Annotated in this window: 39 protein-coding genes; 20 read left to right on the forward strand and 19 right to left on the reverse strand. The window is 73.6% G+C overall.

Annotated features, from left to right (window positions below; translation table 11 throughout):
- Positions 1–614 precede the first annotated feature (614 nt).
- Together ACFWBW_RS31130 and ACFWBW_RS31135 are read left to right on the forward strand one after the other, a co-directional pair.
- Positions 615–1748: a hypothetical protein gene (locus ACFWBW_RS31130; RefSeq protein ID WP_385379493.1), complete on the forward strand. Its 1134-nt coding sequence runs from the start codon at positions 615–617 to the stop codon at positions 1746–1748.
- Positions 1749–1839: 91 nt separating this feature from the next.
- Positions 1840–2943 (forward strand): phosphotransferase family protein, encoded by a 1104-nt coding sequence (locus ACFWBW_RS31135; protein ID WP_385379496.1) that lies wholly within the window; start codon positions 1840–1842, stop codon positions 2941–2943.
- Positions 2944–2979: 36 nt separating this feature from the next.
- Here the strand turns inward: ACFWBW_RS31135 and ACFWBW_RS31140 are convergent, their stop codons facing one another.
- Positions 2980–3438: a hypothetical protein gene (locus ACFWBW_RS31140; RefSeq protein WP_385379499.1), complete on the reverse strand. Its 459-nt coding sequence runs from the start codon at positions 3436–3438 to the stop codon at positions 2980–2982.
- A gap of 218 nt (positions 3439–3656) precedes the next feature.
- Between ACFWBW_RS31140 and ACFWBW_RS31145 the strand changes: the two genes are divergently transcribed.
- The 4 genes from ACFWBW_RS31145 to fxsA all read left to right on the forward strand — a co-directional run bounded on the left by ACFWBW_RS31145 (position 3657) and on the right by fxsA (position 7756).
- Positions 3657–4097 carry an Lrp/AsnC family transcriptional regulator gene (locus ACFWBW_RS31145; RefSeq protein WP_327309536.1) on the forward strand — a complete coding sequence of 147 codons (441 nt, stop codon included), beginning with the start codon at positions 3657–3659 and terminating at the stop codon, positions 4095–4097.
- Between the two features lie 173 nt (positions 4098–4270).
- Positions 4271–5932 carry an amidohydrolase gene (locus tag ACFWBW_RS31150; protein ID WP_385379501.1) on the forward strand — a complete coding sequence of 554 codons (1662 nt, stop codon included), beginning with the start codon at positions 4271–4273 and terminating at the stop codon, positions 5930–5932.
- Between the two features lie 309 nt (positions 5933–6241).
- Complete coding sequence (locus ACFWBW_RS31155) at positions 6242–7075, forward strand: polyprenol monophosphomannose synthase (protein WP_385379504.1); 834 nt, start codon at positions 6242–6244, stop codon at positions 7073–7075.
- A gap of 87 nt (positions 7076–7162) precedes the next feature.
- Positions 7163–7756 (forward strand): FxsA family membrane protein, encoded by a 594-nt coding sequence (gene fxsA, locus ACFWBW_RS31160; RefSeq protein WP_385379507.1) that lies wholly within the window; start codon positions 7163–7165, stop codon positions 7754–7756.
- A gap of 129 nt (positions 7757–7885) precedes the next feature.
- Here the strand turns inward: fxsA and ACFWBW_RS31165 are convergent, their stop codons facing one another.
- From ACFWBW_RS31165 to ACFWBW_RS31175, 3 genes are all read right to left on the reverse strand, one after another.
- Positions 7886–8260 (reverse strand): RNA polymerase-binding protein RbpA, encoded by a 375-nt coding sequence (locus tag ACFWBW_RS31165; RefSeq protein WP_007262928.1) that lies wholly within the window; start codon positions 8258–8260, stop codon positions 7886–7888.
- Positions 8261–8590: 330 nt separating this feature from the next.
- Positions 8591–9973, reverse strand: coding sequence for an MFS transporter (locus tag ACFWBW_RS31170; RefSeq protein ID WP_385379510.1), 1383 nt, complete (start codon positions 9971–9973; stop codon positions 8591–8593).
- 67 nt (positions 9974–10040) lie between these two features.
- The gene (locus tag ACFWBW_RS31175; protein ID WP_385379513.1) at positions 10041–10811 is read right to left on the reverse strand and encodes a glycerophosphodiester phosphodiesterase; all 771 of its coding nucleotides are present in this window, start codon (positions 10809–10811) and stop codon (positions 10041–10043) included.
- Between the two features lie 373 nt (positions 10812–11184).
- On the opposite strand from ACFWBW_RS31175, the gene ACFWBW_RS31180 reads away from it, so the two are divergent.
- A complete protein-coding gene (locus tag ACFWBW_RS31180; protein WP_385379516.1) occupies positions 11185–12687 on the forward strand; it encodes a PLP-dependent aminotransferase family protein in 1503 nt (500 codons plus the stop codon).
- A gap of 27 nt (positions 12688–12714) precedes the next feature.
- Here ACFWBW_RS31180 and ACFWBW_RS31185 read toward each other — a convergent pair whose 3' ends face one another.
- The gene (locus ACFWBW_RS31185; protein WP_385379519.1) at positions 12715–14352 is read right to left on the reverse strand and encodes a hypothetical protein; all 1638 of its coding nucleotides are present in this window, start codon (positions 14350–14352) and stop codon (positions 12715–12717) included.
- A gap of 51 nt (positions 14353–14403) precedes the next feature.
- Positions 14404–14598: a hypothetical protein gene (locus ACFWBW_RS31190; RefSeq protein WP_007262923.1), complete on the reverse strand. Its 195-nt coding sequence runs from the start codon at positions 14596–14598 to the stop codon at positions 14404–14406.
- 280 nt (positions 14599–14878) lie between these two features.
- Here ACFWBW_RS31190 and ACFWBW_RS31195 point away from each other — a divergent pair, with 280 nt between their 5' ends.
- The 3 genes from ACFWBW_RS31195 (at position 14879) to ACFWBW_RS31205 (ending at position 17072) form a co-directional block, all read left to right on the forward strand.
- On the forward strand, positions 14879–15331 hold the full coding sequence (locus tag ACFWBW_RS31195; protein ID WP_385379521.1) for an ankyrin repeat domain-containing protein: 453 nt from the start codon (positions 14879–14881) through the stop codon (positions 15329–15331).
- Between the two features lie 165 nt (positions 15332–15496).
- Positions 15497–15628: a hypothetical protein gene (locus ACFWBW_RS31200; protein ID WP_385379524.1), complete on the forward strand. Its 132-nt coding sequence runs from the start codon at positions 15497–15499 to the stop codon at positions 15626–15628.
- Positions 15629–15674: 46 nt separating this feature from the next.
- A complete protein-coding gene (locus ACFWBW_RS31205; RefSeq protein WP_385379527.1) occupies positions 15675–17072 on the forward strand; it encodes a HEAT repeat domain-containing protein in 1398 nt (465 codons plus the stop codon).
- 164 nt (positions 17073–17236) lie between these two features.
- Here the strand turns inward: ACFWBW_RS31205 and ACFWBW_RS31210 are convergent, their stop codons facing one another.
- The 5 genes from ACFWBW_RS31210 to ACFWBW_RS31230 form a co-directional block, all read right to left on the reverse strand.
- Complete coding sequence (locus ACFWBW_RS31210) at positions 17237–17956, reverse strand: hypothetical protein (protein ID WP_385379530.1); 720 nt, start codon at positions 17954–17956, stop codon at positions 17237–17239.
- The gene (locus ACFWBW_RS31215) at positions 17953–18537 is read right to left on the reverse strand and encodes an RNA polymerase sigma factor (protein WP_385379532.1); all 585 of its coding nucleotides are present in this window, start codon (positions 18535–18537) and stop codon (positions 17953–17955) included. Before ACFWBW_RS31215 ends, ACFWBW_RS31210 begins: the two co-directional genes overlap by 4 nt.
- Positions 18538–18671: 134 nt before the next feature.
- Complete coding sequence (locus ACFWBW_RS31220) at positions 18672–19541, reverse strand: biotin-dependent carboxyltransferase family protein (RefSeq protein ID WP_385379535.1); 870 nt, start codon at positions 19539–19541, stop codon at positions 18672–18674.
- Positions 19538–20164: an allophanate hydrolase subunit 1 gene (locus tag ACFWBW_RS31225; protein WP_385379538.1), complete on the reverse strand. Its 627-nt coding sequence runs from the start codon at positions 20162–20164 to the stop codon at positions 19538–19540. The genes ACFWBW_RS31220 and ACFWBW_RS31225 overlap by 4 nt, the downstream gene beginning before the upstream one ends.
- Positions 20161–20961 carry a LamB/YcsF family protein gene (locus ACFWBW_RS31230; protein ID WP_385379540.1) on the reverse strand — a complete coding sequence of 267 codons (801 nt, stop codon included), beginning with the start codon at positions 20959–20961 and terminating at the stop codon, positions 20161–20163. The genes ACFWBW_RS31225 and ACFWBW_RS31230 overlap by 4 nt, the downstream gene beginning before the upstream one ends.
- 289 nt (positions 20962–21250) lie before the next feature.
- On the opposite strand from ACFWBW_RS31230, the gene ACFWBW_RS31235 reads away from it, so the two are divergent.
- The 3 genes from ACFWBW_RS31235 (at position 21251) to ACFWBW_RS31245 (ending at position 28608) form a co-directional block, all read left to right on the forward strand.
- Positions 21251–22756, forward strand: a complete 1506-nt coding sequence (locus ACFWBW_RS31235) for a hypothetical protein (protein ID WP_385379543.1) — start codon at positions 21251–21253, stop codon at positions 22754–22756.
- A gap of 151 nt (positions 22757–22907) precedes the next feature.
- Positions 22908–23855 (forward strand): hypothetical protein, encoded by a 948-nt coding sequence (locus ACFWBW_RS31240; RefSeq protein ID WP_385379546.1) that lies wholly within the window; start codon positions 22908–22910, stop codon positions 23853–23855.
- Positions 23856–23937: 82 nt separating this feature from the next.
- Complete coding sequence (locus tag ACFWBW_RS31245; RefSeq protein ID WP_385379548.1) at positions 23938–28608, forward strand: hypothetical protein; 4671 nt, start codon at positions 23938–23940, stop codon at positions 28606–28608.
- Between the two features lie 70 nt (positions 28609–28678).
- Here the strand turns inward: ACFWBW_RS31245 and ACFWBW_RS31250 are convergent, their stop codons facing one another.
- Positions 28679–29143: a hypothetical protein gene (locus tag ACFWBW_RS31250; RefSeq protein WP_385379551.1), complete on the reverse strand. Its 465-nt coding sequence runs from the start codon at positions 29141–29143 to the stop codon at positions 28679–28681.
- A gap of 394 nt (positions 29144–29537) precedes the next feature.
- Here ACFWBW_RS31250 and ACFWBW_RS31255 point away from each other — a divergent pair, with 394 nt between their 5' ends.
- From ACFWBW_RS31255 to ACFWBW_RS31270, 4 genes are read left to right on the forward strand one after another with little or no spacing between them, the layout of a single operon-like run.
- Entirely contained in the window at positions 29538–32633 is a 3096-nt protein-coding gene (locus tag ACFWBW_RS31255) for a nitrate- and nitrite sensing domain-containing protein (RefSeq protein ID WP_385379590.1), read from the forward strand.
- Positions 32630–33067 (forward strand): roadblock/LC7 domain-containing protein, encoded by a 438-nt coding sequence (locus ACFWBW_RS31260; RefSeq protein WP_243341589.1) that lies wholly within the window; start codon positions 32630–32632, stop codon positions 33065–33067. Before ACFWBW_RS31255 ends, ACFWBW_RS31260 begins: the two co-directional genes overlap by 4 nt.
- A 10-nt stretch (positions 33068–33077) precedes the next feature.
- The gene (locus ACFWBW_RS31265; protein WP_385379555.1) at positions 33078–33521 is read left to right on the forward strand and encodes a DUF742 domain-containing protein; all 444 of its coding nucleotides are present in this window, start codon (positions 33078–33080) and stop codon (positions 33519–33521) included.
- Positions 33502–34140, forward strand: coding sequence for an ATP/GTP-binding protein (locus ACFWBW_RS31270; protein WP_385379556.1), 639 nt, complete (start codon positions 33502–33504; stop codon positions 34138–34140). Before ACFWBW_RS31265 ends, ACFWBW_RS31270 begins: the two co-directional genes overlap by 20 nt.
- Positions 34141–34348: 208 nt before the next feature.
- On the opposite strand, the gene ACFWBW_RS31275 is transcribed toward ACFWBW_RS31270, so the two are convergent.
- From ACFWBW_RS31275 to ACFWBW_RS31290, 4 genes are read right to left on the reverse strand one after another with little or no spacing between them, the layout of a single operon-like run.
- Positions 34349–35548: a lipid-transfer protein gene (locus ACFWBW_RS31275; protein WP_385379558.1), complete on the reverse strand. Its 1200-nt coding sequence runs from the start codon at positions 35546–35548 to the stop codon at positions 34349–34351.
- Positions 35545–36006 carry a Zn-ribbon domain-containing OB-fold protein gene (locus ACFWBW_RS31280; RefSeq protein WP_385379561.1) on the reverse strand — a complete coding sequence of 154 codons (462 nt, stop codon included), beginning with the start codon at positions 36004–36006 and terminating at the stop codon, positions 35545–35547. Before ACFWBW_RS31280 ends, ACFWBW_RS31275 begins: the two co-directional genes overlap by 4 nt.
- Positions 36007–36049: 43 nt before the next feature.
- Positions 36050–36430 carry an Mpo1-like protein gene (locus ACFWBW_RS31285; protein WP_385379564.1) on the reverse strand — a complete coding sequence of 127 codons (381 nt, stop codon included), beginning with the start codon at positions 36428–36430 and terminating at the stop codon, positions 36050–36052.
- A gap of 13 nt (positions 36431–36443) precedes the next feature.
- Positions 36444–37181: a M15 family metallopeptidase gene (locus ACFWBW_RS31290; protein WP_385379565.1), complete on the reverse strand. Its 738-nt coding sequence runs from the start codon at positions 37179–37181 to the stop codon at positions 36444–36446.
- A gap of 23 nt (positions 37182–37204) precedes the next feature.
- Here ACFWBW_RS31290 and ACFWBW_RS31295 point away from each other — a divergent pair, with 23 nt between their 5' ends.
- Complete coding sequence (locus tag ACFWBW_RS31295; RefSeq protein WP_385379568.1) at positions 37205–37723, forward strand: NUDIX domain-containing protein; 519 nt, start codon at positions 37205–37207, stop codon at positions 37721–37723.
- Positions 37724–37755: 32 nt separating this feature from the next.
- On the opposite strand, the gene ACFWBW_RS31300 is transcribed toward ACFWBW_RS31295, so the two are convergent.
- Positions 37756–40170 carry a glycoside hydrolase family 31 protein gene (locus ACFWBW_RS31300; RefSeq protein ID WP_385379570.1) on the reverse strand — a complete coding sequence of 805 codons (2415 nt, stop codon included), beginning with the start codon at positions 40168–40170 and terminating at the stop codon, positions 37756–37758.
- Between the two features lie 248 nt (positions 40171–40418).
- On the opposite strand from ACFWBW_RS31300, the gene ACFWBW_RS31305 reads away from it, so the two are divergent.
- Together ACFWBW_RS31305 and ACFWBW_RS31310 are read left to right on the forward strand one after the other, a co-directional pair.
- Positions 40419–42398, forward strand: coding sequence for an acetoacetate--CoA ligase (locus tag ACFWBW_RS31305; RefSeq protein ID WP_385379573.1), 1980 nt, complete (start codon positions 40419–40421; stop codon positions 42396–42398).
- Between the two features lie 70 nt (positions 42399–42468).
- The gene (locus tag ACFWBW_RS31310; RefSeq protein ID WP_385379577.1) at positions 42469–43386 is read left to right on the forward strand and encodes a hypothetical protein; all 918 of its coding nucleotides are present in this window, start codon (positions 42469–42471) and stop codon (positions 43384–43386) included.
- Positions 43387–43490: 104 nt separating this feature from the next.
- On the opposite strand, the gene ptsP is transcribed toward ACFWBW_RS31310, so the two are convergent.
- Both ptsP and ACFWBW_RS31320 read right to left on the reverse strand, forming a co-directional pair.
- The gene (gene ptsP / locus ACFWBW_RS31315) at positions 43491–45161 is read right to left on the reverse strand and encodes a phosphoenolpyruvate--protein phosphotransferase (protein WP_385379580.1); all 1671 of its coding nucleotides are present in this window, start codon (positions 45159–45161) and stop codon (positions 43491–43493) included.
- A gap of 74 nt (positions 45162–45235) precedes the next feature.
- Positions 45236–45685, reverse strand: coding sequence for a PTS glucose transporter subunit IIA (locus ACFWBW_RS31320; RefSeq protein WP_385379583.1), 450 nt, complete (start codon positions 45683–45685; stop codon positions 45236–45238).
- Between the last annotated feature and the right edge of the window lie 559 nt (positions 45686–46244).

Raw genomic sequence — 46244 nt, forward strand, 5'->3', positions numbered from 1 at the left:
GGGCGGCCTCCTGCTGGCGCCGCACCCGGAAACCGCGCCGCACCCGGCGACGGGTCCGGGGTCGAAGCCCCGGGGTGCCGCGCGGTGCGCGGAAGGTGGCCTCCTGCTGGCGCCGCACCCGGAAACCGCGCCGCACCCGGCAAACGGGTCCGGGGCGAAGCCCCGGGGAACGGGGGAAGGGCGGGTAGGGGACAGCCCCGCAGGGCGCCACTCGGACCCCGTCGGCCCGACGCCAAGGCCCCCGACTCCGCCACCCATGCGCCCAGGCATCGGGGCCGTGGGCCCGGAAGGCGGCACAGCCGCTCCACCGCACCCCGCCGGCCCGGCGCCCCGCCCCGCCCCGCCCCGCGGGACCGGGCACGAGTCCGGCGCCGACCGAGCAGAGCTCCGAGCCCCCAGCGGGACCGGCCCGCCGGGCGCCCACCCCGGGCGCCCACGGGGGACCCCAGGCCCGGGGAGGGCGCACCCCCCGTCGACGGCCCGCCCCAACCGGGCCCCCGCACGACGTGTCCACCCGCCAGTTCGTGCCACAACCCTGGCCCCCGCCCCGCAATCTGACGTACCGTCATCTCCGCCCAGGTGTCACCCCTCGCACCCGTATCCGGAGGTTCGCCATGCCCGCCGACCGGCCCGTTCCGCTCGATGAATACCCAATCCACCAGGCCCCGTTGTCGATGAAGCACCTCGTCACCGGCGACCGCAACGCCTATGACCGCTGCATCTTCCACGTCTTCGACCACGCGGGCCGCGCCGTCCTGATCCTCGGTCTAGGGGTCTACCCCAACGCCGGTGTCATCGACGCCTACGCCACCCTCCGCGTCGGCGACGAACTCCTCGCGGTGCGAGCCTCCGACGCCCTCACCGACGACCGCATGAACCTCTCCGTCGGCCCGCTCCGCATCACCGTCGACGAACCCCTCCGGCAGCTCACCCTCTCCTGCGCCGCCGACCCCGAGGACCCCGACGGGCTCTCGTACGAGATCACCTGGACCGCCGGGTTCCCCGCCGTGTGGGAGCCGCACCACACCCAGCGCCGGGGCGACCGCCTCATCCTCGAAGGCCGCCGCTTCGTCCAGGCGGGGAGCGTCACCGGCACCATCCGCGCCAAGGGCGAGGAATTCATCCTGGACGCAGACTGGACCGGCACCCGCGACCGGAGCTGGGGCGTGCGCCCGATCCCCGGCGAGGAGGGCGGCCGCGCCGCCGAGGAGCACCGGCCCGAGGGCTTCCACTGGCTCTGGATCCCCGTCCGGTTCGAGGACCGCTTCCTGATGGTCATCACCCAGGAGGACGCCGACGGCCACCGGGCCCTCAGCGAGGCCGTCCAGGTGTTCCCCGAGGGCAGCGGCCGCCACGACGTACAGCTCGGCTGGCCGCACACCGACATCCGCTACCGCCCGGGCAGCCGCCACCCCGAGAGCGCCGTCGTCCACCTCACCGACCCGGCCGGCCGCAAGCCCCTGGAACTCGGCGTGGAGATCCTGAACTCCTCCCCGCTCGCCGTCGGCGCCGGCTACCCGCCCGCCTCCGACTGGCAGCACGGCACCTGGCAGGGCCGCGGCTGGACCGACCGCCGCACCTACGACCTCTCCGACCCCACGGCCCACCCCATGGCCGCCTTCGGCGTCACCGACCACTCGGCCCGCTTCACCCTCGAAGGCCGCACCGGCTACGGAATCTTCGAGCACGGCAGCTTCGGCCGCCACGACCCCAGCGGCTTCGCCGACTACAGCTCGGTGGCCCCGTAACCCCGGCCCACCGGACGGAACGCCCACCACCAGCACCTCAACCTCGACCTCGACCTCAACCTCAACAGTCAAGCCAGAGAAGGGGTTTCCCATGGCAGGACCGGCACCGCGCCCCCGTACCTCCACCCGCGAACCCGAGGAGCTGGGCCGGCGCCTCGCCGCCTGGCTCGACACCGAGCTCCCCGGCGCGAAGGTCACCAACATCTCCGTCCCCGGTTCCAACGGGATGTCCAGCGAGACCCTGCTCTTCGACATAGAGCACCCCGACGCCCCGATCCGCGCCTGCGCCCTGCGCCTCGCCGCCGACCCGGCCGCCTACACCGTCTTCCCCACCTACGACATGCCCCGCCAGCACCGGGTCATGAGCCTGGTCGCCACCCACACCGACCTGCCGGTCCCGCGCGTGCAGTGGCTGGAAGAGGACCCCGGCCCGCTCGGGGCACCCTTCTTCGTGATGGCCCGCGCCGAAGGACGCGTACCGCCCGACGTGATGCCCTACACCTACGAGGGGAACTGGCTGCACTCCGCGACCGACGCGCAGCGCGCCGAGCTCCAGGAGTCGAGCATCGCGCTGCTCGCCCGCCTCCACGACCAGTTCCCTTCGGAGGAGGCACGGTTCCTCCTCCCGGAGGGCGACGGAAGCCCGCTGCGCCGACACGTCGAGTCCCAACGCGCCTACTACGACTGGGTGGTGGCGGGGAAGTCCCGATCACCGCTGCTGGAGCGGGCGTTCGCCCGCCTCGAAGAGCTCTGGCCGGACGACGAGGGCGGCCCGGCGGTCCTCAACTGGGGCGACGCGCGCATCGGCAACGTCATCTACCAGAGCGACGGCTTCGAACCGGTGGCCGTGCTCGACTGGGAGATGGCGGCCTGCGCCCCGCGCGAGGTCGACCTGGGCTGGACGGTCTATCTGCACTGCTTCTTCCAGGACCTGACCGTCAGTTTCGGCCAGCCGGGCCTGCCGGGCTTCCTGCGCCGGGAGGACATCGAACGCCGGTACGCCGAACTCACCGGGCACACGCCGCGGGACATGGAGTTCCACACGCTCTACGCCGCCCTGCGGCACGGGATCGTGATGCTGCGCATCGCCTACCGGCAGGCGCACTTCGGCGAGGTCGAGATCCCGGCGGACCCCGACGGCTTGATCCTGCACCATGCCAGCCTCACGGCCATGGTGCAGGGAACGTACTGGTAAACCCCTTGAACCCCCGGCAGTCGCTCGGCCCGGGGATCAGGCGGCCTGCGCGTGCTGGCGCATCTGCGGCATCGCCGCGGGCGCCGGCATCCGCACGGGACGCGAGCCGGGGCCGCCGACGTGCGAGAAGGGCTGCGTGCGCCAGTCCAGCCCCTGGGGCAGTGCCAGGTGGACGACGGGCTCCAGTTCGAGCTCCTGGGCGAGCTCGTCGCCGCCGAACCCGAGGGTGGGAAGCGCGTCGGACGCGGGCCGCCCGGTGCCCGCGCACACCGTGAGCCCGAAGGGGTTCCACGGGGTGAGGCAGAGGGCGTGCTCCGGCAGGAACTCCTCGTCCGCGACGAGGGCGATCGACTGGCCGCAGTCGGGGCAGGTCGCGTGGTGGATCTCGAATCCCTCGGCGTCGTATTCGAGGTACTCGTCGTCGTCGGCGTAACCGCTCTCGACGCTTTCCAGGGGCTCCGGTTCGATGCGACCGGCGCGCTTGGTGTTCAGCATGGATGTACTCCCCCTTGGGTGGGCCGGGCGGGCAGGTTCTTCGGCCACGGCCACCCCAAGCACTTCCCGTCGCGCGGCACGAGTAACCACATCCGGCCGTCGTACGCCCGCTTACCCCTGTGGCCTTGGTCACATGCCTGCCGCAGGTGCCACCTCAATCCGTGGACACGGCTGGGCCTGAACGGTTCGGGGCCGTAAGTTGTGCGGCTATGAGCGCAATGGAGGAGCTGGACCGCCAGATCGTGGATCTGCTCGTGCGGGACGGGCGGATGAGCTACACGGACCTGGGCAAGGCCACCGGACTGTCCACGTCGGCGGTCCATCAGCGAGTACGCCGGCTGGAGCAGCGCGGTGTCATCCGCGGGTACGCGGCCGTCGTGGACCCGGAGGCCGTCGGCCTGCCCCTCACGGCCTTCATCTCGGTCAAGCCCTTCGATCCGAGCGCACCCGACGACATCGCGGACCGGCTGTCCGGGGTCCCCGAGATCGAGGCCTGCCACAGCGTCGCGGGCGACGAGAACTACATCCTCAAGGTCCGCGTGGCCACCCCCCTGGAACTGGAAGACCTCCTGAGCCGCCTGCGCGCCCTGGCCCACGTCTCCACCCGCACGACGGTGGTCCTCTCCACCCCGTACGAGGCCCGCCCGCCCCGGGTGTAATTCCAGCCTCGCCGGCGTTTGAGGCGCGGGGCCCGGGGCGGAGCCCCGGGAGCGACGCCGCGCGGAGAAGGGGTCCGGGGCCCCGGGGAGCGGGGAGGGGCGGGTAGGGGCCCCCGGCCCCCCGCAGAGGGGCCGTGTTCCGCGAGGCGGACCGCACCCGCCAGACTGTCGGCATGACAGACCGCACCGCCGACTCCGCCAACGCCGCCGGAGGCCACCGCGCCACGGACCCCACCCCCACCGCCGGAGGCACCCGTACGGTCCTCCTGCGCGGCGGCGAGGTCCACAGCCCCGCCGATCCCTTCGCCACCGCGATGGTCGTGGAGCGCGGCCACATCGCCTGGGTCGGCTCCGAGGGCGCCGCGGACGCCTTCGCGCAGGGTGTGGACGAGGTCGTCGACCTCGGCGGGGCGCTCGTCACCCCCGCCTTCACCGACGCCCACGTGCACACCACGTCCGCCGGCCTCGCCCTGACCGGCCTGGACCTCTCCACGGCCGCCTCCCTCGCCGAAGCCCTCCAGCGCGTGCGCGCGTACGCGGACGGCCGTCCCGCCGACCGGGTGCTGCTCGGCCACGGCTGGGACGCCGCCCGCTGGCCCGAACGCCGCGCGCCCCGCAGGCAGGAGCTCGACGAGGCCACCGGCGGCCGCCCGCTCTATCTCAGCCGCATCGACGCGCACTCCGCCGTGGTGACCACGGCGCTGCTCCGGCTCGTACCCGAGGCGAGCGCGGCGGCCGACGAGCCGCTGACCCGCGACGCCCACCACGCCGTGCGTCGCGCCGCGCTCGGCGCGCTGACCCCGGCCCAGCGCGCCGAGGCCCAGCGAGCGGCCCTGGACCGGGCCGCTTCCCTCGGGATCGGCTCCGTCCACGAGTGCGGCGGCCCGGAGATCTCCTCGCCGGAGGACTTCGCGGCCCTCCTGGAGCTGGCACGGACCCACCCCGGCCCCCGGGTCTTCGGCTACTGGGCCGACCGGGACCTCGCCCTGGTCGAGGAACTCGGCGCCGTCGGGGCCGCCGGCGACCTCTTCGTCGACGGAGCCCTCGGCTCGCACACCGCCTGCCTGCACGCCCCGTACGCCGACGCGGCCCACACCGGCACCGATTACCTCGACGCGCGGGCCGTCGCCGAACACGTCGCCGCCTGCACCGAGGCGGGCCTCCAGGCGGGCTTCCACGCCATCGGGGACGCCGCGATCACCGCCGTGGTCACCGGGGTCCGGGCCGCCGCCGACAAGGTCGGCCTGGACCGCGTCCGCGCCGCCCGGCACCGCGTCGAGCACGCCGAGATGATGACCCCGGCCACCATCGCCGCCTTCGCCGAGCTCGGCCTCACGGCCTCCGTGCAGCCCGCCTTCGACGCGCTCTGGGGCGGTGAGCAGGGCATGTACGCCGACCGGCTCGGCGCCGACCGCGCCCGCACCCTCAACCCGTACGCGGCCATGCTCAAGGCCGGCGTCCCGCTCGCCTTCGGCTCCGACGCCCCGGTCACCCCGCTCGACCCCTGGGGCACCGTCCGGGCGGCCGCCTTCCACCACACGCCCGCCCACCGCATCTCCGCACGGGCCGCCTTCGCGGCCCACACCCGGGGCGGCTGGCGGGCCCTGGGACGCGACGACGCGGGCATCCTGGTCCCCGGCGCCCCGGCCGACTACGCGGTCTGGGACACGGCCGAACTGGTGGTGCAGGCCCCCGACGACCGGGTCGCCCGCTGGTCCACGGACCCCCGTTCCGGCACCCCCGGACTGCCTGACCTGACCCCCGGCGGAGAGCTGCCGGTCTGCCTGGCCACCGTGGTCGGCGGCCGGGAGGTATTCGTACGCCCACAGGGGTGATCCGGGAGGTCGCGGTTCGGTGAGCGCGGCCGGACCCGGATAGGTTCGGCCGGGTCCACCAGCGGACGTCCCGACCGGACGGAGCCGATCGCACAGCCGCGCCCGCGCCTCGGGGGCGAGGGAAGGTTTCGCCGCAAGGGTGTCCCCCCTGCTCCGAAGGAGCTTGGGGGCGGGTGGCCTCAGATCGGGGCCCTGCGGTCCAGTAGACAACGGTCAGGCGGCCCGCAGCCAGCGGGAGCCGGTCCGGCCCGAAGGACCGCGGGCCCCGATCGCTGTTCTAAAATCATCCTCTGCGACACGACGTACAGGATGTACGAGAACGCAAAAGGGGAATCAGTGAGCGACGGCGGACAGCGAAGCTACGGACCGCTCGGCACGGCCTTGGTGATCATTCCGACCTACAACGAGGCGGAGAACATCGGGCTGATCGTCGGCCGCGTCCGCGCGGCTGTACCCGGGGCCCACGTCCTGGTCGCCGACGACAACAGCCCGGACGGCACCGGAAAGCTCGCCGACGAGCTGGCCGCCGGTGACGACCAGGTCCACGTCCTGCACCGCAAGGGCAAGGAAGGGCTCGGGGCCGCCTACCTGGCGGGCTTCGGGTGGGGCCTGGAGAACGGCTACGGCGTCATCATCGAGATGGACGCCGACGGCTCCCACCAGCCCGAGGAGCTGCCGAGGCTGCTCACCGCCCTGGAGGGCGCCGACCTGGTGCTGGGCTCCCGCTGGGTGCCGGGCGGCCGGGTGGTCAACTGGCCCAAGAGCCGCGAGTTCCTCTCCCGGGGCGGGTCCACGTACTCCCGGCTGATGCTGGGAGTCCCGATCCGCGACGTGACCGGCGGCTACCGCGCCTTCCGCCGCGAGACCCTCGAAGGGCTGGGCCTGGCCGATGTGGCCTCCGCCGGCTACTGCTTCCAGGTCGACCTGGCCCGCAGGGCCGTGCAGAAGGGCTTCCGCGTGGTCGAGGTGCCCATCACCTTCGTCGAGCGCGAGTTCGGCGACAGCAAGATGAGCAAGGACATCGTGGTGGAGGCCCTCTGGCGGGTCACCCAGTGGGGCATCAAGGAGCACGCCGGCAAGCTCTCGGACAAGGTGTCGGACACGCTGACGGGCAAGCGGACGGGCAAGGCCGGGGGCAAGTAGCCCGCGCCGGGCGGTCCGCCACCCCTAGGGGATGTCCGGTACCTCCGGCTGAGGACGTCTTTACGCCGGCCCGGGCACACTGGGGATATGACGACCGGAGTTCCGACCTCTACGGCCCCCCGGCGGCGTTCGCCCGCCCGTACGTACCTTCCCCTGGCCATCGCGGCCTGGTTGATCCTGGAGATCTGGCTGCTCGGCCAGGTCGCCGGGCTGATCGGCGGCGGGGGCGTCGCCCTGCTGCTCGCGGGCGGCCTGGTGCTGGGTGCGGTGGTCATCAAGCGTGCCGGGCGCCGCGCCTTCAAGAACCTGACGGACACCTTCCAGCAGGCCCAGGAGGGCCGTCAGCCGACTGGGCCGCAGCCCGGCAAGCCCGGCACGGGCAACGGCCTGACCATGCTGGCAGGCCTCCTCCTGATGATGCCCGGCCTGATCTCCGACGCGGCCGGTCTGCTGCTCCTGCTCCCGCCCGTCCGCGCCCTGATCGGCCGCAGGGCCGCCCGCTCCCTGGAGCGGAAGATGGCCTCCGCGCCGGCCGGCTCCTTCGGGGACGCGTTCCAGCAGGCCCGGATCCACTACCCGGACGGCAAGGTCGTCCCGGGCGAGGTCATCCACGGCGAGGTCATCCGCGAGGACGGGCCGCAGCGGCCCGACAACGGCCACCGGCCGCCGCTGACCCCCTGAGCCACAGAGCCGGCCCCCTGAGCCACGGACAAAGCCGAGGGGCCCCACCACATTGCGTGGTGGGGCCCCTCGGCTTCGTGCTGTCTTACGGTGCTGCGGTGATGCTCGCCGCTGTGCTGCGTCCGGCTGTCAGGCGGACTTGCGGCTGTCCCGCGGATGCACGGCAATGTTCATGGCGCCGGAACGAAGGACCGCGAGCCTCTCGGCAAGCACTTCCTCCAGCTCCTCGCGGGTGCGCCGCTCCATGAGCATGTCCCAGTGCGTTCGCGCAGGCTTGCCCTTCTTCTCTTCGGGCCCATCCCCGTCAACCAGGAGTGCCATGGCGCCACACGCCTTGCACTCCCACTCCGGCGGAATTTCTGCCTCAACCGAGAACGGCATCTCAAATCGATGTCCGTTCTGGCATGCGTACTCCACCGCCTGGCGCGGGGCCAGATCGATGCCGCGGTCCGTCTCGTAGCTGGTAACCACGAGCCGCGTACCGCGGAGAGCTCGCTCACTCATGAATCGTGCCTCCCGGGCTTGTCGCCCACAGGACAGGTGTCGCTGTCGTCGTCATCCGGTCAACGTCCGGTCGGCGGTATAGATTCCCGCTCCGGGTCATGCGTCGCCCGTCGTACCGCCCCTTGTTGTACCCACCAGTGCCCGTTTTGTCACATCTGGCAGCAGATGTCACCCAACGTCTTCACTTCATAAGCACGCAGTAACGGTCCGCCTGGCAGGCCAAAGGCGTACACTACCGGCCCTTAGCTTGAACGTCGAAATTCGTTCCGAATTCGTGCGGCCGCGGTTCCGCCGGAGCCGGCGGAACCGTCGGATCCGCAGGATCCCCGGTCAGATCCGCTCGGGTACAGGATTCCCCGCCGCCTCCACCGCACGCCGCACCGGCACTCGGGCGAGCAGCACGAAACCCAGTGCGAAGAAGACCACCAACGAGATGATCGCGTCCCGGTAGCTGCCCGTGACCTGGTACGTGAGCCCGAAAACGAGCGGTCCCACCCAGCTCAGCCCCCGGTCGCTCATCTCGTACGCCGAGAAGTACTCGGCCTCCTTGCCCGCCGGGACCAGGTGCGAGAACAGCGAGCGCGACAGCGCCTGGCTGCCGCCCAGCACCAGCCCGATCATCGCGGCGAGTGCGAAGAACCACACCGGGGTCCGGGCCGGCAGGAAGTATCCGGCGGCCAGCGTCACGCCCCAGGCCGCCAGCGATCCGAGAATCGTCCGCTTGGCGCCGTACCGGAGGGCCAGCCGGCCCATCCCCAGCGCACCCGCCACCGCGAGGACCTGGACGAGCAGGATCGCCCCGATGAGGGTGGACTGCTCCAGCTTCAGCTCCTCCGACCCGTAGATCGAGGCCTGGGAGATCACCGTCTGCACGCCGTCGTTGTAGATCAGGTACGCCAGCAGGAACGACAGGGTCAGGGGGTAGCGCCGCATGTCCTTCAGGGTGGCGATGAGCTGCTTCCAGCCGCTGACGGCCGGGGCCGCCCCCGGCTCCCGGACCACGGCGCGGTCCCGCAGCCGGCGCAGCGGAATCAGCGCGAAGGCCCCCCACCACAGGCCCGCGGAGGCCAGGCAGATGCGGATCGCCATGCCCTCGGTGAGACCGAAGGAGTCGTGGCCCATGTAGAGCGCCAGGTTCATCACGAGCATCAGCGAGCCCGAGGTGTACCCGAAGGCCCAGCCGCGCGAGGAGACCGTGTCCCGCTCGTCCGGCGTGGAGATCTGCGGCAGATAGGCGTTGTACAGCACCATCGAGACCGACAGCGAGGCGTTCGCCACGATCAGGAGCAGCCCGCCCAGCAGGTAGCGCTCGCCGGCCAGGAAGAACATCCCGGCCGTCGCCGCCGCCCCCGTGTACGCGGCCACGGCCAGCAGCGGCTTCTTGCGGCCGGTCCGGTCGGCGACCGCCCCCGCCAGCGGCATGAGCAGCACGGCCAGGATCACCGAGGCGGACACCGTGTAGGCGAAGAAGGAACCGGCCCGCACCGGGACGCCCAGCGGATGCACGAAGCCCTCGGCGTCGGCCGCGGCCTTGGCGATCGACGTGAGGTACGGCCCGAGGAACACGGTGAGCACGCTCGCCGAGTACACCGACACCGCGAAGTCGTAGAAGTACCAGCCGCGCTGCTCGCGCTTGCGCGCGGCCGTCGCCGCCGCGGCGGCTCTGCCGTCCTCGGCCCCCGGTTCCGCCTCGTCCGTCGTCTGCGCACTCATCGGTGCCCCCTCGCTGTCCCCGTACCGCTGCGGCCGCCGCCACCTGGCGCGCAGCCGAACGGGCCGGTCAGGCCCAGGCTCCGCGCCGGTCCAGCACCGTGCGCAAGATGTCGATCCGGTCGGTCATGATGCCATCGACTCCCAGGTCCAGGAGAGCCTCCATGCGTTCCGGTTCGTTCACGGTCCACACGTGCACCTGGAGCCCCCGCTCGTGGGCCGTCCGCACGAACCTCCGGTCCACCACGCGAATGCCCGCCTGGGTCTCCGGCACCTGCGCCGCCACCGCGCCCGCGCGCAGCGCCGCGGGGATCGCGTACGACCGCAGCCGCAGCCCGAACACCCCCGCCACCCCGTACGAGGTCGCGAGGCGGGGGCCGGCGATCTTCTGGGCCCGGGCGACCCGGCGCTCGGAGAAGGAACCCACGCACACCCGGTCCCAGACCCCGGTCCGAGCGATCAGGCCGACCAGCGGGTGCACGGCGGACTCGTCCTTGAGGTCCACGTTCCACCGGGCGTCCGGGAACTCCTCCAGCAGGTCCTCGAAGAGCGCGAGGGGCTCGGTCCCGCCGGCCCGGACCTCGCGGATCCGCTTCCACGGCAGCTCCCGGATGCGCCCCTGGCCATCGGTGACCCGGTCCAGGGTGGCGTCGTGGAAGGCGACCAGCTTCCCGTCGGCGCTGGCGTGCACATCGGTCTCGAAGTACCGGTAGCCCGCGGCGGCGGCCCGCCGGAAGGCCGCGGCGGTGTTCTCCAGCCCGTCCGCTGCCCCACCGCGGTGCGCGAAGGGGATGGGACCGGGGTGGTCGAGGTAGGGGTGGGGTTGGCGTACATGCGTCACCGCGGCAGTATGCCCCCTGCTCCCGCCGGTGCGGGAGTGCCCCGATGGCCGCCCGGTGAACGGCCCGCCGGATCAGTTCCGCAGCACCCATGGATCTACGCCGGAGTACACGTACGCGGCCCGGTACCGCGGGGCGTCGTAGTACCGCGCCTCACCCCGCTGGACCGCCACCAGCGAGTCCGGCCCCCGCCACCCGGAATGGCGCGGGGGAAGAGGTCGAGGGTCATCCTCCGGACGCTACAGGCGGGCCCGATTCCTGGGCCTGCCCATTTCGGGCGGAGGACTCCGTGGCACCCTGGACCCCGTAGAACCAATCCAATGCAGGCCCGCGCGGGCCGGCAGAGGCCAATTCGACGAAGGTGGACCGGACGACATGGCGCAGTGGACCTCGGCCGTCGGTGCCGCACAGCTCGGCCGGCTCATCACCTCACAGCAGGGCCGGACCGCCGCGCCCGGCGGGCGCAAGCTGCCCGCGTACCGCACGCTCGCCGACGGCGTACGCCTGCTCGTCCTCGAAGGCCGCATCCCCGTGGCCGCCCGGCTCCCCGCCGAGCGGGAACTGGCCGTCGCGCTCTCCGTCAGCCGCACCACCGTCGCCGCCGCCTACGAGGCCCTGCGCGGCGAGGGGTTCCTCGAATCCCGCCGGGGCGCGGGCAGCTGGACCTCGGTGCCCGCCGGCAACCCCATGCCGGCCCGCGGCCTGGAGCCCCTGCCCCCCGAGTCCCTCGGCTCGATGATCGACCTCGGCTGCGCCGCGCTCCCGGCCCCCGAGCCCTGGCTCACCAAGGCCGTCCAGGGCGCCCTGGAGGAGCTCCCGCCGTACGCCCACACCCACGGGGACTACCCGGCCGGCCTGCCCGCGCTGCGCCGCATGCTCGCCGACCGCTACACCGAGCGCGGCATCCCGACCATGCCCGAGCAGATCATGGTCACCACGGGCGCGATGGGCGCCATCGACGCCATCTGCAGCCTCTTCGCGGGGCGCGGCGAGCGGATCGCCGTCGAATCCCCCTCCTACGCCAACATCCTCCAGCTCATGCGCGCCGCCGGGGTCCGCCTGGTGCCCGTCGCCATGGGGGAGGGGCTGAGCGGCTGGGACATGGACGTCTGGCGCCAGGTGCTGCGCGACTCCGCCCCCCGCCTGGCCTACGTGGTCGCCGACTTCCACAACCCGACCGGGGCCCTGGCCTCCGACGAGCAGCGCCGCGCGATGGTCGAGGCGGCCCGCTCGGCCGGTACCGTCCTCGTCGCCGACGAGACCATGGTCGAGCTCCAGTTCGACCCGGTGATGGAGATGCCCCGCCCCGTCTGTTCCTTCGACCCGGCCGGCTCCACCGTCATCACCGTCGGCTCCGCGAGCAAGGCCTTCTGGGCCGGGATGCGCATCGGCTGGGTCCGCGCGGCCCCCGACGTCATCCGCAGCCTGGTGGCCGCACGCGCCTACGCAGACCTGGGCACCCCCGTGCTGGAACAGCTCGCGGTGGACTGGCTGATGCGCACCGGAGGCTGGGAGAAGGCCGTGGAGATCCGCCGCGACCAGGCCCGCGAGAACCGGGACGCCCTGGTGGCGGCGGTCCGCCGGGAGCTGCCGGACTGGGAGTTCCGGGTCCCGCTCGGCGGCCTGACGCTGTGGGCCCGCGCGGGCGGGCTCTCCGGTTCCCGGCTGGCCGAGGTGGGGGAGCGGGTCGGAGTGCGGGTCCCCTCGGGGCCGCGGTTCGGTGTCGACGGGGCCTTCGAGGGGTACGTCCGGCTCCCCTTCACCGTCGGCGGGCCGGTGGCCGAGGAAGCGGCGGCCCGGCTGGCCGCCGCGGCCCGGCTGGTGGCCACGGGAGCGGGCGGCGGCGGGGCGGAGCCGCCGCGCACCTTCGTCGCGTAGGAGCGGGAAAGGTCCGGAAGGGACGCCCTACGGGGCGTCCGCCGGGACCTCGGGGATCTCGGACGCGTCGATCGCCGGGGCCTGTGCCTGGGCGGGCGGCTGGACGATGTGCAGCGGCTTGCCGAGCGTGACGTGGTCCGGGACGGGCTTGGGCGGTGCCTGCCGCTCGGGCAGCAGGTCCAGTACCGCCTGCCGGTGCCCCGGGTGGGTGGCGTCGTCGTACGGGTCCGGCGTGGCCGGCACCTGGAGCCGGTGCACGGGGCCGGCGCCGAGCCGGGCGTACCCGCGTCCGGGCGGCAGTACGGCCGTCGGCGTGGTGTGCGGGGGCAGCCCCAGCACATCGGCGATCTGCTGGATCGTGGCGGCTCCGAGCACCACGCGGGCCCTCGTGTGCTGCCAGACGGAGTCGTTCAGCAGCTCCAGGTGGTCGAACTGCTCGGCCACCACCACGGTGACGTGCGCGGCGCGCCCGTGCCGCAGCGGCACCTGGAGCTGCGCGATCGGATCGGGGGCGCCCTCGGCGACGGCCAGGTGGGCCAGCACGCTGGGCCGGTCGAGCAGGATCCACAGCGGGCGGCGGGTGTCCTCGGGCGCGGGCCGGCCGGCTTCGCGGGCCCGGTGGGTGGCGATCAGGCGCCGCTCGGTCTCGCGGGCGGCCCATTCCAGGGTGGCCAGCGCCCCGGTCGGCCCGCACTCCACGGCGAGGACTCCGGTGCGGCCCAGGAGGCAGGAGTACTCGCCGGTGCCGCCGCCCTCCACGATCAGGACGTCGCCCCCGTGCCGCAGGGCCTGCAGGGCGACGGAGCGCAGCAGCGTGGAGGTACCGCTGCCGGGCTGGCCCACGGCCAGCAGGTGGGGCTCGGCGGAACGGGCGCCGGTGCGCCAGATGACCGGCGGCACGTCCCGGGGCTCGTCGCCTTCCAGGACGGGCAGGGTGCGCTGCACGGTGCCGGTGTCGGTGAAGCCGAGCACGGTCTCACCGGGGGAGGTGACGAAGGGCTGGGCGGCGATACCTGTGGGCAGCGCCGCCAGCACGCTCAGGTCGAGCTGGTTTCCCTCCTCGTCCCAGTCGAAGAGATACTCCCGTCCGCGCCCGGACTTGGCGTGCAGCAGTGCCTCGATCCGGGCCCTGGAGGCGGCCTCGCCGTCGGTGAAGTAGGCCGGGTAGCGGATGTGGAGCCGGGTGACACGGCCCGCCTCGTCGAACTCGTAGCCGCTGAAGGCCTTGTCCCACTCCCCGCCGTGGGCGAAGAGGGGGCTCGGGTCCTCCGGGATGGAGAAGTACGGCACGAGGGCTTCGTAGAGGGAGCCGAGCCGTTCGGTCTCGGCATCGCTGGGCCCGGTCTTCACCGGGGTGCGGTCGCGTCCCTGCCAGGCCGCCGCCGCCATGAGGGTGATCAGGGCGGTGAGGGGACCGTAGGGGACGAGCGCGACCACGAGGATGCAGGCGGCCCCCAGGAACAGCGCGGGACCACGCTTGTCCTTGGGGGTGTCGCACCACTTGCGCCGTCCGGCCGAGGCCAGGACGCGCAGGCCCCGTCCGATGATGAGGAGCGGATGGAGGACGTCCGTGGCGCTGTCGGCGGCCGTGCGAGCGAAGTCGCGGCCCCGGGTCAGCGACACGGTGCCGCTGCTGAGGATGCGGGGAAGTGGGCGCCGGGCCACGGGCGTCTCCTGGAGTTGTGGATGCTTCGGGGTGGGTGCCGGGGCCGGGCGCTAGAGCTTGATCCCGCCGAGAAGGCTCGCGAGGCTCGCCGTGCTCGCCGTGATGCTGGGGGCGATGGCGGAGCCGGCGAGGAAGAAGCCGAAGAGGGCGCACACGAACGCGTGCGTCAGCTTCATGCCGTCCTTCTTGAAGAACAGGAAGCAGATGATGCCGAGCAGGACGACACCTGAGATGGACAGGACCATGAGTCAGTTCTCCTGGTGGGTGGGGACAGTCACCATCAGTTCTTCCAGGCTCACAGCAAGTATCAATGCGATAAAAGGTGCATATGGGTGAATCCATTAATTTTTCACTTGACCGGCCCATCCCGGCTGGCGCGCCTGACGGGATGGGGGCACGGGGGCCGCAGGGTGATCATTGCCTCGGCCCGCGCCGCTCATGTGCAGGTCCGGGCGTTACTCTGACGCTTCACCCGTACGGACGCAGTGCCGTGCGCAGCCCTGCCCGTGAAAGGCGGTACGACCGATGAGTGAGCACGTCGAGAACGGCTCCCAGGCCTCCCAGGACTCTCCGGCCTCCCAGGACTCTCCGGGCGTTCCCGACGAGGACGTCGTCGAACTGGCCACCAAGATCTTCGACCTCGCCCGCCGTGGTGAGACCGAGACCCTCGCCGCGTACGTCGACGCGGGCGTCCCGGCGAACCTCACCAACGACCGCGGCGACACCCTCGTCATGCTCGCCGCCTACCACGGCCACGCCGACGCCGTCACGGCCCTGCTGGCCCGCGGAGCCGAGGCCGACCGCGCCAACGACCGCGGCCAGACCCCGCTCGCCGGCGCCGTCTTCAAGGGCGAGGAGGCCGTCATCCGCGCGCTGCTCGCCGGAGGCGCCGACCCGAACGCCGGAACGCCCTCCGCCGTGGACACGGCCCGCATGTTCGCCAAGGCCGACCTGCTGGAACTTTTCGGAGCCAAGTAGTCCGTTTTTGGCCGCTCCCTGGCCGGTTCTGGGCTGGTCCAGACCTCACGGGTTGGTCACGGCGGCCTTAAATGTGGTCGCGGCGCACAAACCGCCTGGGTCATCATGGCGTCGGATTCGATTCGCGGACAGGACGGACGGGCAGGAGCGGGCAGGACACAACGGGTGTCCGACCCCCACTCCTGCCGGGGGACCGCCGCCCTGGCCGAGAACACCGACGAGAGTGAGAAGGCAATGGTCTACATCGAGCGGAACCAGACGGCGGACGTCCTCACATGCTGTTACGCGGCCCTGTGAATTCCGATTCCCGGTTGCGTCCCCAGCTTGATTTGAGGCCATTCCCATGTTCGAACCAGTCATAGCGCCGAGCGGCACCCTGCTCGGGCTCCTGCAGCGCGGCCGCGGCGACGGCACGCTGCACGCACTCGCGGCGCCCAGGGCCGAGGCCCTCGCGGCGCTCAACCTCTGCGTGGCCGGCGATCCGCGCCAGGACTGGCAGGTCGAGAACCGCTCCCTGTACTACGCACGCCTGTACCTGGACCTCGACGGCCCCCTGGGCGAGATCGAAGCCCACCTCCTCAGCGTCGACGACCTCGTCGACGAGGACGACCGCCGCACGGGCCTCGCCCTGTCCGTCCTGGGCCACCTGGCCTCGTACGGCCGCGACGACGCGCTCATGCTGCTGCGCCGCTACGCCGCCACGGGCGCCAACTGGGCCTGGGCCCTCGACGAACTCGCCCTGCGCGACGACGACGAGGGGCTGCGCTCACTGGCCTCCCCCGTCCTCGCCCGGTTCCCCGCCACCGCCGAGGGTGAGGCGCGGCTCGCCGCCGCCGTCCGCGACGCCTACGAGCCCAGGCCCTGGTGCCTGTGGGAAGAGGGCCCCGCCTATGGCGAACGGCTGCGCGCAGCCCGCCAGCAGGGCTCCTTCGACCGCTGGCAGCGCCAGCTCACCCCCCGCGGCCCCCAGCCCGGCTGGGGCGTCCAGGCCGTCTTCGACTGGGCCGCCGACGGACTGCGCCGGGGCACCCCCCTGCACGTCCCGGCCGCCCGCTGCCTCGCCGCCGTCGCCACCCCCGAAGACCGCTCCGCGATCCTGGCGGCCGCCGCCGGCGCGTCCGGAGAGGCCGCCCGCGCCACCGCGCTGCCCCACCTGGTCCTCGCCGAGCCGGAGAACCCGGCCGTACTGGACCTCATCGAAGCCGCCGGCGACGAGCCGGCCGTAGCCGCCTACGAGCGCATGTGCGGCCCCGCCGCCGTCGAGCGGGCCCGACGCTGGGTCCAGCGCCCCGACGCCCTGGGAACGGCCGCAGGGACCCTCCTGGCCGCCCGCGGCGGAATCGAGGACGCCCCCCTCGTCCTCGGTGCCCTGCGCTCCACCGTCCGCGGCTCCGGCCCGGACTCGACGCCTCTGTTCACCCTGGTCGACGGAGCCGGCAGGCTCCGCATCGACTGCGCGGCGCCGGTACTGCGCCACATCTACCGCGAGACGGCCTCCTCCCACCTGCGGGGCCGCGCCGCGCGGGCCCTGGCGGCGACGGACCCCTCCTTCGCGGCGGGCTTCGCCGTCGAGTGCCTGTGGGACTGCGAGGAGACCACCAGGGAGGTGGCCGCCCGCCACGCCGAGACGGCCGACGCCCGAGTGGCCCCCCGCCTGCGCAGGCTGGCCGCGGACCCGGCCGAGGAAGAGGACGTCCAGTCGGCGGTACGGAGCCGGATCGCTCCGGAGTCGGCCGTGTAGCCGCGGAGCCGCGCACCCCTCCGGAGTCGGCCGTGTAGCCGCGGAGCCGCGCACCCCTCCGGAGTCGGCCGTGTAGCCGCGGAGCCCCACCCCCCCCAGAAACCCCCCCCCCCCCCGGCCAGAGAAACGGACCGGGGCCCCGCTGTCGGTTGCCGACCGTCGGGCTACGGCTTGCGCGGAGGGCTCGTCGACGGGCTCGCCGTGGCGGTTCCGCCCGTCCGGGCCTCCTTCTCGCGCTGCTCCTTCGAGACCCGCTGCTTGTCCTTGAGCACCGCGGCCTCCTTCGGGCTCAGGGTCCGCTTGGGGGCCTGGGCGGGGTCGGCGTAGACGGGTACGCAGGACGGCACCTTCGACGTCTCGACGGCGCCGAAGCCGACCGGGTGGACGTCCGAGGCGTCCACGGGCGTGCTCACCACCAGCGTGTGGCCCGGCGGCACGGTCTCCGGGGTGATCATCATCTGTGCGGACTCGTCCCGGGCGCCGGCGAACTCGCCCCCGCCCTCCCCGGGAGTGAGCCCCTGCGGGTAGGCCACGCTCGACGGGCACTGCTCCGAAGGTTTGCGCGGCACCACCGCCACCGTGATCCCCAGCTCCCGCAGCTCGCGGGCCGTCCCGTCGACCCCGTCCGGGTGGAAGATGTGAACCGAGATGGTGCCGTCGTCGTTTCGGGACACGGCGTACGCGGGCGACGTACCGCCGCCGTCGCCGAGCACCGGCAAGGCCACCAGACCCGCGACCGCCGCCGCCACCGCGCCGAGGGCCATCGGGATCCGGTAGCGCCGGGCGGTTGACCGGGAAGGGGCGGCGGCGGGGGGCTGGTCCGCGGCGATGGCCATGAGCTCGGCCTTCAGCCGCTCCTCGAACGCGTTGGGCCTGCTGCTCATCGGACTACCTCCAAGTGCGGTTCCGGGGTGGGGAACGGGGCGGGTTCGGTGGCGCGCAGGGCGCGCCGGGCACGGTGCAGGCGCACGCGGACCGTCGTCGTGGTGACGCCCAGGGCCTGCGCCGCCTCCGCCGGCGTGAGGCCGTCGACGACGACCAGGTCGAGCGCCGCGCGCAGCGGCTCGGACAGGGCGGCGTGCCGCTCGGCGACGGCCCGGTAGGCCCGCTCCGCGTCGATCCGCTCCTCCAGCGCGGCCACGTCCTCGTCGTCGAGGAGCCTGCGGCCGCTGAGCCGGGCCAGGGCGCCGCTCTCGCGGGCCAGACCGCGGGCGTGGCCCGACAGGACATTGCGGGCGATGCCGAACAGCCAGGCGACCGGCACGCCCCGGTCGGGCCGGTAGCCGCCCGCCGACCCCATCGCCGCGAGGAAGACGTCCGCCGTCAGGTCCGCCGCCGCGTGCGGATCGGCGACCCGGCGGGTGACGAAGCCGAGGACGGCGTCGACGTGCTCCTCGTAGAACCTGCCGAACCCCTCGGGCGTGGTGAGATCCGGTGGCCCGGCCTCCCCTGATGGGTTTCGCACCCGTTTCCTCCCCGGTGTGTGGGGCCCCTGCGGCCCCGTTCACCCGTACTTGGCATCTGCCGCGCGAAGCGTTTCACCGGCCGGGCACGGCCGCTCGCACATGCCGCGCACGGCGCGCTCCCACATGCCCCGCCTCAGCGGCTCCGCACGAACCGCACGGGGACCCCCGGCCGGGCCTGGGCCGCCGCGTCGAGCGCGGGGCCCGGCGGGACGACGCCGACGACCGGATACCCGCCGGTCACCGGGTGGTCGGCCAGGAAGACCACCGGCTGCCCGTCCGGCGGAACCTGAACCGCACCGAGCACCATCCCCTCGCTCGGCAGCTCCCCGCTCCGGGCCCGGACCAGCGGCGGCCCCTCCGTGCGCAGCCCGATGCGGTTCGAAGCGGCCGAGACCCGGTACACCGCCCGCAGCAGCCGCCCCGTCACCGACTCCGACGCGAACCAGTCGGCCCGCGGCCCCAGCCGCAGCGGCAGCACCAGTTCCGCAGACGGGCCCGGCGCCGCCGGGGCGTCCGCCCCGGCCACCGGATCCGGACCGGGCGCGCCCACCGGCAGCAGCGCCCCCGCCGACAGGACCGGCGGGCCCAGGCCCGACAGCAGATCGGTCGAGCGACTGCCGAGCACCGGCTCCACCGCGAACCCGCCCCGCACCGCCACGTAGCCGCGCAGTCCCGACTCCGCCCGGCCCACCTCCAGCTCCGCCCCGGCGCGCAGCAGGACCGGGGCTCCCCAGGCCGCCGCGCGCCCGTCGACCCGTACCGCGCAGGGCGCCCCGGTGACCGCCACCACGACCGGACCGCCCACCGCCCGCAGACCCACGCCGTCCAGGGTCGTCTCCAGCGTCGCGGCCCCCGGCGGATTGCCCAGCAGCCGGTTCGCCAGCGCGTGCGCCCCCGTGTCGAGGGCCCCCGAACGGGGGACACCGAGGTGGGCGTACCCGGGCCGGCCCAGGTCCTGGACGGTGGTCAGCGCGCCCGCCCGTACGACCTCCAGCCCCCTCACGGCGCCGCCCCCGCCCCGGCGAACCGCACCCGCACCCCCGGCGCGAACAGCGCGGCCGGCTCGCGCGCCGGGTCCCACAGCACCGCGTCGGTGGACCCGATCAGCTGCCAGCCTCCGGGGGAGGAGCGCGGGTAGACCCCCGCGTACTCGCCCGCGAGGGCCAGCGAGCCCGCCGGTACCGCCGTACGGGGCGTCGCGCGCCGGGGCAGGTGGAGGCGGGCGGGCAGCCCCGTCAGGTAGCCGAAGCCGGGGGCGAACCCGCAGAAGGCCACCCGGAAGGTGATCGCGCCGACGATGCCGGGCACCTCCCCGGGGGACACCCCCCACAGCGCGGCCACCTCCGCGAGGTCCGGACCGTCGTAGCGCACCGGGACCGTCACCGGGAGAGGCCCGTCGGCCGGCGCCGGCGGGGCGACCCGCCAGCGGGCGATCCGGGCCGCGAGGGCGCGTGGCTCCCGTACCCCGTCGAGCAGGACGGTCCGGGCCGCCGGCACGATCTCCCGTACGCCGCCCAGCTCGCCCGCGTCCCGCCGGCGCAGCAGCTCCGCGTGGAGCGCGGCCACCTCCTCGGCGGAGTCCACCTCCAGCAGCAGCGCCCCGGCGCCGGCCTCCAGCGCCCTCACGCGAAGGCCTCCACCCGGACCCCGGCGCCGCCGAGCGCCCCGCGGACGCGCAGGGCCAGCTCCGCCGCCCCGGGGGTGTCCCCGTGCAGGCACAGGGAACGGGCGGCCACCGGGATCCGGGAGCCGTCGGCGGCCGTCACCGCGTGCGAGGCGGCCATGTCCACCGCGCGGGCCACCACGGCCTGCGGGTCGTGGAGCACCGCGCCCGGCTCGCCGCGCGGTACGAGGGTGCCCGCGGGGGTGTAGGCGCGGTCGGCGAAGGCCTCCGGGACGGCCGCCAGCCCGGCCCGCCCGGCGGCGGCGAGCAGCAGGGAACCGGGCAGCCCGAGCACCGGGAGCCCGCCGGGACCGGCCGCGAGCAGCACGCCGGCCACGACGGCTTCGGCCTGGCCGGCGTCGTGCACGGTGCGGTTGTAGAGGGCGCCGTGCGGTTTCACGTACGACACCCGGGAACCGGCCGCCCGCGCGAAGACCTCCAGCGCCCCGATCTGGTAGGCCACCTCGTCGGCCAGCTCACCGGCCGGCACGTCCATGGAGCGGCGGCCGAAGCCCGCCAGGTCCCGGTACGAGACCTGCGCGCCGATCCGCACCCCGCGCGCGGCCGCCAGCTCGCAGACGCGGCGCATGATGGACGGGTCTCCGGCGTGGAAGCCGCAGGCGACGTTGGCGCTCGTGACGACGGACAGCAGGGCCTCGTCGTCGGTCAGTGTCCACCGCCCGAAGCCTTCGCCGAGGTCGGCGTTGAGATCGATCACGGGGCCGGCCGCCGGAGATTCCGGCGTGATCATGGAAGCCATGCGGTGAGCCTAGGGGGTGTCTTGTCGATCAGGCCGGATCAGGGAGCGGGGTCTGGTGCCGTGGATCGCAAGGCGGAGGAGGGAGTCGACGCGGAGCGTCGGCGAGTGACGACAACGCGGCGAGGCGCGGTGCCAGGCGCCGCGAGCCCGGCCTGATCGACAAGACACCCCCTGGGCCGTCTCTTCGGGATCCAGAACGGGGCGCGGGCCGCACTCAGGCCGCCGGCGGGAGGATCGGGCGAACCATCCCGTTTGGGATGTTGTCAGGGTCAGCGCCTAGTCTTTGCCCGTGACTCTCCCTGCCCCGGCGAAGACCCTCCCCTCTCCGGCGTCGGGCCCGGCCGCCGACGAGGGCCTGGCCCGGCGGCTGCGCGCGCTCGCCTGCACCGCCCCGCTGCACGACCTCGACGTACGCAAGGCCAATCTGGCCGGCGAGTACGGGGTCTACGCGATGGCAGAGGTCGCGCTCGCCGCGATCGACCTGGTCACCCTCAACATGGACTTCGACACCGGCGCGGACCACGAGCAGATAGTGGCCCGCCTGCTGCCGCGCGTCGCCGCCCAGGCACCGGCGCGCCCCGCGGCCGAGCACGAGCGGGTGGCCCGCTGGGTGCTGGAGAACCTGATCAACGTCGGCAGTGTCGACCGCGGATTCCGCGCGATCTACGGCACGTTCGGCCCGGACGGGGTGTACGTACGCCGCGACTACGACTTCAAGCTGATCGAGGAAGTCCCGGGCTACGGCGGCGCGGTGTACCTGCGCACCACCGACGAGGCCGTCAACGTCCTGGTCGGCGCCCTCGACACGGACGTGACCAGCGCGCAGATCGCCGCCGAGGTCAAGCTGGAGGTCCTGATCAGCCGGGGCCGGCTCGCCGACGCCCAGCTCGCCGCCGAACAGGCCCGCTACCGCACCGTCCAGTACGCCGAGACCCTGCGCCGCACGCTCGACGCGACCCGCCGCAACGTGCGGGCCGTCGACTGGCTGGTGACCGTCCCCGACATGATCGCGGAGGCCCTGGACCACGTCGCCGACCGCTACCGGCACGAGAACGCGATCCTGACCAACATCCGCAAGGCCCGCGACGAAGCCGAAGAGCCCGACAACAAGCGTCGCGCCGCCGAGCTCGTCGACATCGTCAAGGACTGCATCCGCCGCCACACCCAGCTCCAGTCCCGACTCCTGGACGCGGGCCCGCTCTTCCGCGCCGAACAGGACCGCCAGGCCTTCGCGGCCCCCGCGCCGCGCTCCGGGATCGACCTCTACGGACAGCTGGTGGCCCCCACGCTGCCGCTCCCGGTCGCGCAGGCCATCCGGGTCACGGACGCCTTCTTCGCGTCGGGCGCCGGCCTGCGCACCCCCGTCTCCGTCCGCGTCGCGGACCTGGTGGAGATCCTGCTGACCCCACCGGTGGAGCGCGAACACCTCGGCGTGGAGATGCCGGAGCCGGACCTGATCGCCACCCCCGACGACAGCCGCTTCAGCGAGGAGCAGCTCGCCGCCGCGATGGCCCTCCTGGAACTCCCGCACGACGCCCCGCGCCGCCTGTCCGGCCTCCTCGCGGAAGCCCGCCGCTCCGACCCAGACCTCCCCTACCTGGTCGCCCTGCTGGCCGTCCACGCGGCGAGCCCGGCGGTGGGCACCGCGTACCGCCAGGGCGAGGAGCGGCTTCTCTTCGCGGTCGACGACGGCACGGAACTCGAAGACCCCGAATTCGGCGGCGCGGACCTCATCGTCGGCACCGCCCTCCTGGACGCGGCGGCCATGACGGCGGACCGCACGGAGGCGGCGTGACCCCGCCCTCACCGAACGGGCCCGCCTGTCCCGCCGCCGCACGGCCCCAAGCGCACGCCCGTACGCGAGCCGCTGCCCCGCACCACGCCCGTGCCCGGCGCGCCCGCCCCCGCACTCGTACCTGTACCCGCACCGCCGAGGAGACCCACCCGTGAGCGACCACCACGCCGAGCAGCACCCCGCGTGGAGCGAGCCCGACGCGTACGAGGCACCGGCTCCGGTTCAGGCCCACGCACAGGCCCCGGTCCCGGGGCAGGCCCCGCAGGGACCGCAGGGCCCCGTAACCCCGGCGGACGCCGCGGACGCGGCCCGCCTCGTCGCGTTCGGGCTCCAGCCCAAGCTGCTCCCCGCCCGCGACGCCGAGTACGCCGAACTGCTGCGCCGCTACCGCGAGGACCCCGCCTTCGCCCGGCTCGCCGACGCCGTCGCCACCGGCCTCGGCCTCGTCGTCCTCGAGGTGTCCTCCCGCGCGGGCATGGCCGTGGCCGCCGGAGAGGACTCCGTCTTCGCCGTCCGGATGGGCGACTACGCCCGCCGCACCACCGCCGACTCCGCGGACCGCTTCCTGCACGGCCTCGCCCACCTCGCCGTGGCGGCCCTGGCCTTCCCCCGCCCCGAGGACCTCGCCGACGACGGCTACATCGGCCGGATCACCGTCAACGGCGTCGACGCCTTCGTCCGGCAGACCTGCCGCCGGCTGGAGGAGCGCGCCGAGGAACTCGGCGAGAACACCGACCCGGCGTCCGACGCCCCCGGCCTGGAGGCGGCCTGGCGGGTCTACGCCCGTCGCAGTGCGACCGGCGCCACCAAGGACGCCCGCCGGCTGGCCGGTTCCACCACCGGCATCGTCGGCAAGGCCGCCGCCTTCCTCACCGACTCCGGCTTCCTCCAGCGCACCGGTGACGAGGCCGGAGGCACGTACCGGACCACCCCCCGCTACCAGCTCCAGGTCCGCGACATGGCGGGCAGCGCGGCCATGGCCGAGCTCCTCGACCTGGGCGTGGTCGCCGTCAGCGACGGCTCCGCCAGCCTGCTGCCGCCGCCCGAGGGCGACGACCTCGAACTCGCCGCCGACGCGGGCCTGCCCTTCCACGCCTGAGCCGCCGCACCCCGCCGGGCCACCCGCGACGCCCGCCACCCGTCCCCGTACGACCTACGAAAGACCACGAGAGTCCGCCGCCATGTACGAGCTGTCCCGGATCCGTCTCTACTCCATCGGGCCCGCCGGCGCGCGCTACGCCGACACCGTGCTCGACCTGCGCGGAGTCGGTGAGCCGGTGCCCCATCCGGCACCCGCCCAGGCGGAGTTCTTCGAGGACGAGCCCACCGGCCCGCCGCGCCGCCCCGCGCCCGCCGGCGTGCTCTTCCTGGAGAACGGCGGCGGCAAGTCCGTCCTGCTCAAGCTGATCTTCTCGGTGATGCTGCCCGGCCACCGCAACACCCTGGGCGGCGCCAGCTCCGGCGTCCTGCGCAAGTTCCTGCTGGCCGACGACTGCGGCCACGTCGCGCTGGAATGGCAGCACACCCAGACCGGCGAGTGCGTGGTCGTCGGCAAGGTCAGCGAGTGGCGCGGCCGCCAAGTCTCCAACGACCCGCGCAAGTTCGCCGAGGCCTGGTACTCCTTCCGCCCCGGCCCGGGCCTCAGCCTGGACAACCTCCCGGTGGCCGAGGCCACTTCTGTGCGCCCGCCCGTGGAAGGCGTCTCCGGCGCCCAGGGTCGGCGCCGCACCATGAAGGGCTTCCGCGACGCCCTGACCGAGGCCGGCAAGGCGTACCCGCACCTCGAGGTGTACTTCGAGGAGATCCACGACCGCTGGAACGAGCACCTCACCGAGGTCGGCCTCGACCCCGAACTCTTCCGCTACCAGCGCGAGATGAACGCCGACGAGGGCGAGGCCGCCGGCCTCTTCGCGGTCAAGAAGGACTCCGACTTCACCGACCTCCTGCTGCGCGCCGTCACTGACACCCGGGACACCGACGGCCTCGCCGACCTCGTCCACGGCTTCGGCAACAAGCTCGGCCGCCGCGCCGAGCTGATGGCAGAACGGGAGTTCACCGCGGGCTCCGTGGACCTCCTCACCAAGATCGTCGAGGCCGCTGCGGCACGCTCCCGGCTCCGTGACGTCCACGCCGGGGCCGAACGCCGTACGCGCACCCTCGCCCGGCGCCTGTCCGCCCGCGCCGGCGAGGAGCGCGGGCGCGCCGCCGACCTCGCGCAGCGGGTCACCGCAGCCGCCCACCAGGTCACCGCAGCCGAGTCCGCACGCACCCGCAGCGCCGCCGTCTCGGCCGAACTGGCCTACCGGCACGCCTCGCTGGCCCTGACCGTCGCCGACAAGGCCGCCGCCGCGCAGCGCCGCGAACTCCTCGAAGCCCGCACCCTGCACTCCGCCTGGCAGGCCGCCGAACACGTCCTGCGCCACCGCTCCGCCGCCGACCGCTCCGCCCGGGTCGCCGCCGCGATCCTGGAGGCCGAGCGGGACGCCGCCCCGGCGCTGGCCGCCCGTGCCACCGCCGCCACCGAGCTCGTACGGGCCCTGCACGCCGCCGCCGAGCAGGGCGAGCGGGCCGCCAACGAGGAGGAGGAGCGTTCCGCCGTCCTCCAGGAGACCGGCGAGTCCTCCCACCGCGCCGCCACCGCCGCCGCCACGGCCGCGCAGCGGGCCCGCAGCGAGGCCGAGCACCTGCGCGCCCGTCTCGCCGAGGTCCAGCAGGAGACCGCCGAGGCCGTCCGGGCCGGCTGGCTCGACGACTCCGCCCCCGACGCCGACCCGGCGCGCGCCGCCCTGGCCGCCGCCGACGCGGAGAAGACGGCCGTGGCCGCCTGGGACGAGTCCCGCGAGGCCTCCCGCGCAGCCGCCGAGGCCGCCCGCGAGGCCGCCGCGGCGGAATCCCGCGCGGAACTCACCGCCGCCCGCGCGGCCGACGCCGCCGACGCGGCCGAGGCGGCCCACGACGCCGAGCACCGGGCCGCCACCTCCCTCGCCTCCGCACCGCGCCTGGCGGCCCTCCTGGGCCTCCCTGACGCCCCGGGAGCGACCGGGGCGGGCGGTGGTGCGCCCCAGAGCGCTGCTCCCCAGGGCGGTGCGCCCCACAGCTCCGCAGGATCCCCCGCACCCACCGGCGCCGAGACCGCCGGGCTCACGGTCGCCGACCTCGACCGGGGCGCCGACGAACTGCGCGAACTGCTGACCCGCGGAGTCGCGACCGCCGAACGCCAGCTCTTCGACCTGCGCACCGCCGCCGCCGACGACTCCCGCATCCTCGGCGCCCTCGGCGACGGCGGCCTGCTGCCGCCCGGCCCCGACGTCCTCGCCACCGTCGAGTTCCTCGGCGAACACGGCATCCCGGCCCTCCCCGGCTGGCGCTACCTCGCCCAGTCCGTGGACCCGGCCGACCACGCCGCCGTCCTCGCCGCCCGCCCCGAACTCGTCGACGGCGTGGTCATCACCGACCCCGACACCCACTCCCGGGCCCGCGAGGTCCTCTCCGGCGCCGCCCTGCTGCCCCGCTCCACCGTCGCCGTCGGCACCGCCGCCGCTCTGCTGGCGCCGGTTCCCCCGGCCGGCGACGCCACGGGGTCCGGCATCTTCATCGTCCCGCCGAACCCGGCCATGCACGACGAGCACGCCGCCGACGAGGAGCGCCAGGCGCTGCGCGCCCGCGCCACCGCCCGCGACACCGAGATCCGCGAGCTCGCCGCCCGCCTGTCCGGTGACCGCGAGCTCGCCGCCCGGCTGCTGTCCTGGCGCACCGGCTGCCCGCCCGGCCGCCTCACCGAGCTCGCGGAGCAGGCAGCCGCCGCCCGCGGCTTCGCCGAGGAGACCGACGCCGAGCTCGCGGAGGCCCGTACCGTACGCGCCGAGGCCGACGAGGCCGCCACCGACGCAGCCCGCGTCCGCGACGAGCGCCAGGACACCGCCCAGCGCGCCCGCCGCGTCGCGGACGCCCTGGCCGGCCTCGCGTACCGGCTGCGCGAGCGCGCCGGCTGGCAGACCAAGCTGCGCGAACTCGCCGACGACGCCGCCGAGTCCGAGGCCCGCGCCGAGGTCTGCCTCGACCGCGCCCGGGCCGCCGACGAGGACCGCCGCGCCGCCCAGCGCGCCGCCGACGACGCCCGCCGCACCGCCCGCGCCCTGCGCGCCGAGCGCGCCGAGATCGCCGGAGCCCCCGATCCGCTGCCCGAGGGCGACGGCACGGCCAAGGCCCCGCTCCCGGCGCTGCGCGAGGCCTACCGCGCGGCCTCCCAGCTCTACGAGAAGGTCGGCGTCGGCGCCGACCTGCGCTCCGAACAGGCCCGCGCCGAGAGCGACGAGTCCGTGGCCCTCGCCGAACTGGACCGCCTCACCAACAAGGTCCGTACCCGCGCCGCCCAGCTCCTCGAAGGCACCGACGGGGCCGACGGCCCCTCCCGGCAGGCCGCGGCCGCCCGCGCCGAAGCCCTCGTACAGATGCTGGAGACCCGCGCCTCCACCGCGAGCGAGCAGCTCGGCCGGCTGCGCGGCGAGGCCGAACGACACGCCCCCGCCGAGGGCGAGACGCACACCGAGCTGCCCGAGGAGCTGATCCCCGACAACGTCGAGGACGCCCAGGCGATGCTCCGCACCGCCACCGCCCAACTCGCCGCCCACACCGCCGCCGTGGAGTCCGCCCGCGCGGCCCACGCCGACCTGCTGCGCGCCCACCGCACCGCCGAGGAGGGCGCCGGCGGCTTCGACGAGACCGCGGCCATGCTCCGGGACCTCCTGCGGGACCACACCCACCAGGAGGACGAGCAGGAGCCGGTGACCCACCCCGGCAGCCTGGAGGAGGCCCGCCAGTCGGCCACCGAGGCCCGCCGCGCGCTACGGGCCTGCGCCGCCGACCTGTCGGCCGCCGAGGCCGCCGTCCGCGAGGCGAGCGACATCCTGGTCCGGCACGCCAACGCCAACCGCTACGAGCAGGTACGCACCCCCGCGCGCCAGCAGATCCGCGAACTGCCCGCCTCCGCCCTGCCCGAACACGCCGCGGCCTGGGCCGTGGCCTTCGCCCCCCGGCTGCGCGTCCTCACCGACGAGCTGGCGCAGCTGGAGCGCAACCGGGACAGCATCGTGGACCGGCTGCGCGGCCTCGTGGAATCGGCCCTGGCCACCCTGCGTTCCGCCCAGCGGCTCTCCCAGCTCCCCGAGGGGCTGGGGGAGTGGTCGGGCCAGGAGTTCCTGCGCATCCGCTTCGAGGAGCCCGACCAGGCCACCCTCACCGAGCGGCTCGGCGAGGTCATCGACGAGGCGACCCGCGGCGCCCTGAAGAAGAACAGCACCGCCACCTTCGGCGAAGGCCGCCGCGACGGCATGTCGCTGCTCCTGCACGGGGTCCAGGCGGCCCTGGAGCCCAAGGGCATCGCGGTGGAGATCCTCAAGCCCGACGCGGTGCTGCGCGCCGAGCGGGTCCCGGTCGGCCAGATGGGCGACGTGTTCTCCGGCGGCCAGCTGCTCACCGCCGCGATCGCCCTGTACTGCACGATGGCGGCGCTGCGCAGCAACGACCGGGGCCGCGACAAGCACCGGCACGCGGGCACGCTCTTCCTCGACAACCCGATCGGGCGCGCGAACGCCACGTACCTGCTGGAGCTCCAGCGGGCCGTCTCGGACGCGCTCGGCGTCCAGCTGCTGTACACCACGGGCCTGTTCGACACCACGGCCCTCGCCGAGTTCCCGCTGGTGATCCGGCTGCGCAACGACGCCGACCTGCGCGCGGGCCTGAAGTACATCAGCGTCGAGGAACACCTGCGCCCGGGCCTGCCCCAGCAGTTCACGGACGGCGAGACGATCCACGGCGAGATCACGGCGACCCGCATGTACCGCCGCAGCTGAGCCTTCCGACGCGCCGCCCGCTGCGCCGGACTCCGTCCGGCGGGGCCGGGCCGGGGTCCGGCGCCCCGGCTCAGCCCCGCCCCGCGCCCGTCGACGGCGGCCAGATGCCGGTCGCCTCGCCGCGCGCGGGTACGCGGGGCGGCAGGGGCGGCGCCGACCGGGCCTCCCGGCGTGCCTTGCGGCGTTCGCGCCGCCGGCCCCGCGCCGTACTGCTGGGCTCCGAGAGGACCCCGTAGCGCTGGTTCCACGTCTGCCGGGTGATCATGACGTCGAGCACGCCCCACGTGGCCACGACCACCCCCGCTATCGCGCACAGCGACAGCGGGAGCGCCAGCCAGGAGCCGGTGACCGTCAGGAAGAAGGAGATCGTCGCGTCCGTCAGCGTCACGGCGACGATCAGCACCGCCCGCACGGCGGACCTCCGCACCGGGTCCGGCATGCGCCTGCGCCCCGCCGGCTGGTCCACCCACAGGTCCCGCCCCTGCGGCGCCCCGGTCCCCGCGCCTTCGCGGTCGTCTTCGTACCTCTTCGCCATGGTCGGTCCCTCCCCTCCACGAGGCCGCTCATGCCCGCCCCGAACAGGTAGACGCGCGAAGGGGTCGATAGATTCCCGGATCCCGGACGCACCGCGCGCCCCGAAGTGTCGCGGAACGAAGAATTCCAGCCATCCATTCAGTGAGGGGAACCGAGGCCCCACCAAGTGTCATCTGCCACATATCGGGCCGCACTTCACGGGAACTATCGGACAACTCGTGATCTTCGTCCGGGGGTCAGGCCGAAAACGTCCGGACAGGTCTTCGAAGGTGCGCTGTGGCAGTAGTAGGCTCACGCCGTTTAAATGACGGAACACCAACCCCCGGTAACGGGGTTGAGCTGGGGAGGCTGGGGAGGCCATGCGCTTTCGCGGGAAGTCCATCCGCCGGAAGATCGTGGCGTTGCTCCTTGTGCCGCTCGTCTCCCTGACCGCCCTCTGGGGCTTCGCAACGGTGATCACCGGCCGGCAGGCCGTCCAACTGCTCGGTGTCGCCTACGTCATCGACAAGGTCGGCTACCCCGTGGAGGACGTCGTCCGCGTCATCCAGAAGGAACGCCGCCAGACCCTCGTGGTCATCGGCGACCCGCGCGCAGCCGTCGCCAACACCGAGCTGCTCATCAACCGTGCGGCCACCGACGAAGCGGTCGAGAAGATCTCCGCCGACGCCAAGGACCCGGAGATCGCCGACGAACTCGACCCGTCCTCCGCCCGGCACCTGAGTTCCATCCTCGAAGCCTTCCGCAGCATCGGAGCGCTGCGCAGCGCGGTGGACGGGGGCTCCCTCGACACCAATCAGGCGCTGGAGCTCTACAACCGGCTCGTGGACCCCTGCTACGAGTTCCTCATGAACCTCCACGCGCTCGAGGACGTGGAGATGGACAAGCAGGGCCGCGCCCTCGTCGGCATCACCCGCGCCCGCGAGACGCTCTCGCGCGAGGACGCCCTCGTCGCCGGGGCCCTGGCCGCCCGCAACGTCAGCCAGGCGGACATCCGGCACGTCTCCGACTTCGTGGCCAACCGCAAGCTGCTCTACGAGTTCAACCTCGCGATCCTCCCGGCCGCCGACCGGGAGCAGTTCGAGCAGTACTGGAACAACCCGGAGAGCCGCTCCCTGCGCGAGGCAGAGGAACGATTCCTCGTCCAGGGTCCGACCCACAGCCCGCGCAACGTGACCGCCGGCCAGTGGGACGCCGCCGCCGGCAAGGTGCTCGAAGACCTCGCCGTCATGGGCACCGCCGCGGGCGACCGCTACCAGAAGCGCGTCGAGCCCGTCGCCATGGACGTCCTGGTCCAGGCCGCCCTCGCCGGCGTGCTCGGGTTCATCGCCCTCATCGTCTCCCTCGTCCTGTCGATGCGCATCGGCCGCGGGCTGATCCGCGACCTGTCCCGGCTCCGCAAGGAGGCCCACGAGGTCTCCGGCATCCGCCTCCCCGGCGTGATGCGCCGCCTCGCCGCGGGCGAGCTCGTGGACGTGGAGACCGAGGCCCCCCGCCTGGAGTACGAGAAGGACGAGGTCGGCCAGGTCGGCCAGGCCCTCAACTCCCTCCAGCGCGCGGCCATCGAGGCCGCCGTCAAGCAAGCGGAGCTCCGTCGCGGTGTTTCCGAAGTGTTCGTCAACCTGGCCCGCCGCAACCAGGTGCTGCTGCACCGCCAGCTCACCCTGCTCGACACCATGGAGCGGCGCACCGAGGACACCGAGGAGCTCGCCGACCTCTTCCGCCTCGACCACATGACCACCCGCATGCGCCGCCACGCCGAGGGCCTGGTGATCCTCTCCGGAGCCGCGCCCTCCCGCCAGTGGCGCAAGCCCGTCCAGCTGATGGACGTCGTACGGGCCGCCGTCGCCGAGGTGGAGGACTACGAGCGCATCGAGGTGCGCCGACTGCCGCGCCTGGGCATCGGCGGCCCGGCCGTGGCCGACGTCACCCACCTCATCGCCGAACTCCTGGAGAACGCCACCGTGTTCTCCCCGCCGCACACGGCGGTCCAGGTCCTCGGCGAGCGCGTGGCCAACGGCTTCACCCTGGAGATCCACGACCGCGGCCTCGGCATGACCCCCGAGGCGCTCTTCGACGCGAACCTGCGGCTCAGCGAGACCTCCGAGTTCGAACTCTCCGACACCGACCGGCTCGGCCTGTTCGTCGTCAGCCGGCTCGCGCACCGGCACGACGTCAAGGTCCGCCTCCAGATCAGCCCCTACGGAGGCACCACCGCGGTGGTCTTCCTCCCGGTGGCCCTGCTGACGGAGGCTCCCGAGACCAACGGCACCGGCATCCGGCTGGCCGGCGGCAAGGCGCTCGGCGGCCCCGTGGGCACGTCTCGCCAGCGGGCCGTCGCCGAGAGCAACGCCGCCGGCCGCCGGCTCCCGGCCGGCGCCGAACTGCGCGGCCCCGTCGAGCTGGAGGCCCCGATCGGGATGCTGGGGCTGGACGAGCCCGTCCCGGCCCCGGAGGACGCCCCCAGCGGCATCACGGGCCCCGCCGGAACCGCCGGGGTCACCGGGCTCTCCGGGCTCTCCGGGCTCTCCGGAGCCAAGGGCAGGCCAGCCATGGCCACCCTCGACGACGAGACCCCGCCGAACGGCATCTCGCGCAACTCCCTGCTCGGCCTGCGCCCGGCCGGCCGCCCGCACGCGGACCGGCACACCGATCGCGGTGGTCCCCGCAAGGGCGACCGGATCGCGGACCGCATGGGCGAGCGGGCCCCGGACGGCCCCGGCGACCGTACGGGCCTCTGGAAGGGCGACCGGTCCGCCGACGCCGCCGCCGAACGGGGCGGCGCCCGGCTCACCGACCGAGACCCGGGCCGGGAGGGCCTGCGCGACCGGGACCGCGACCGCAGCCGCGATCACCGCGATCACCGCGATCACGGCGACCGCGAGCGGGAGCCCCTGCCGCCCACCGGCCCGGTGCGCCTGGAGCCGGCGCGCGCGGACTCCGCCCGCCCTGACGGCGCCCGCTCGCCCGGCGCCGTCCCGCTCCCGCGCCGCCGCCCCACCCCGACCCTGGTGGCCGAGCACGGCCGCCGCGTGGAGCCCCGTCCCGTCTCGGCGGTCCCGGACCCCGCGCAGGACGCACCGGCCCCGACCGGCCCGGCGCACCCCGCGGCGGCGCCCTCCGGGGCGACCCTGCCCCGCCGGATCCGCCAGGCCAGCCTCGCGCCCCAGCTCAAGAACGCGCCGGCCCCGGCCCCGGCCGAAGCCGCCGCGGACCCCGGGGCCGACCGCGACGCCGAGGACGTACGCCGGCGCATGTCCTCGCTCCAGCGCGGCTGGACCGCGGGCCGGGACCACCACGCCCGGCAGCAGGCGGAGCAGACGACCCAGGCGCCCCAGGCACAGCAGTCACAGCAGACCCCGAAGGCCGCGCCCGCCCAGCAGCCCGACCAGGCGCAGCAGGAGTGGCGACCCGCACCACACCAGTCCGTGACCGAGGCCGGCAGCCCTGCCGCCACCGGTCCCGGCAGCGAGAACGAAGGGGACGGTCGATGACCGCACCGCAGTCCGGCAACGACACCAGGGGCCGCGGCTCCGGCCCGCTCAACTGGCTCCTCGACGAGCTCGTCGACCGGGTCGCCAGCATCCGCAAGGCCGTGGTCCTCTCCGGCGACGGCCTGCCCACCGGAAGCTCCAAGGACCTCACCCGGGAGGACAGCGAGCACCTGGCCGCCGTGGCCTCCGGCTTCCACAGCCTCGCCAAGGGGGTGGGCCGCCACTTCGACTCCGGCAGGGTCCGCCAGACCGTGGTGGAGCTGGACGAGGCGTTCCTCTTCGTCATGGCGGCCGGCGACGGAAGCTGCCTGGCGGTGCTCGCCGACGCCGACTCCGACGTCGGCCAGGTCGCGTACGAGATGACCCTCATGGTCAAGCGGGTCGGTGACCACCTGGCGACCGCCCCGCGCACCGGGCTGCCAGCCGGAGGGTGAGTCGGACGGCATGAGCGAACCAGGCCAGGACCACCCCGCCCACAGCCCCGCCGCCTCCGACGCCGCCTTCGACTCCGCTTCCGGCCAGTGGTTCGACGACGACGCGGGTCCGGTGGTGCGTCCGTACGCGATGACCCGCGGGCGGACCAGTCACGCCGGACAGCACCGCCTCGACCTGATCGCGCTGGTGGTCGCGGAATCCGCGGCGGCCGACCCGGTCTGGGACACGACCCTGTCCCCGGAGCACGCCGACATCCTCGGGCTCTGCCTGCTACGCCCGCAGTCCGTCGCGGAACTCGCGGCCGAACTCGACCTCGCGGTCGGGGTCGTACGCGTCCTGATCGGCGACCTCGTCGACGACGAACTGGTGCACGTGACCCGGCCGGTACCCCCGGCCGAACTGCCCGACGAATCCATTCTGCGTGAGGTGATCGATGGCCTTCGGGCGCTCTAGCCGCACCGGCGCCATGCATGCCGTGACGCCGGTCGAGCCGCTGACCCTGAAAATCCTGGTCGCGGGCGGTTTCGGGGTGGGCAAGACCACCCTGGTCAGTGCGGTGAGCGAGATCAGGCCGCTCCGGACGGAGGAACGCCTCTCCGAGCCGGGCCGCGGCATCGACGACACCGGGGGAGTGGAGGGTAAGAACACCACCACGGTGGCCATGGACTTCGGGCGCATCACGCTGCGCGAGGACCTGGTGCTGTACCTCTTCGGCACGCCCGGACAGAACCGCTTCTGGTTCCTGTGGGACGAGCTGGCCCAGGGCTCGCTCGGCGCCGTGGTCCTCGCGGACACCCGGCGGCTCTCCGACTGCTTCGCCGCCATCGACTACTTCGAACGGCGCGAGATCCCCTTCGTGGTCGCCGTGAACTGCTTCGACGGAGCCGAGCAGTACCCCGTGGTGGCCGTACGGGAAGCCCTGGACCTCACTCCCGAGGTGCCGGTGCTGCTGTGCGACGCACGGGACCGGGAATCGGTGAAGGACGTCCTGGTCGGGGTCGTGGAGCACGCGATGACCTTGGCCAGGGCCCGCCGCCGGAGCCTGACGGCGGGAGCCGAGGGCCCGGCCTGATCCGAGGGGCACGCCCCGGCCCGGTCCGTGACATGGAGGCGGCCCGTACCCCCGCCGACGGGGGTACGGGCCGCAGCTCTCATGGGGGGATCCGGTGTCCCGCCGGCGGCGCGGGACCGTGGAGAGAGTGTGAACCCGCCACTGGGGGCCGTCAAGCATGAGGACAGCAGACGCTGTTCAGCGGCCCACCAGGGGCTGAGCCAGGCCGCTAGCGCACGGCGACGACCGCCGATCCGTGCCCGAACAGCCCCTGGTTCGCGGTGATCCCGGCCCGCGCCCCCGCCACCTGCCGCTCCCCGGTGGTGCCCCGGAGCTGCCAGGTCAGCTCGCACACCTGGGCGATGGCCTGCGCCGGCACGGCCTCCCCGAACGACGCCAGTCCACCACTGGTGTTGACGGGAATGCGCCCGCCGAGCGCGGTCGCGCCCTCCCGTACGAGCTTGGCCCCTTCGCCCTCCCCGCACAGGCCGATGTCCTCGTACCACTCCAGCTCCAGCGCGGTGGACAGGTCGTAGACCTCGGCGAGCGAGAGGTCGTCCGGTCCGAGCGCCGCCTCCTCGTACGCGGCGCGCGCGATCGAGGCCCGGAAGGAGCCGGGCACCGGTACGACCGCGGTGGTCGAGTCGGTGGCGATGTCCGGCAGGTCCAGGACGGTACGGGGATACGTGGGCGTCACCGTGGACACGGCCCGGATCCGCACCGGGTCCGCGACGCCCCGGGAGCGCGCGAAGTCCATGCTGCTCAGCACGAGCGCCGCGCCCCCGTCCGAGGTGGCGCAGATGTCGAGCAGCCGCAGCGGATCGGCGACGATCGCCGAGGCCGCCACCTCCTCGGCCGTCACGGCCTTGCGGTAGCGGGCGTTCGGGTTCAGCAGCCCGGCCGCCGCGTTCTTCACCTTGACCTGTGCGAAGTCCTCACCGGTGTCCCCGTAGAGGGCCATGCGGCGCCGGGCGTACAGCGCGAAGTACGCCGGGTTCGTGGCCCCCAGGACCCGGAAGCGCAACCAGTCGGGATCGTCCGGCCGGTCGCCGCCCGCCGGGGCGAAGAACCCCTTCGGGGCGGCGTCCGCCCCGACCACCAGCACCACGTCGGCCAGCCCGGCCAGGATCTGCGCCCGGGCCGCGCCGATGGCCTGGGCGCCGGACGCGCAGGCGGCGTACACGCTGGTCACGCGTGCGCCCTGCCAGCCCAGCGCCTGCGCGAAGGTGGCCCCGGCCACGTAGCCGGGGTAGCCCGAGCGGACGGTGTCGGCTCCCACGATGGACTGCACGTCGGTCCAGTCCAGCCCGGCGTCGGCGAGCGCGGCCCGCGCGGCGGCCCGCCCGTACTCGACGAAGCTGCGGCCCCACTTGCCCCACGGGTGCATGCCGGCCCCGAGGACGGCGATGTCGGCGACGGAGCCGCTCATCCGGCCACCACCCCCACGGGCCGGAACCGCCACGTGGTCCAAGCGGTGCCGTCGGCATCCTCGTTCAGCACGCCGCCGACCACCTCGACCTCCATCCCGACCGCCAGATCGCCGACGCCCACCCCGTCCGCGGCCTGCCCGAGCACGACCATCCCCTCGGCCTCCAGCTCCACGGCGACCAGGGTGTACGGGGTCCAGGGCGCGTCCGGGTCGGACACGTACGGCGCGGGCGGCCGGTACCGCCCGTCCGTGTAGGACCAGACCCGGCCGCGCGGGGAGAGCGGGGTCTCGGCGAGCTCGCCGCCGCCCGGGCAGCGCGGATTGCGGCAGTACGCGTCCTCGCGCGGGAAGAACACGGCGGAGCAGGCGGAGCACCGGGTGCCCAGCAGGCGGAAGCCGCCGTCCGCGTCGTCCCCGGTGAACCACCCGCTGACCACGGGTGTGCGTGTGCGTTCCAAGACCCCTCCCGAAACCGACATCTGACGAACCGTCAGAAGTCTGTCAGGGAACGAGCGGGAGCGCACCCCCGGGAACGCACTCCTCGCACAGGTTCTCGGCGAGCCACTTCCGCGCGATCTCGCCGAGTTCCGCGTCCCGACCGGCCAGCATCATCCGGATCATCTGCGCGTCCCCGCGCAGCGACCACGCCGGATTGCCGAAGGTGGCGGGGTTGTTCCGCTCGATCAGGAAGTGCGCCGGCCAGGCGGTCCCGTAGCCGATCAGGGGGAGCGCGGCGAGATAGCGCTTCCGGCCGCGCGCCAGCCCGTACACGGTGAGGGCGAGACCGGAAAGGGTGCCGGTGAGATGGATCCAACGGGTGGCGGCGCGGGAGTGCATGGCGACGTAGTAGGGCCAGAACTCCTCGTACGAACTGAATGTCATGCGGGCACGGTACTCAGCGGTGAACGGAGGCGACAGAGACGGGAAAATCGAAATACGTGTCCGGGAACGCCTCCGGTGCGTGGGTGAAATGCCACCACTCCTGAGGCAGGTTCACGAACCCCTGCGCGCCGAGCAGCCGCCCGAGCAGCTTCCGGTGCTCGCGGGCCGCACCCGTCACGCGCGGGCTGTCGGTGTGCGCGAGCGGATCGAAGAAGTCGAACGGGGTCCCCATGTCGAGCGGCCCCCGCCCGAGGCGCGTCAACGTCACGTCGACGGTACTGCCACGACTGTGCCCCGACCTCTCGGCGATGTACCCCTCCGGGATCAGCCGTTCCTTGGCCACCTCCGGATAGAACTCCGCCTTCGTCCGCTGGTCCGCCCCGTCCCCGGCCCACCGCACGAACCGGTCGACGGCCCGCTGCGGCCGATAGCAGTCGTACACCAGCAGCGAATACCCACCGCGCAACGCCTCCCGCTGCGCCCGCCGCAGCGCCTCGGCGGCGGGCCGGGCGAGCAGACAGACGGGCTCGTCATAACCGTCCACGACCGCCCCGGTGAAATTCCCCGACGTGGCGTACCGCATCTCCTGCCCGATGCTCGCATCCACCTCACCCACCGCCACGAACCCACCGCCCGGCGAGGCCTGCCCGGCGGGAACGGCCCGGGGCGGTACGGCCACCGCCCCCGGCGTGACCACCGCCGCCAGCACTCCGAGTGCGCCCGCCCATCCCGCAACGCCAGTCATCCGCATGTCCCTTGGCATACCATCGCCGCATGCCGGCGCACCTGAAGGACTCGCACTGCTCCGCCTGTGGAGCCACGTTCGATACGGCCGACTGGCCCCGTACCTGCCCCTCGTGCGGCACGACGGCCTACCGCAACCCCCTCCCGGTCGCCATCGCCCTCCTTCCCGTCGAGGACGAACTCGGCACCGGCCTGGTGGTCATCACCCGCACCATCGAGCCCGCCCTGGGCGGCATCGCCCTGCCCGGCGGGTTCATGGACTTCGGCGAGGACTGGCGCGAGTCCGTGGTCCGGGAGCTCCGCGAGGAGACCGGCATCCACGCCCCGGCCTCCGAGGTCGCCCTCGCCGACACCCTCAGCTCACCGGCGGGCCACCTGCTCGTCTTCGGCCTCCTGCCCGTGCGCCCCGTCGCCTCGCTCCCGGCATCGGCCCCGACGGGTGAAACCACCGGCTGGCACGTCCTGCGCGGCCCGGAGCAGTTGGCGTTCCCGCTCCACACGAAGGCCGCCGGGGCATGGTTCGAGGGCAGGTACACGCACCCGGCCTGAGGCCCCCGCCCACCTCGCCCACCCGCCCCGTCTCAAAGCCCCCGCAGCACCACCCCGTCCACCCGCTCCCCGGCCTCGTCCTCCACCACCACCGCGTCCCCGGACCACCGCACCACGTACCGCTCCACTTCGCCCGGCTCGAAGCCCGGCCCCGGGTCCCGGATCACCACCCCGCCGCCCGTGCGGCCCCGCGCCGGGGCCCACGCCTCCAGCGCCACCGACCCGTCGGCCGCCCGTACCGCAATCAGTGAGCCGGCCCGTGCCAGCACCGGGATCCGGTCCGCCGGGGCGTCCAGCAGGATCTGGCCCGGCCCCTCGTAGGCCCGGCCCGTCGCCGTGTCGTACCACCGCCCGCGCGGCAACCGCACGGCGCGCCGGTCCGACCCGCATTCCAGCACCGGAGCCACCAGCAGGGCGTCACCCAGCAGGAACGCGTCCTCGCACTCCCGCAGCGCCCGGTCCTCCGGCGCCCCCCACCACAACGGCCGCACGTACGGGGCCCCGGTGCGCCGCGCCAGATGGGCCAGCGTCACGAAGTACGGTCGCAGCCGCTCCCGTTCCGCCAGGACGGCCCGCGCGGCCCGGGTGGTCTCCTCCCCGAACTCCCACGGCTCCCGCCGCCCCGCCCAGATCGCCGCATGGGTCCGGAACAGCGGCAGGTAGGAGCCCAGTTGCAGCCACCGAAGGTACAACTCAGGCGAGGGGAAGCCCCAGAAGCCGCCGATGTCCGGCCCCGAGTACGGCACCCCGCACAGCCCGAGTCCCAGGACCAGCGCCAGCGAGGCCCGCAGCCCGTCCCAACTGCTCTCCACGTCACCGGACCACGTGCCCCCGTACCGCTGCATCCCCGCCCACCCCGACCGGGAGAAGAGGAACGGCCGCTCGGCCGGGCGCAGCCGTACGAGTCCCTCCCAGCCCGCGCGCGCCATCGCGAGGGCGTACACGTTGTGCGCCTCCCGGTGATCCCCGCCGGCCCCGTCCAGCGCGTGCCGCGCCGAACGCGGGAGCGTTCGGTCCCCGAACGGGGCGAAGGAGACGGGCTCGTTCATGTCGTGCCAGACCCCGGCGAAGCCCTGCGCGAGCCGCTCCTCGTACAGCCCGCCCCACCACCGCCGCACCGCCGGATCGGTGAAGTCCGGGTACGCGCACTCGCCCGGCCACACCTCGCCCCGGACCTCCCGCCCCGCCGCGTCCCGTACGAAGGCCCCGTGCGCGCCGACCGAGAGCCCCGAGGCGTGCACCGGGTCGCCGGCCTTCACCGCCGGGTCGACGATGGAGACCAGCCGGACCCCACCGTCCGCCAACTCCCGAGCCAAACCGGGCAGATCGGGGAACCGCTCGCGGTCCACGGTGAAGACCCGGTGGCCGTCGTAGTGATCGATGTCCAGATGGACGGCAGACAGCGGCAGCCCGTGCTCGGCGTACCCCGCCACGATCCGCCGCACCTCCGCGGCGCTCCCGAACCCCCACCGCGCGTGCTGGTACCCGAGCGCCCACTCCGGCGGCACGGCGGCCCCGCCGGTCAGCCCGGACCAACCCTGCAGCACCCGACCGGGCGGCCCCACCAGCACCCAGCACCGCAAGGGGCCGCCCTCCATGCGCAGTTCACAGGAGCCGGGCCGGTCCGCCCCCGAGCCCGCACCCTCCTCGCCCTCCCGCAACACCACCCGGCCGTCCCAGGAGTTGTCGTGGAAGACCAGGTGCGTGCCGGCGTCCGCGACCACCAACTGCACCGGCATCGTGATGTACAACGGGTCCTCGCCGGAACCGGACCCGAACCCGCCCTTGGGATCGGTGTTCCACAACCGGTAGCTCCCGTCCCGCAACCGAGGCCCCACCGCCCGCCCGCCCAGCCCGAACACCCGCGCGTCCGCCGCCACCTCACTGCGCAACAACCACCGCCCGCCCCCGCGGCCCGTACCCCCGCCGTCCGTTCCGCCCCCGCTCCCCGGCCCGGCCGCATCACCCCCGGACCCGGCGGCGCCCACCGGCTCCCACCACCGCGGCGGCAGATCCCGCCGCAGCACCGTCCCGCCGGGGGTCCGCACCTCCACCGCCCCGTGCCGGGACACCGCCACCGTCACGCGCTCGGACACCACCCGCCACCCGCCGTCGGTGTCCGGTTCCAGTACGGCGCGCGGATCGGGTTCCGGCCCGCTGCCGACCACCGCGTACGAGGGCGCCGGCGAGGAGCCGTCCCAGCCCCAGAACACCGCCCCGCCCACGGTGACCCGTACCAGCAGCTCCGAACGGGTGAACCGGAGCACCCCGCCACCCGGCCTGGGCTCCGTACCGGTCAGCAGACCCGGCACCCGCGCCCGCTCCGCGCCCCGGGGCGCGAGCCCCGCCGCGTCCACGCGCCGGTTGCGCCACGCGGAGCGCCAAGCACGCCGCCCCCGTTCGCCGCCGAGGTCCTTCACCGCACGTACCAGCCCACGACCGTCCATGGCGCCCACCCTGCCACCGCCACCCGGCCCAGAAGGCGGCGTTCAACTGCCGTTCACCCGCAAAAGGATCACAGCCGACCGCCGATGACGGCTCTGGTGCGGATGTCGATCACATGGCATCGTCCCTGTGAGCCGCCGTGCGCACACCCCGCGCGCGATGGCACCGTACGAACACAGACGCCACACCACACCGCACACCACGACACGCCCACGAAGCGCGAACCGCAGACGTGACCGGGAGCCGACGCATGACCGCAGCAGCCACCCCCTCCGAGCCCCTCTGGTCCCCGGGCCCCGACCGGATCGCCGCGGCCCGGATCACCGCCTTCCAGGCCTGGGCCGCCGAACACCACGGCGCCCCCGCGGACGGCGGATACCCGGCCCTGCACAGCTGGTCCGTCGACGAGCTGGACACCTTCTGGCAGGCCGTCGCCGAGTGGTTCGACGTACGCTTCACCACCCCGTACGAGGCCGTCCTCGCGGACCGCTCCATGCCGGGCGCGGTCTGGTTCCGGGGCGCCACCCTCAACTACGCCGAGCACGCCCTGCGCGCCGCCGAGGACCCGGCCCGCGCCGGAGACGCGGCGCTGCTCCACGTGGACGAGACCCACGAGCCCACCCCCGTCACCTGGGCCGAGCTCCGCCGCCAGGTCGGCGCGCTCGCCGCCGAACTGCGCGCCCTGGGCGTGCGCCCGGGCGACCGGGTCAGCGGCTACCTCCCCAACATCCCCGAGGCCGTCACCGCACTCCTCGCCACCGCCGCCGTCGGCGCCGTCTGGACCTCCTGCGCCCCCGATTTCGGCGCCCGCAGCGTCCTGGACCGCTTCCAGCAGGTGGAGCCGGTGGTCCTCTTCACCGTCGACGGCTACCGCTACGGCGGCAAGGAACACGACCGCCGCGACACCGTCGCCGAGCTGCGCGCCGAGCTCCCCTCGCTGCGCGCCGTCGTCCACATCCCGCTCCTCGGTACGCCGGCCCCCGCGGGCGCCCTCGACTGGTCGGCCCTCACCTCGGGGGAGACCGAGCCGGTCTTCGAAGCGGTCCCCTTCGACCACCCGCTGTGGGTCCTCTACTCCTCCGGCACCACGGGCCTGCCCAAGGCCATCGTCCAGTCGCAGGGCGGCATCCTCCTCGAACACCTCAAGCAGCTCGGCCTGCACTGCGACCTGGGCCCCGAGGACCGCTTCTTCTGGTACACCTCCACCGGCTGGATGATGTGGAACTTCCTCGTCTCCGGCCTGCTCACCGGAACGACCGTCGTGCTCTACGACGGCAGCCCGGGATTCCCCGACACCGGTGCCCAATGGCGCATCGCGGAGCGGACCAAGGCCACCCTCTACGGGACCTCCGCCGCCTACGTGATGGCCTGTCGCAAGGCGGAGGTCCACCCCTCCCGCGACTTCGACCTCTCCTCGGTCAAGTGCGTGGCCACCACCGGATCCCCGCTGCCGCCCGACGGCTTCCGCTGGCTCCACGACGAGGTGGCCGAGGACCTCTGGATCGCCTCCGTCAGCGGCGGCACCGACGTCTGCAGCTGCTTCGCCGGCGCCGTCCCCACCCTCCCGGTCCACATCGGCGAGCTCCAGGCCGCCTGCCTGGGCACGGACCTCCAGGCCTGGGACCCCTCCGGCAAGCCCGTCACCGGCGAGGTCGGCGAGCTCGTCGTCACCAACCCCATGCCGTCCATGCCGATCCGCTTCTGGAACGACCCCGACGGCAGCCGCTACCGCGACAGCTACTTCGAGATGTTCCCCGGCACCTGGCGCCACGGGGACTGGATCACGATCACCGACCACGGTTCCGTCGTCATCCACGGCCGCTCCGACTCCACCCTGAACCGCCAGGGCGTCCGGATGGGCTCCGCGGACATCTACGAGGCGGTCGAGCGACTCCCGGAGATCAAGGAATCCCTGGTCATCGGCCTGGAGGAGCCGAACGGCGGGTACTGGATGCCGCTCTTCGTCCACCTCGTGCCGGGAGCCGTCCTCGACGACGCGCTCCGCTCCCGGATCAAGGCGACGATCCGCGAGGAGCTCTCCCCGCGCCACGTCCCCGACGAGATCATCGAGGTTCCCGGCATCCCGCACACCCTCACCGGCAAGCGCATCGAGGTCCCGGTCAAGCGCCTCCTCCAGGGCGCCCCCATGGCCAAAGCGGTCAACCCGGGCTCGGTCGACAACCTCGACCTCCTGCACTTCTACGAGGAGCTCGCCCGCACTCGCCGCTGACGCGGCCGGCCACTGTCAGTGGCGATGATTACTCTGAGTGAGCAAGCGATCGCGTCACTCAGGGGGAACCATGCCACGCTCGAACGACACCGGAACCGCCGCCACCAGGGGCCGCCCGCCCCGCACCGGCAGGCGCCGCACCCTGCGCCGCGAAGTCCCCAGCACCGTCGGCCTCCTGGCCGACGCCTGGGACTTCGCGGCCATGCGCGGATACCGCAGCTTCGCCTTCGACGACCACCGCGACTACCTGGACCACGTGGACCGGCTGCTCCGCTCCCTCGCGGCCCAGGGCATCCACACCACAGTCGCCCTCTTCGACCCGGTGGAGTACGCCGACTACTGCGCGGACCGCGGACTCGATCCGGACACCCCCGGGGCCCGCACCCGCTTCACCGCCGCACTGGGCGGCGCCACCGGCGGTCTCCCGTACGCCGGGCAGCCCATCGACGAACTGATCCCGCTCCTCGTGGACGCGGCCGTCCGCCAGGCCACCTGGGAGTACGCGAGCTCGCTGCTGGCCGAAGTGGGCCGCTGCGCCGACTGCGGGGAGGACATCGGGACCGCCTCCTTCGAGCGCGCCACAGAGGCGCTCCGGCGCCTGGTGGACCGGGCCGGCCCCGGCCACCACCACCTGGTGTGCAGCGTCCCGGCCCAGGACGAACAGCTCGTGGCGGTCCTGCACGCCGACACCGGCCCCGGCGGCCGGCACCGGGTGGACGGCCGCGACGGCCTGGACTTCGTGACCGTCCTCGCCGCGGGCCTGGCCCTCGGCGGGCCCGGGGGACTGGTCCTGCGCACCACCGCCGAGGGCGACCGGGACCGCGTCCACGGCTGGCGCCTGGACCGCGGCCGCCTGGTACCCCTCTCGGCGGCGGCCGTCTTCAACGCCTACTGCACGGACGCCGACACCGGGGACCCCGTAGGCCCCGAGCCCGGCGTCGAGTACTGCCCCGGCTACGAGGTGGACGAACCGGGGCCGCACCACTGAGCCGGGCGGTCGCCGCCCGCCCGGCAACGGCCGAGGGGCCCCCGCCACCGGCGAAGGCCCCTCGAACGTCGACGACACACCCAGCGGTGCGGCGCCTTCCCGTACTACTCGCCGGACAGGACCGCCTGGGCGGCCACCCGGGCTTCCTCGGCGCTGTCCGTGGCACGCGCGGCGGCAGCCGCACGCTCGCACTGCGCGAGGGTGTACTTGGCCAGCGTCGCCCGCACGTAAGGAATCGAAGCGGCACCCATCGACAGAGAGGTGACACCCAGACCCGTCAGCACACAGGCCAGCAGCGGGTCGGAGGCGGCCTCGCCACAGACGCCACAGCTCTTGCCCTCGGCCTTGGCGGCCTCGGCCGACATGGCGATCAGGTCGAGCAGCGCGGGCTGCCACGGGTCCTGCAGCCTTGAGACGGCGCCGACCTGACGGTCGGCGGCGAAGGCGTACTGGGCCAGGTCATTGGTGCCCAGTGAGAGGAACTCGACCTCCTGGAGGATCGAGCGCGCCCGCAGCGCGGCAGAGGGGATCTCCACCATCGCACCGAACTTCGCCTTCAGACCGGCCTCGCGGCAGGCGTCCGCGAACGCCTTGGCGTCGATGCGGTCGGCCACCATCGGGGCCATGACCTCGAGGTAGACCGGCAGCCCCTCGGAAGCCTTGGCCAGCGCGGTGAGCTGCGTGCGCAGCACGTCCGGGTGGTCGAGCAGCGAGCGCAGACCACGGACGCCCAGAGCCGGGTTCGGCTCATCGGCCGGGGTCAGGAAGTCCAGCGGCTTGTCGGCGCCGGCATCCAGAACGCGTACGACGACACGACCCTCGGGGAAGGCTTCGAGCACCTTGCGGTACGACTCGACCTGCTTCTCCTCGGTCGGGGCGTGCTTGCTGTCGTCGAGGAAGAGGAACTCGGTGCGGAACAGGCCCACACCCTCGGCCCCGGCATCGACGGCAGCCGGCACGTCCGCCGGGCCGCCGATGTTGGCCAGCAGCGGCACCTTGTGACCGTCGGACGTGGCACCCGGACCGGAAGAAGCGGAGAGGGCGGCCTTGCGCTCGGCAGCCGCGGCCTCCAACTCGGCCCGCTTCGCCGCGCTCGGCTCCACGAACAGGTCACCGGTGCTGCCGTCGACGGCGATGACCGTACCTTCGGCGATCTCACCGGCACCCGGCAGCGCCACGATGGCCGGCACACCCAGCGCACGCGCGAGGATCGCGCTGTGGCTGGTCGGGCCACCTTCCTCGGTCACGAAACCGAGGACCAGCGCCGGGTCGAGCAGAGCGGTGTCGGCGGGAGCCAGGTCCCGCGCGATCAGCACGTACGGCTCGTCGCTGTCGGGTACACCCGGCATCGGCACGCCGAGCAGGCGCGCCACGATGCGGTTGCGCACGTCGTCCAGGTCGGCCACGCGTCCGGCCATGTACTCACCGGCACCGGCGAGCAGGTCACGGTAAGCGGCGAACGCGTCGTACACACCGCGCTCGGCGGTGCTGCCGACGGCGATGCGCCGGTCGACGTCCGCCATGAGCTCGGGGTCCGTGGCGATCATCGCCTGGGCCTCGAGCACGTGCTGGGCCTCGCCACCGGCCAGCTGGCCCCGGGCGATCAGGTCGGCCGATACGGCTTCCACGGCCTGGCGGGCGCGCCCCTGTTCGCGCTCCGCCTCGTCCGCGGTGATCTGCCTCGCCGGCGGTTCGAGAACCGCCGTGCCCATGTGCCGAACCTCGCCGATCGCCACACCGTGGCTCACGCCGACGCCTCGCAGCGTTGTCTCCATTTCACCCGTCTCCGATTGAGCGGCGGATCCACCCGCCGCGTTGGATGTCCAGTTCGCCCGAGCAGGCGGATACGTCACTGCCAGCCGAAGAGAACGTCTCCGGCCTTCATTTCTCCGGCCTCGACGACGTCAGTGAGGGAGTCGGCAGTCGCTTCCAGTGCCACGACGGGGCAGATGGGGGACTTGCCGGCGGCCTCGACCGCAGCCGGGTTCCAGCGGATGACGGCCTGGCCGCGGGTCACGGTGTCGCCCTTGTTGACGAGCAGCTCGAAGCCCTCGCCGTTGAGCTGAACGGTGTCGATCCCCAGGTGCGTGAGCACGCCGTGGCCTTCACTGTCGACGACGACGTACGCGTGCGGGTGCAGGGAGACGACTACACCGTCTACGGGGGACACCGCCTCCGAAGGCTCGCGCACAGGATCAATAGCGGTGCCCGGTCCCACCATCGCGCCGGAGAACACCGGATCGGGCACTGCCGCGAGTCCGATGGCGGTCCCGGCAAGTGGGGACGTCACGCTGGTCATGGGGGCCTCCCAGGGGTGGGGCTTCTTCGTGTCGCCGTCACTACCTGTCGCGAACGGCGTACTCTCCAGAAGGATAAGTCACAACATGTTCGGGTTCGCCCGATGTTGGTCCCGAACCGGACTGGTCCTTCGGCACGGAGACTAGTGGACTAGACCGGTGGACTAGACCATACGCCTGAATCGATTTGCTTGGGTCCCGATGGACCTGTACTGTCGTGACTCCCGCCGGGACGCCCCGCGTGAACATTTCGCGAACGGCCGATGGACGGGACTCCTCCTCTCTCTTGTTCCGATCTTGATCTCACCTCCTTTCCGCATGCCTATTCGGCAAAACGGGGAGTGGTCAGAGGGAAAGAAAAGAACTGCTAGAGTCGGACTCGCCGGAAAGGGAAACCGCGAAAGCGGATGACCTGGAAGGCGGAAACAAGCGAGACGGACTCTGATAGAGTCTGAAACGCAAGAACAGAACAGAACGAAAGCCCGGAGGAAAGCCCCAGTAATTGTTACTGAGGGTGAGTACAAAGGAAGCGTCCGTTCCTTGAGAACTCAACAGCGTGCC

Origin of the sequence: Streptomyces sp. NPDC059957 (genome assembly GCF_042730015.1) — a bacterium.
Taxonomy (GTDB): Bacteria; Actinomycetota; Actinomycetes; order Streptomycetales; family Streptomycetaceae; genus Streptomyces.

What these genes read in the sequence shown, in the direction of transcription:
- ACFWBW_RS31130 (WP_385379493.1), top strand. Translation starts at nt 615, where the DNA reads ATGCCCGCCGACCGGCCCGTTCCGCTCGATGAATACCCAATCCACCAG.
- ACFWBW_RS31135 (WP_385379496.1), top strand. Translation starts at nt 1,840, where the DNA reads ATGGCAGGACCGGCACCGCGCCCCCGTACCTCCACCCGCGAACCCGAG.
- ACFWBW_RS31140 (WP_385379499.1), bottom strand. Translation starts at nt 3,438, where the DNA reads ATGCTGAACACCAAGCGCGCCGGTCGCATCGAACCGGAGCCCCTGGAA.
- ACFWBW_RS31145 (WP_327309536.1), top strand. Translation starts at nt 3,657, where the DNA reads ATGGAGGAGCTGGACCGCCAGATCGTGGATCTGCTCGTGCGGGACGGG.
- ACFWBW_RS31150 (WP_385379501.1), top strand. Translation starts at nt 4,271, where the DNA reads ATGACAGACCGCACCGCCGACTCCGCCAACGCCGCCGGAGGCCACCGC.
- ACFWBW_RS31155 (WP_385379504.1), top strand. Translation starts at nt 6,242, where the DNA reads ATGTACGAGAACGCAAAAGGGGAATCAGTGAGCGACGGCGGACAGCGA.
- fxsA (WP_385379507.1), top strand. Translation starts at nt 7,163, where the DNA reads ATGACGACCGGAGTTCCGACCTCTACGGCCCCCCGGCGGCGTTCGCCC.
- ACFWBW_RS31165 (WP_007262928.1), bottom strand. Translation starts at nt 8,260, where the DNA reads ATGAGTGAGCGAGCTCTCCGCGGTACGCGGCTCGTGGTTACCAGCTAC.
- ACFWBW_RS31170 (WP_385379510.1), bottom strand. Translation starts at nt 9,973, where the DNA reads ATGAGTGCGCAGACGACGGACGAGGCGGAACCGGGGGCCGAGGACGGC.
- ACFWBW_RS31180 (WP_385379516.1), top strand. Translation starts at nt 11,185, where the DNA reads ATGGCGCAGTGGACCTCGGCCGTCGGTGCCGCACAGCTCGGCCGGCTC.
- ACFWBW_RS31190 (WP_007262923.1), bottom strand. Translation starts at nt 14,598, where the DNA reads ATGGTCCTGTCCATCTCAGGTGTCGTCCTGCTCGGCATCATCTGCTTC.
- ACFWBW_RS31195 (WP_385379521.1), top strand. Translation starts at nt 14,879, where the DNA reads ATGAGTGAGCACGTCGAGAACGGCTCCCAGGCCTCCCAGGACTCTCCG.
- ACFWBW_RS31205 (WP_385379527.1), top strand. Translation starts at nt 15,675, where the DNA reads ATGTTCGAACCAGTCATAGCGCCGAGCGGCACCCTGCTCGGGCTCCTG.
- ACFWBW_RS31210 (WP_385379530.1), bottom strand. Translation starts at nt 17,956, where the DNA reads ATGAGCAGCAGGCCCAACGCGTTCGAGGAGCGGCTGAAGGCCGAGCTC.
- ACFWBW_RS31230 (WP_385379540.1), bottom strand. Translation starts at nt 20,961, where the DNA reads ATGGCTTCCATGATCACGCCGGAATCTCCGGCGGCCGGCCCCGTGATC.
- ACFWBW_RS31245 (WP_385379548.1), top strand. Translation starts at nt 23,938, where the DNA reads ATGTACGAGCTGTCCCGGATCCGTCTCTACTCCATCGGGCCCGCCGGC.
- ACFWBW_RS31250 (WP_385379551.1), bottom strand. Translation starts at nt 29,143, where the DNA reads ATGGCGAAGAGGTACGAAGACGACCGCGAAGGCGCGGGGACCGGGGCG.
- ACFWBW_RS31260 (WP_243341589.1), top strand. Translation starts at nt 32,630, where the DNA reads ATGACCGCACCGCAGTCCGGCAACGACACCAGGGGCCGCGGCTCCGGC.
- ACFWBW_RS31265 (WP_385379555.1), top strand. Translation starts at nt 33,078, where the DNA reads ATGAGCGAACCAGGCCAGGACCACCCCGCCCACAGCCCCGCCGCCTCC.
- ACFWBW_RS31270 (WP_385379556.1), top strand. Translation starts at nt 33,502, where the DNA reads ATGGCCTTCGGGCGCTCTAGCCGCACCGGCGCCATGCATGCCGTGACG.
- ACFWBW_RS31275 (WP_385379558.1), bottom strand. Translation starts at nt 35,548, where the DNA reads ATGAGCGGCTCCGTCGCCGACATCGCCGTCCTCGGGGCCGGCATGCAC.
- ACFWBW_RS31285 (WP_385379564.1), bottom strand. Translation starts at nt 36,430, where the DNA reads ATGACATTCAGTTCGTACGAGGAGTTCTGGCCCTACTACGTCGCCATG.
- ACFWBW_RS31290 (WP_385379565.1), bottom strand. Translation starts at nt 37,181, where the DNA reads ATGCGGATGACTGGCGTTGCGGGATGGGCGGGCGCACTCGGAGTGCTG.
- ACFWBW_RS31295 (WP_385379568.1), top strand. Translation starts at nt 37,205, where the DNA reads ATGCCGGCGCACCTGAAGGACTCGCACTGCTCCGCCTGTGGAGCCACG.
- ACFWBW_RS31300 (WP_385379570.1), bottom strand. Translation starts at nt 40,170, where the DNA reads ATGGACGGTCGTGGGCTGGTACGTGCGGTGAAGGACCTCGGCGGCGAA.
- ACFWBW_RS31305 (WP_385379573.1), top strand. Translation starts at nt 40,419, where the DNA reads ATGACCGCAGCAGCCACCCCCTCCGAGCCCCTCTGGTCCCCGGGCCCC.
- ACFWBW_RS31310 (WP_385379577.1), top strand. Translation starts at nt 42,469, where the DNA reads ATGCCACGCTCGAACGACACCGGAACCGCCGCCACCAGGGGCCGCCCG.
- ptsP (WP_385379580.1), bottom strand. Translation starts at nt 45,161, where the DNA reads ATGGAGACAACGCTGCGAGGCGTCGGCGTGAGCCACGGTGTGGCGATC.
- ACFWBW_RS31320 (WP_385379583.1), bottom strand. Translation starts at nt 45,685, where the DNA reads ATGACCAGCGTGACGTCCCCACTTGCCGGGACCGCCATCGGACTCGCG.